This window comes from Aquabacterium sp., from assembly GCF_016234775.1.
Classification (GTDB): Bacteria; Pseudomonadota; Gammaproteobacteria; order Burkholderiales; family Burkholderiaceae_C; genus Aquabacterium.
In genome coordinates, this window is record NZ_JACRAH010000006.1 from 1 (window position 1) to 57,671 (window position 57,671).

Annotated in this window: 50 protein-coding genes, 1 pseudogene and 1 riboswitch (1 of these 52 running past the window's edge); of the genes and pseudogenes, 20 read left to right on the forward strand and 31 right to left on the reverse strand. The window is 63.2% G+C overall.

Annotated elements, in window-relative coordinates; genetic code table 11:
- Positions 1-520, forward strand: a 520-nt coding sequence (locus HY836_RS02740) for a DUF2345 domain-containing protein (RefSeq protein ID WP_290673341.1), incomplete at its 5' end; no start/stop codon positions are given.
- Positions 521-550: 30 nt separating this feature from the next.
- Positions 551-2,644, forward strand: a complete 2,094-nt coding sequence (locus HY836_RS02745) for a hypothetical protein (RefSeq protein ID WP_290673343.1) — start codon at positions 551-553, stop codon at positions 2,642-2,644.
- 2 nt (positions 2,645-2,646) lie between these two features.
- Here HY836_RS02745 and HY836_RS02750 read toward each other — a convergent pair whose 3' ends face one another.
- The 4 genes from HY836_RS02750 to HY836_RS02765 all read right to left on the reverse strand — a co-directional run bounded on the left by HY836_RS02750 (position 2,647) and on the right by HY836_RS02765 (position 5,507).
- Entirely contained in the window at positions 2,647-3,675 is a 1,029-nt protein-coding gene (locus HY836_RS02750; RefSeq protein ID WP_290673345.1) for an SUMF1/EgtB/PvdO family nonheme iron enzyme, read from the reverse strand.
- Positions 3,676-4,032: 357 nt separating this feature from the next.
- Positions 4,033-4,656, reverse strand: coding sequence for a PEP-CTERM sorting domain-containing protein (locus HY836_RS02755; protein WP_290673347.1), 624 nt, complete (start codon positions 4,654-4,656; stop codon positions 4,033-4,035).
- A gap of 141 nt (positions 4,657-4,797) precedes the next feature.
- The gene (gene infA, locus HY836_RS02760; protein WP_290673349.1) at positions 4,798-5,055 is read right to left on the reverse strand and encodes a translation initiation factor IF-1; all 258 of its coding nucleotides are present in this window, start codon (positions 5,053-5,055) and stop codon (positions 4,798-4,800) included.
- Positions 5,056-5,246: 191 nt separating this feature from the next.
- The gene (locus HY836_RS02765; protein WP_290673351.1) at positions 5,247-5,507 is read right to left on the reverse strand and encodes a hypothetical protein; all 261 of its coding nucleotides are present in this window, start codon (positions 5,505-5,507) and stop codon (positions 5,247-5,249) included.
- A 147-nt stretch (positions 5,508-5,654) separates the two neighbouring features.
- Between HY836_RS02765 and HY836_RS02770 the strand changes: the two genes are divergently transcribed.
- Positions 5,655-6,920, forward strand: coding sequence for an MFS transporter (locus HY836_RS02770; protein ID WP_290673353.1), 1,266 nt, complete (start codon positions 5,655-5,657; stop codon positions 6,918-6,920).
- 15 nt (positions 6,921-6,935) lie between these two features.
- Here the strand turns inward: HY836_RS02770 and HY836_RS02775 are convergent, their stop codons facing one another.
- Positions 6,936-7,229 carry a hypothetical protein gene (locus HY836_RS02775; RefSeq protein ID WP_290673355.1) on the reverse strand — a complete coding sequence of 98 codons (294 nt, stop codon included), beginning with the start codon at positions 7,227-7,229 and terminating at the stop codon, positions 6,936-6,938.
- Positions 7,230-7,336: 107 nt separating this feature from the next.
- Between HY836_RS02775 and HY836_RS02780 the strand changes: the two genes are divergently transcribed.
- The gene (locus HY836_RS02780) at positions 7,337-7,762 is read left to right on the forward strand and encodes an MAPEG family protein (RefSeq protein WP_290673357.1); all 426 of its coding nucleotides are present in this window, start codon (positions 7,337-7,339) and stop codon (positions 7,760-7,762) included.
- Positions 7,763-7,785: 23 nt separating this feature from the next.
- Here HY836_RS02780 and HY836_RS02785 read toward each other — a convergent pair whose 3' ends face one another.
- Genes HY836_RS02785 through HY836_RS02810 form a run of 7 tightly spaced genes read right to left on the reverse strand, consistent with a single transcriptional unit; the run spans position 7,786 to position 16,133 of the window.
- Entirely contained in the window at positions 7,786-8,214 is a 429-nt protein-coding gene (locus HY836_RS02785; protein WP_290673359.1) for a hypothetical protein, read from the reverse strand.
- A 10-nt stretch (positions 8,215-8,224) separates the two neighbouring features.
- On the reverse strand, positions 8,225-9,484 hold the full coding sequence (locus HY836_RS02790; RefSeq protein WP_290673362.1) for a hypothetical protein: 1,260 nt from the start codon (positions 9,482-9,484) through the stop codon (positions 8,225-8,227).
- A 12-nt stretch (positions 9,485-9,496) separates the two neighbouring features.
- Positions 9,497-10,441 (reverse strand): HD-GYP domain-containing protein, encoded by a 945-nt coding sequence (locus HY836_RS02795; protein WP_367114607.1) that lies wholly within the window; start codon positions 10,439-10,441, stop codon positions 9,497-9,499.
- On the reverse strand, positions 10,442-10,591 hold the full coding sequence (locus tag HY836_RS18950) for a hypothetical protein (protein WP_367114606.1): 150 nt from the start codon (positions 10,589-10,591) through the stop codon (positions 10,442-10,444).
- The gene (locus HY836_RS02800) at positions 10,588-13,785 is read right to left on the reverse strand and encodes a response regulator (RefSeq protein WP_290673364.1); all 3,198 of its coding nucleotides are present in this window, start codon (positions 13,783-13,785) and stop codon (positions 10,588-10,590) included. The genes HY836_RS18950 and HY836_RS02800 overlap by 4 nt, the downstream gene beginning before the upstream one ends.
- Before the next feature lie 30 nt (positions 13,786-13,815).
- Positions 13,816-14,991, reverse strand: coding sequence for a diguanylate cyclase (locus HY836_RS02805; protein ID WP_290673366.1), 1,176 nt, complete (start codon positions 14,989-14,991; stop codon positions 13,816-13,818).
- Complete coding sequence (locus HY836_RS02810) at positions 14,988-16,133, reverse strand: diguanylate cyclase (protein ID WP_290673368.1); 1,146 nt, start codon at positions 16,131-16,133, stop codon at positions 14,988-14,990. Before HY836_RS02810 ends, HY836_RS02805 begins: the two co-directional genes overlap by 4 nt.
- A 249-nt stretch (positions 16,134-16,382) precedes the next feature.
- Between HY836_RS02810 and HY836_RS02815 the strand changes: the two genes are divergently transcribed.
- On the forward strand, positions 16,383-16,754 hold the full coding sequence (locus tag HY836_RS02815) for a phage holin family protein (RefSeq protein ID WP_290673370.1): 372 nt from the start codon (positions 16,383-16,385) through the stop codon (positions 16,752-16,754).
- On the opposite strand, the gene HY836_RS02820 is transcribed toward HY836_RS02815, so the two are convergent.
- From HY836_RS02820 to thiL, 3 genes are read right to left on the reverse strand one after another with little or no spacing between them, the layout of a single operon-like run.
- Positions 16,735-17,235: a CinA family protein gene (locus HY836_RS02820; protein WP_290673372.1), complete on the reverse strand. Its 501-nt coding sequence runs from the start codon at positions 17,233-17,235 to the stop codon at positions 16,735-16,737. The genes HY836_RS02815 and HY836_RS02820 overlap by 20 nt on opposite strands.
- Before the next feature lie 7 nt (positions 17,236-17,242).
- Positions 17,243-17,815 (reverse strand): phosphatidylglycerophosphatase A, encoded by a 573-nt coding sequence (locus tag HY836_RS02825; RefSeq protein ID WP_290673374.1) that lies wholly within the window; start codon positions 17,813-17,815, stop codon positions 17,243-17,245.
- Positions 17,812-18,816, reverse strand: coding sequence for a thiamine-phosphate kinase (gene thiL / locus HY836_RS02830; protein ID WP_290673459.1), 1,005 nt, complete (start codon positions 18,814-18,816; stop codon positions 17,812-17,814). The genes HY836_RS02825 and thiL overlap by 4 nt, the downstream gene beginning before the upstream one ends.
- A gap of 218 nt (positions 18,817-19,034) precedes the next feature.
- Here thiL and HY836_RS02835 point away from each other — a divergent pair, with 218 nt between their 5' ends.
- Positions 19,035-21,329: an NADP-dependent malic enzyme gene (locus HY836_RS02835; protein ID WP_290673376.1), complete on the forward strand. Its 2,295-nt coding sequence runs from the start codon at positions 19,035-19,037 to the stop codon at positions 21,327-21,329.
- Positions 21,330-21,358: 29 nt separating this feature from the next.
- Here the strand turns inward: HY836_RS02835 and HY836_RS02840 are convergent, their stop codons facing one another.
- The gene (locus HY836_RS02840) at positions 21,359-21,934 is read right to left on the reverse strand and encodes a glutaredoxin family protein (protein WP_290673378.1); all 576 of its coding nucleotides are present in this window, start codon (positions 21,932-21,934) and stop codon (positions 21,359-21,361) included.
- A 395-nt stretch (positions 21,935-22,329) separates the two neighbouring features.
- On the opposite strand from HY836_RS02840, the gene HY836_RS02845 reads away from it, so the two are divergent.
- The 4 genes and pseudogenes from HY836_RS02845 (at position 22,330) to HY836_RS02860 (ending at position 24,266) form a co-directional block, all read left to right on the forward strand.
- A complete protein-coding gene (locus HY836_RS02845) occupies positions 22,330-22,665 on the forward strand; it encodes a ribonuclease domain-containing protein (RefSeq protein WP_290673461.1) in 336 nt (111 codons plus the stop codon).
- Positions 22,666-22,746: 81 nt separating this feature from the next.
- Positions 22,747-23,133: pseudogene (locus tag HY836_RS02850) on the forward strand (barstar family protein); the annotation flags it as partial.
- Positions 23,134-23,469: 336 nt separating this feature from the next.
- On the forward strand, positions 23,470-23,757 hold the full coding sequence (locus HY836_RS02855; protein ID WP_290673380.1) for a DUF1778 domain-containing protein: 288 nt from the start codon (positions 23,470-23,472) through the stop codon (positions 23,755-23,757).
- The gene (locus tag HY836_RS02860; RefSeq protein ID WP_290673381.1) at positions 23,754-24,266 is read left to right on the forward strand and encodes a GNAT family N-acetyltransferase; all 513 of its coding nucleotides are present in this window, start codon (positions 23,754-23,756) and stop codon (positions 24,264-24,266) included. The genes HY836_RS02855 and HY836_RS02860 overlap by 4 nt, the downstream gene beginning before the upstream one ends.
- A 60-nt stretch (positions 24,267-24,326) precedes the next feature.
- On the opposite strand, the gene HY836_RS02865 is transcribed toward HY836_RS02860, so the two are convergent.
- Positions 24,327-26,618, reverse strand: coding sequence for a lytic transglycosylase domain-containing protein (locus HY836_RS02865; RefSeq protein WP_290673383.1), 2,292 nt, complete (start codon positions 26,616-26,618; stop codon positions 24,327-24,329).
- Between the two features lie 17 nt (positions 26,619-26,635).
- Here HY836_RS02865 and HY836_RS02870 point away from each other — a divergent pair, with 17 nt between their 5' ends.
- Positions 26,636-27,214 carry a 5-formyltetrahydrofolate cyclo-ligase gene (locus tag HY836_RS02870; protein WP_290673385.1) on the forward strand — a complete coding sequence of 193 codons (579 nt, stop codon included), beginning with the start codon at positions 26,636-26,638 and terminating at the stop codon, positions 27,212-27,214.
- A 145-nt stretch (positions 27,215-27,359) separates the two neighbouring features.
- Positions 27,360-28,067, forward strand: a complete 708-nt coding sequence (locus HY836_RS02875; protein ID WP_290673387.1) for a PEP-CTERM sorting domain-containing protein — start codon at positions 27,360-27,362, stop codon at positions 28,065-28,067.
- Positions 28,068-28,224: 157 nt separating this feature from the next.
- Here the strand turns inward: HY836_RS02875 and HY836_RS02880 are convergent, their stop codons facing one another.
- From HY836_RS02880 to HY836_RS02905, 6 genes are all read right to left on the reverse strand, one after another.
- Positions 28,225-28,875, reverse strand: a complete 651-nt coding sequence (locus HY836_RS02880) for an OmpW family outer membrane protein (protein WP_290673389.1) — start codon at positions 28,873-28,875, stop codon at positions 28,225-28,227.
- A gap of 206 nt (positions 28,876-29,081) precedes the next feature.
- Positions 29,082-29,921, reverse strand: coding sequence for a methylenetetrahydrofolate reductase [NAD(P)H] (gene metF / locus HY836_RS02885; RefSeq protein WP_290673391.1), 840 nt, complete (start codon positions 29,919-29,921; stop codon positions 29,082-29,084).
- 57 nt (positions 29,922-29,978) lie between these two features.
- The gene (locus HY836_RS02890; RefSeq protein WP_290673393.1) at positions 29,979-30,767 is read right to left on the reverse strand and encodes a TlyA family RNA methyltransferase; all 789 of its coding nucleotides are present in this window, start codon (positions 30,765-30,767) and stop codon (positions 29,979-29,981) included.
- Positions 30,768-30,997: 230 nt separating this feature from the next.
- Positions 30,998-32,446: an adenosylhomocysteinase gene (ahcY, locus tag HY836_RS02895; RefSeq protein ID WP_290673395.1), complete on the reverse strand. Its 1,449-nt coding sequence runs from the start codon at positions 32,444-32,446 to the stop codon at positions 30,998-31,000.
- Positions 32,447-32,526: 80 nt separating this feature from the next.
- Positions 32,527-32,625: riboswitch (S-adenosyl-L-homocysteine riboswitch) on the reverse strand.
- Positions 32,626-32,643: 18 nt separating this feature from the next.
- Positions 32,644-33,735 (reverse strand): diguanylate cyclase, encoded by a 1,092-nt coding sequence (locus HY836_RS02900; RefSeq protein ID WP_290673397.1) that lies wholly within the window; start codon positions 33,733-33,735, stop codon positions 32,644-32,646.
- Positions 33,736-33,801: 66 nt separating this feature from the next.
- Positions 33,802-35,712: an MltA domain-containing protein gene (locus HY836_RS02905; protein WP_290673399.1), complete on the reverse strand. Its 1,911-nt coding sequence runs from the start codon at positions 35,710-35,712 to the stop codon at positions 33,802-33,804.
- A gap of 147 nt (positions 35,713-35,859) precedes the next feature.
- On the opposite strand from HY836_RS02905, the gene tssJ reads away from it, so the two are divergent.
- The 8 genes from tssJ (at position 35,860) to HY836_RS02945 (ending at position 49,003) form a co-directional block, all read left to right on the forward strand.
- A complete protein-coding gene (gene tssJ, locus HY836_RS02910; protein WP_290673401.1) occupies positions 35,860-36,360 on the forward strand; it encodes a type VI secretion system lipoprotein TssJ in 501 nt (166 codons plus the stop codon).
- A 50-nt stretch (positions 36,361-36,410) separates the two neighbouring features.
- Complete coding sequence (tssK, locus tag HY836_RS02915) at positions 36,411-37,757, forward strand: type VI secretion system baseplate subunit TssK (protein WP_290673403.1); 1,347 nt, start codon at positions 36,411-36,413, stop codon at positions 37,755-37,757.
- Between the two features lie 34 nt (positions 37,758-37,791).
- A complete protein-coding gene (locus HY836_RS02920; RefSeq protein ID WP_290673405.1) occupies positions 37,792-39,180 on the forward strand; it encodes a DotU family type VI secretion system protein in 1,389 nt (462 codons plus the stop codon).
- Complete coding sequence (gene tssM, locus HY836_RS02925; protein WP_290673407.1) at positions 39,177-42,773, forward strand: type VI secretion system membrane subunit TssM; 3,597 nt, start codon at positions 39,177-39,179, stop codon at positions 42,771-42,773. Before HY836_RS02920 ends, tssM begins: the two co-directional genes overlap by 4 nt.
- The gene (tagF, locus tag HY836_RS02930; protein WP_290673409.1) at positions 42,773-43,459 is read left to right on the forward strand and encodes a type VI secretion system-associated protein TagF; all 687 of its coding nucleotides are present in this window, start codon (positions 42,773-42,775) and stop codon (positions 43,457-43,459) included. The genes tssM and tagF overlap by 1 nt, the downstream gene beginning before the upstream one ends.
- A gap of 37 nt (positions 43,460-43,496) precedes the next feature.
- A complete protein-coding gene (locus HY836_RS02935) occupies positions 43,497-45,464 on the forward strand; it encodes a serine/threonine-protein kinase (RefSeq protein ID WP_290673411.1) in 1,968 nt (655 codons plus the stop codon).
- A 158-nt stretch (positions 45,465-45,622) separates the two neighbouring features.
- Complete coding sequence (locus HY836_RS02940; protein WP_290673413.1) at positions 45,623-48,865, forward strand: PAS domain S-box protein; 3,243 nt, start codon at positions 45,623-45,625, stop codon at positions 48,863-48,865.
- 3 nt (positions 48,866-48,868) lie between these two features.
- Complete coding sequence (locus HY836_RS02945) at positions 48,869-49,003, forward strand: hypothetical protein (protein ID WP_290673415.1); 135 nt, start codon at positions 48,869-48,871, stop codon at positions 49,001-49,003.
- 27 nt (positions 49,004-49,030) lie between these two features.
- Here HY836_RS02945 and HY836_RS02950 read toward each other — a convergent pair whose 3' ends face one another.
- The 8 genes from HY836_RS02950 to HY836_RS02985 all read right to left on the reverse strand — a co-directional run.
- Positions 49,031-50,224: a geranylgeranyl reductase family protein gene (locus tag HY836_RS02950; RefSeq protein ID WP_290673417.1), complete on the reverse strand. Its 1,194-nt coding sequence runs from the start codon at positions 50,222-50,224 to the stop codon at positions 49,031-49,033.
- Entirely contained in the window at positions 50,221-50,805 is a 585-nt protein-coding gene (locus tag HY836_RS02955) for an OmpA family protein (RefSeq protein ID WP_290673419.1), read from the reverse strand. Before HY836_RS02955 ends, HY836_RS02950 begins: the two co-directional genes overlap by 4 nt.
- Positions 50,806-50,901: 96 nt before the next feature.
- Positions 50,902-51,666, reverse strand: coding sequence for a protein phosphatase 2C domain-containing protein (locus tag HY836_RS02960; RefSeq protein ID WP_290673421.1), 765 nt, complete (start codon positions 51,664-51,666; stop codon positions 50,902-50,904).
- Positions 51,666-54,071 (reverse strand): type VI secretion system-associated FHA domain protein TagH, encoded by a 2,406-nt coding sequence (tagH, locus tag HY836_RS02965; protein WP_290673423.1) that lies wholly within the window; start codon positions 54,069-54,071, stop codon positions 51,666-51,668. Before tagH ends, HY836_RS02960 begins: the two co-directional genes overlap by 1 nt.
- A gap of 121 nt (positions 54,072-54,192) precedes the next feature.
- The gene (locus tag HY836_RS02970; RefSeq protein ID WP_290673425.1) at positions 54,193-54,351 is read right to left on the reverse strand and encodes a hypothetical protein; all 159 of its coding nucleotides are present in this window, start codon (positions 54,349-54,351) and stop codon (positions 54,193-54,195) included.
- Positions 54,352-54,362: 11 nt separating this feature from the next.
- A complete protein-coding gene (locus HY836_RS02975; protein ID WP_290673427.1) occupies positions 54,363-55,673 on the reverse strand; it encodes a TIGR02270 family protein in 1,311 nt (436 codons plus the stop codon).
- Positions 55,674-55,709: 36 nt separating this feature from the next.
- Positions 55,710-56,267: a DUF4303 domain-containing protein gene (locus HY836_RS02980; protein WP_290673429.1), complete on the reverse strand. Its 558-nt coding sequence runs from the start codon at positions 56,265-56,267 to the stop codon at positions 55,710-55,712.
- 33 nt (positions 56,268-56,300) lie between these two features.
- Positions 56,301-57,671, reverse strand: partial view of an RHS repeat-associated core domain-containing protein gene (locus tag HY836_RS02985; protein ID WP_290673431.1) — the 3' portion only. Its footprint extends 2,262 nt past the window's final position; only the last 1,371 of its 3,633 coding nucleotides appear in the window; its start codon lies off the right edge, out of view; the stop codon is at positions 56,301-56,303.

The window sequence follows — 57,671 nt, forward strand, 5'->3', positions numbered from 1 at the left end:
CACACGCGGCGAAGCCAAAGACGGCCAACGCGCCGTGCAGGACGTGGGCATGAAGCTGCATGCCGCCAGCGGCAATGTGAACGTGCAGGCGCAAAGCGATGCCTTTACCTTGACGGCATCGCAGGCAGTGGACATTCAATCCACGGCGGCCAGCATCACCATCAGTGCGCCCGAGAAGATCCTGCTCAATGGGGGTGGGGGCTATATCAAGATCGAGGGCGGCAACATCGAGGTGGGGACGAGCGGGAATGCGTCGTTCCTGGCTTCGATGAAGGAGTTGACTTCTGGGAGTTCGGCTTCAGGCGGTGGGCCAACGATGAACAAGGCCAAAGACCTGTTTGATGAGCAGTTTGTCATCAAGGACGAGCTGACGGGCGAGCCCCTTCCTTTCTACAAGTACCGCATCGAGACCGAAGGGGGCAAAGTACTGGCGCGTGGCTACACCGATCAAGCGGGCAACACATCTCGCGTCCACACCGCAAGCGGCATCAAGCTCCGCGTCGTGGCGGAGAACAACTGATAACGAGCCACCGAGAACAAGCAGGGAACCATGACAACAGATAGCGCCGTGCTGGGTACAGGCACAACCAACACCACAAAGGGAACTGTAGCGCCAGCAAAAGCGTCACTGGATGCAGACCTGCTTCTGCTTGATCCCAAGAATGGATCCGTCGTTGTGATCCCCAAGGAGCACGCCAAGGCATTCGTTCAGGAGGCCAACCAGATGGCTGCCATGTGCCATGCCTTGTCTCAGTCACGTGAGAAGCTGTTGAACCTTGAAGAAAAGTTGGCAACCGCACTTGCCCAGCCATTCCCGCCCATCGGCGACATCCAAACGCTGCAAACGCAGGTCAAACAGGCACAAAAAGCTTATGACGAGGCTTATGCAGCCGTCAAAAAGGAGCTGGGGGACAAGGGCTATCTGGCCACAGCGGGCAATGGTAAGGAAATGCTGGAGCTGATCCCGCTGGCTCAACGCAAACAAGGCGGGCAGCCGCAGCCCTGGGCACGAAAGTGGACGTATGTCCGCTCAGACAAAGTCCGTAACCACTGGCGCAGCTACCGATTCAGCAAGCACGAGAGTGGGCAACCTGCGAGCTTTGTGAAGAACGGCAAGATTGACGGCAAGGAATTGAAGAAACAGCTCAGCAAGCTTGAGCCAAAGTTGAAAGCTGAATGGACATTGGGGCACGAAGCCGGATTCTGGTTTCCTGAACTGCAGGCATGGGCCGCGCAGGTCAATCAAAAGTCAGAAGGCGAGCATGTCAGCTTCGAGTACGGCGTGCAGTTGTTTCGCTACTTTGCGGGCTGCGCAGCGAGCACGGAGTGGAACCCCAGAGGCGGCAAGATCGCTGCGAAGCTCAACGGCAAGGCCGAGTTGATGCTCGCCAGCGGCAAGGCCAGATGCGAAGGCTACCTGCCGACCAAAGACGGATGGGTGTGGACCTTGACCGGGCCCAAGTCAGGCAAGGAGTTCCACATTGGGGCGATGCGCTTCTTTGGGGAAGCCAAACTGGAGGGGGCTTGTGGCGCCAGCGCATCCGCCGAACTGGGGCTGGAAGTGAACTACAGCCAATTAACGGGCAAGTCGGGGCTCAAAGGCGCCAAACGCAAACCAGCAATAGCCTCAGGCGCCGGCAACAAGGTCGGTAAGCTGGATCAACTCGGAGCGGAAGCAGGCGCAGGAGGTGATCTGTTTGCAGGCGCCAAGCTAAGCGGCGAACTGACCGGCGCGCTGCAATACAAAAGCCCCGAAGTGACCAATGGCAAAGCCGATGAGTTTGCCTCGATGGCGCAAGTTGGGCCAAAGGTGGAGGTGCAGTTTGGCGCGGGTGCGGCTGCTGCCTTGATGGTGCACTACGACAAGGGCAAGTTCCGCCTCAAAGCCAAGGCCGGCGTTTGCCTGGGGCCTGGGGCCAAGGGCGAGATTGGCATGGAAGTGGATGCCAAGCGGGTTTACACCTTCATGGAGTGGCTGTTCCGCGCCCTGCTCAACGCGAACTTCGAGATGTTGGAAATCGTGACAGCCAAGGGCTATACGTCAGCCATGCAGTTTCAAGCGATGTTGCTGAATGGGATAACGGATGCTTATGACGACATCACAGATGCTTGGGATAAATTCGGCCAAAAGCTGGAGTTGGAAGACCAACGTATCGCCTTGATGCATCGCGTGCTGAACAACCAACCAGAGCTGCGCGTCTGCGTGCCCGAAGCACACGGCATCATGCTCTACCAGTTGACCCGACACGGCACCATGACCAAGCTGCTGCCTCAAAACACCGGCTGGAGTCTGGAGGTGATGGCCGAGCGCAAGAAGGCCGTGATGCGCATTTGCCGCTGGGCGCAATGCAAGCGCCAGTTCGAGAACATGGTGCAGCACATGGGGCCCAACGGCGAGAAGGGCGGGTTCAAAGGCAACTTCAAGGGCTTGCTCCGCTTCATGGAAATCGGCCCCTTCAACAGCGCATTTGACGAAGAGTTGCAAGCACTGTATTTGAGCCTGCCTTACGAACCTCCACGCGGCCACCCGCTGGCACTTAACGACTCAGCGGCGTTCAAGACCTACGCCCGCATGGGCGACTCTTTGCCCTATCTGGCCTTACTGAAGACCAAAGCCTCCCCGTTGGGAGCTTCGCTAGCCTGATTTCAGCGGATCGGATCGAGGCGGTTAACTACGCAACGGAAGCTTTCTCTGGTGAAAGGGAATGGTTCGTCGCCAACAGGCGATATGTAAAGTCCAGGATCCTTGTGATACCGCATCACATGCGGAAACGGCGAGAAGTCTTCATGCGCACTCTTGCCACGCAGCACTTTCTCAGACCCCGTTGCCGGCCCCGTGGGGTTCTTGCTGGTGCCGTGCTGGTAAGCATCGGGCGCGTACCAGTCATTCATCCATTCAAGCCCGTTCCCAACCAAGTCGTAAAGACCCAACGGTGAGGGGGCATAGCGGCCAACTGGATACAGGGCACCACGGCGCCCAAGTAGCTTCTTCTGCTGCTGGAACGTGGGATGAGTCTTCCCCTCCACGATCTGCCCCGTTGTTGTCGGAAACGGCTGCCGATAGCTATTGATGCGATTGCTGGCTGCAAACTCCCACTGCGCCTCGGTAGGCAGATCAAACGGCAAACCCGTCAGCTTGCCCAGCCACAGGCAGTAATTCTTGGCCTGCTGCCAGGCCACTCCTGCAGGTACATCGTCTCCGGTTCTCGCCTGCTGCCAAATACGATGGAAATCGTCATCGCCCTTGGGCGGGTGCGCAGGCAGGGCATTGGCCTGCAAAAACACATCGAAGTCCCCATAGGTGACTTTGTACTGCTGTATCAAGAACGCGTCCAAGTCCACCCACTTCGGCGGCTTGTTGTCCGTGTCGATGGTGAACTGCAGGCCCTCTCCTGGCTTGGCATCGGGGCCTGGGCGCACATCCGTGTCCTTGGCTTGTTGATTCATCAACACACCAAAATCCCCCATCCAAAAGCCCCCCCCGGGAACGTGGCTCAACTGCTTCAGCGTCTTCGTCTTAAGGGCTTCAACTTTGGCTTGAGTCTCCGGTGCCTGTGCCAGTTTTTGCGCCTGCTTTTGTACCCACCATTCGCAACCCGACAGGGACATCGTCACGAGCAATATCGGCATCAATCCGAAAAGCGTGACATCTCGCGCCCGCACGACCGAAGACACACTCGTCTGCATACATTCCCCGTTGAGTTCTTGATATACCAGCGGAAATTGTATGTTCCTGCGAGCTAGCGCCTGAAAGCAAATGTGGCGCTCACACGCAGCGATGTACGACCACATACGCAGCAGCCATGCTGGACTAGATGGCCTTCAACAATCACGCTCGCCTGCATTCGGTGTTGGGCTACCTCAACCCCATGCAGGACGAACAATGCTGGCCGGCGGCTCTGCGCAAGAACGCCGCATGACAACCCGGTCCAAGCACTCCGAAATTCAGGGGCGACCTCACAAACAAAGAGAGCGACAGGCCTACACCCGTCGCTCTCCAAAACCTCGAAGCACAAACGTAACCGCAGCTACTCAGCGCTGAAGCTGCCTGCGCCTCAACACGCCACCCACGACCACCACGCCTGCCAGCACCATCGCGTAGCTCTCAGGCTCAGGCACCGCCGGCGTCAGGTTGATCAGCTTTTCACTGCGGTCACCCGTCAGGGCCTGGATGTGCACGCCAAACTTGAACGCACCACTGTGCACATCAGCCAGGGAAACACCGCTCAAGTCAAAAGCCAGCGCTTCACCGGCATTGATGCCGTTGGTCACGGGGCGCTTGTCAGGCGAAAACTCGAAATCCACGCTCCAACCCATGCTGGCTGGCAGATTGGCGCCACCACCAGTTGTGTAGAGAACGCCCGGCCCCTGTAGTGCAGAGAGTGACACGGTCTGGCCCACGATCGAATCAAAGCTGATGCCCGTGATCACCGAACCATTGGCCGCTCCTGCCGCATTGCGGATGGTCAGCACATTGCCCGTCAGGTCCCAACTGGCCAGGGACGCGCCTTCTGCGGTGCAACCTGCAGCAGTGCTGCCAGGTGCCACCGAGCCCGTCACACACTCAAATCCAAAGGCATGCGCCGTCAAGCTCGTCAAGGCGGCGATGGAGGCCAGTACAGCTTTGGCCAAGGTCTTCTTCGTCATACTGCTCATTGCTTACTCCTCGTTGACTGAACAACATCAACACGATCAGTTTGACGCAGCAGGGTGAATCTGCGCCATGCCCCGAATAAGGGGCGCAGACGACAAAAAGGCCGCTAGCTGCGGCCTTTTTGATTTTGCACAAATGGCAACTCAGTGCGAGCTACGAGCAGGTGGCTGGTAACCGGTGCGTTCGATGTGACGGAAGGTGATGCGACCCTTGGTCAGATCGTACGGGGAGAGTTCGAGAGAAACCTTGTCACCCGCCAGGATGCGGATGTGGTTCTTCTTCATCTTGCCCGACGAGTAGGCCACAAGTTGGTGGCCGTTCTCCAGCGTGACGCGGAAACGGGAATCAGGCAGAACTTCGTCCACCACGCCATTCATTTCGATGAGTTCTTCCTTGGCCATGGCCAACTCCAACAGATTGCTAAGCTTGCTTGAAGACAGACAGAGACGATGCCGTCCTTCCTCACTCCATCAATCTGGGACGATTCCGAGAGGCAAGCACGGTTGTGCACTTAAACGCACGATTTTACCACGCTGCGCGCCATGCCGCCAGCCCCAGCGAGGGACGCCCTCCCCCCAATGAATCAGCAGGGTCAACCAGAACGTCTGTTCATGGCGCTGAACAGGTTGCGCCCCACCTCGGTCAGGCGCAAGCCGCCACCAGCCCACTCCAGCCAGTCCAGCGCCACGTAATCTTCGATCAGATCGTCGCCGATCAGATTGGCCTGGCGCGATTTGAGGCATTCGATCGTGTGCGGCAACATGGTGCGCAGCAGATCGGCTCTGGAGGCCGGAAGAGCGTGGCCTGGTCGAGAAACCGCGTACTCGTCCGAGGGGGAAAGAGGGCTGGGCATGATCAATCGCTCCTTGGCGTCATGCCTCACCGGTGCAGTGGCCCACGCTGGACAACTGTTCGGGTGCGGCACTCCAGCCTACCACCACCAGCGATTCCTCGGGGCCGTTTCTGACGCGGAAACAGGGGGTGTGGCACAGTCACACCAATGACGTTTTTGACGACAACACATCCCGCGCCCGATGCCCCCGGCGCCAGCCAGGACGCGGCCACCATCGGCCTGATCGGGCTGGCTCATGGCACCTCGCACTTCCATCACATGCTGCTGCCGCCGCTGTTTCCCGTTTTCATGCGGGATTTCGGGCTGAGTTACGCCGAGATGGGTTTGCTGGTCAGCCTGTTTTTCGTGATTTCGGGCGTGGGCCAGGCCCTGGCCGGGTTCGTGGTGGACCGCATCGGTGCCCGGCCCGTGCTGTTTGCGGCCTTGGGCTGCTTCGTGGCCTCGGCGTTGGCCGCTGCTTCGGCGCAAGGTTATGGCGGTCTGATGCTGGCATCCGCCTTGGCGGGCCTGGGCAACGCGCCCTTCCATCCGGCAGATTTCACCATCCTGAACAAGCGCGTGTCGATGGCTCGACTCGGCCATGCGTTTTCCATTCATGGCATCAGCGGCAACCTGGGCTGGGCCGCCGCGCCGGTGTTCCTGATCGGCATCCACCACGCCAGTGGCAGCTGGCGCATCGCCTATCTGTGTGCGGCGCTGCTGGGCCTGGGTGTGATCACGCTGCTGGCTGTCAATCGCCAGGCCATCGATGACCACCACCAGGCACACGCACCAAACGCTCAGACGGCACATGCCAGGCAGGAGCACCCTATGGCCTTCCTGAAGCTGCCTTCGGTGTGGTTGTGTTTCTCCTTCTTCTTTTTCAGCACGGCGGCACTGAGCGCCATTCAGGGCTTTGCCAGCCCTGCCCTGAGCAAGCTGTATGACCTGCCGATTTCTGCCACGGCCTTTGTGGTGACGGGCTACATGATCTGCGGCGCCGTGGGCATGGTGCTGGGCGGCTTCCTGGTGGCACGCGTGGTGCGGCTGGAACGCACGATTGCCCTGGCCATGATGTTGGCCGCAGCTTTGCTGGTGCTTGGTGGCATGGGGATGTTGCCTGGCACGATGGCAGCAGCCGTGGTGGCCCTGGCAGGCTTCGGCACGGGCTTGGCTGGCCCCTCGCGCGACATGCTGATCAAGCGCGCCGCGCCACCCGGCGCGACAGGCCGCGTTTACGGCACGGTCTACTCCGGGCTGGATCTGGGCTTTGCACTGGCAGCGCCCATCTTCGGCGCCCTCATGGACAAGGGCTCACCCGAGGCGGTGTTCTACGGCGCCGCGCTGACGCTGGTGATGGGCGTGGTATCGGCTAGCATGGTCGGCCAGGGCATCAGCAAGGCCGCCCGACAGAAGACCCAAGCTACGACCTGAGCCGTATCACCCAGGTCAGTGGGGCTTGCGAGGCTCCTTGAACGCCTCGGGGGTGATCACATTGCCTTCTTTTTCAACGCGGTGACGCACGCGGTTGATCACATCCTGCGCCGCCTGTTTCGCCTCGGCGGCAGAGCGCCGCCTGCTGCGCCAGTGCCAGACGAGCAGACCATGCCGACGCACGCGAGCCCAGATCTGCAGAAAAGCGCGGTCCAGCCGTGCCCGGCGGGCATCGCCCAGGGCCAGGCGCACCAGCATGACCACACAGATGGCGGCCACGAAAATGGAAATCAGCTTGTCTACGCCCATGGCGAAGTGTCCGGCAAACGCAGGTGAGTGAACTGGCTACGATGGTAGCCTCGGGGCCCCCGCTTGTCTCGTCAAAATGGACCCCTATTCAGAGGAGGCACACGCCAATGCACACGTATTCGCCAATTTTCCTGCCCATGGCCATCCTGGCCTTGTGGACCATGAGTGTCCTGCTGCTGGTGCCCTTTGCCCGCTTCAAGGCTGGTCGACAAGGGCAGATCACGGCAGAGGATTTTCGTTATGGTGAATCAGATCGGGTGCCTGATGCGGTTCGCCTGCCCAACCGGAACTTCATGAACCTGCTGGAAGTGCCCGTGCTGTTTTACGTGGCCGGGTTCACCGCTTTCCTGTCCAACAACGTCGACAGCCTGATCATGGGGCTGGCCTGGGCGTTTCTGGCCCTGCGGATCGGGCACTCCATCGTGCACCTGAGCTACAACAACGTGATGCACCGCCTCGCCCTGTTTGCCCTCAGCAATGTGGTGATCTCGGCGATCTGGTGGGTGCTGCTCTATCGGATGCTGACCGCGTAAACACGCCAAGGCATCCAGCAACACTACTTGCGCAGCACCACATTCATGGATGGCGGCACATCGGCTTCGTCCAGGTAGGCCACGGCGCCCGGTGTGCTCTGCACATAGCTGATCACCTCGGCCACGGTGGTGAACTCACGCGGCGGCACGCCTTTGCCAACGTAGCGGCGCACCGTCCAGTAGGCCACATAGGCATCATCCGTCTGCTGCAGGTAGTCCGTCAGGAAGCGCAGTCGCAAAGGCTGCCCCACTCGCAGGTTCACGGGCGTGATGGTCACGCCACCCACTTCGATCACCTTGCCGGTGAAGACGCGCTGCACGGTGGGTTGATCCAGCTTGTGAACATTGGGATGCGCCACGATCACGACGCCGGCCAAGGCGGGCGACAGGGCCAGCACCAGGCTCGACAGACACAGCCATCGCAGCAGACCAGAGAGGTAGTTGTTCAACATGGCGGGCCCCTCAGAATACAAAGCTGTAATTGAGAGACAGCACATTGATGCGCTGACGTCGGACCACGTCCTCACCAGCAGGTGAGTCCACGGTGGCGGATCGGTTGCCGATGCGGGTTCGCGCCCACTCTGCCTTGATCTTGCTTTGCGACGTCAGTGCGTAGGACGTACCCACCGCCACGGTGTCCTGGTCATAGACCATGATGGCGTCGGAGGCGGCGCGCTGAGACATGTTCACCACGTCCGGATAAAACGGGGACTGCGCCCCATTGAGCGCCTCGGCAACACGCACCGACACGCCCATCGACCGCAACTTCGCGTAGCTCACATAGGGTGTGAAGGCACCGACCTTGTGCAACACGGCTACGTAACCGCCCGCCGTGTTGGCGCCGTTCTCCGTGCGCTTCTGGATGTTGCGGGCAAACTCGCTGACGAGTCGCCAATCCGGCGCCAGCTCCATGTCGGCACCCAGGGTCACGACATCGTTGACGATGCTGCTTGTCTTGCTCGCCCCCAGGATGTTGTAGGCATAAAGACCACCACCCAGATCACCGTAGTTGTAGTGACTGGGGAAGTCCTGCCCATCCCGTCGCCGGGTCACCGTGTGATGCAAGCCCAGCCGCCAGGTGGAGGCGTCCTTCCTCAAGGTCAGCACACTGCCCGTGATCGTGGTGCTCACCGGCATGAAGACAGGACCCAGGTCACGGGTATGGGCGCGCGCAGAGATGTCGGCCTCCCCGTGGAACACATCCAGGGTGACATCACCCACATCAGGCAACCAGCTGCGTGAAACCGAGAGCCCCTTGAAGTCATTGGATGGCGACAGGCCGTACATCTCGAACGGCAGGCGCGCGAAGTCGTAGGTCTGGCCCACGTCCATGTTCTCGGAGTTGAGGTACATGGGCACGCGTTGCTTGCCCATTCGCACGAGCCAGTCGTTGTCGGGCCGCCAGGACACGAAGGCCCAGGACGCCGTCAAGGACCAGTCTTCGTCGTTGTGCAAAGAGGGTGCCACCTTGGCCTGCACAGTGGCTGACCACTCCGAACTGAGCTTGGCATCCACCTGCGCACCCAGCACGGTGTCGCGTTTGAACGTGCCCTTGTCGTCGATGAAACGCTGATAGTGGTAGGGCTGATCGGAGACGGCATAACCCACGGTGCCGAAGCCCGAGGTGCTGAATTCCACCCCATGCGCTGCCGTCTGCAAGGCCGCAAGGCTCAGGCCACATGACAACCAGGCAAGGGTACGAACGGAGGGAGCAGGCTTCATCGCGGGGTCTTCCTATTCGTCTGACCAAGTGGCGGCAATGCGCACGAACTGGTCCAGCGTGTCATCAAAGGCTTGCACGATCTCGGGATCAAAATGCGTGCCGCAACCTTCATGGATGAAGGCGACCGCACGCTCATGGCTCATGGGCTCCTTGTAAGGGCGCCGGCTGATCAGGGCGTCATACACGTCGGCCACAGCCATCAGACGCGCCGACAGGGGGATCTGATCGCCTGCCAGCTTGTCGGGGTAGCCGCTGCCGTTCCACTTCTCATGGTGATAGCGGGAAATGTCCATGGCATGGTGCAGGAAGCCGTCGTCATCCCCCATGCGACCGGCCGCACGTTTGAGCATTTCCCATCCGTGCATGGCATGTTCTCGCATGATCACCAACTCTTCGTCATTCAAGCGCCCGGGCTTGAGGAGAATGTGATCAGGAATCGCCACTTTGCCGATATCGTGCAGCGGTGCGGACTTGGCGATGTGGTCGATGCTCTCAGGGTTGAGCACATCGAGATGCGCGCCCTGCTCGTGCAAATGCGTGGCCAGCGTGCGGACATATTCCTGCGTGCGCTTGACGTGGTTGCCCGTTTCCTCATCGCGAAATTCGGCAAACGACACCATCACGTGCAAGGTGGCCTCGCGCAGCTGGTCAACCTGGGCCAGGCGTTTTTCCAGTTCGGATTGCAGCCACACGTTCTGGCGCGCCAGTTGATCCTGGTAAGCCTTGATCTGCAAGTGGGTGCGCACGCGAGCCTGCACGATGGCCGGGCTGATGGGCTTTTGGATGAAGTCGGCGGCGCCCACCTCGAAACCACGGGCCTCGTCTTCAGGCTGGCTCATCGCCGTGAGAAACAGCACCGGGATGCGGTGCGTGACCGGGTCGGCCTTGAGCCGACGGCACACTTCGTAGCCATCCATCTCCGGCATCATCACGTCCAGCAGGATCAGATCCGGCAGTCAACGACGGGCCAGCTCCAGCGCCTTGGCACCCGAAGGCGCCAGCTTGACGCGGTACGACTTGTTGAGCAACCCGGCCAGCAGGCTCAGGTTCGCGGGCGCGTCGTCCACCACCAGCACGGTAGGCAACGGCTCCTTGTCAGCGCTCATTGTGGTTTGGCCTCCAGGTCCAATTCATCCAGCAGCCCGAAAGCAGAGTCGAAATCACATCGCGCCAATGCCGCATTCAAGCGGGCCGTGACCACCGCCGGCAACCACGCGGCAAACTCGTTGCGGTGTTGCTGCCAGAGGGCCAGCGCCTCGCTGTCGCACTCGCCAGTCAACTGTTTGAGCCGCTGCGCCAGGTCGATATCGTGCGCGCTGGCTTCATGCGCCTGCATCGGCGCCGGTTCAGCTGACGTAACTTCAATCTCGGTCAAGTAGTTTTGCAGAGTTTTGACCAAGGGCGACATGACCTTGACCAGCTGTGCAACGGCTTGTTGCACAGCGGCCGCATCCTCGGCTTTGGCTTGAACCTCCAATTCACGGGCTACGCCCTGCAAAGGGTCCGACCCAATCGTGCCGCCCAGGCCCTTGAGCGTATGCGCTTCGCGTGCAATGGCGAGCCAGTCCGACTGCTGCATCGCCCCCGGCAGCCATTGCAGGACATGCTCGGCATGGGCCACGAAAGCATTCAGGGTGATGCGATAGAGCGGCACGTCGCCTTCAAAGCGGCTGAGGGCCGTGTCGACGTCCAGCCCTTCAATACGGGGGAAATCGGGCGTCCTGCGCATTCTGGTCGGGTGGGGCTGGGCCATCACCTTGTTGGCCAGGCTGCAGAAGGGAGCCAGGGCGGCATACAAGGCACGAGGGTCCAGCGGCTTGGAGATGTGGTTGACCATGCCCAGGGCCAGGCACCGCTCCCGCTCCTCGGCCATGGCATGTGCTGTCATGGCAATGACCGGCAATTGGCTTAAAGACGTATCGTTACGTATTTCACGCGTGGTTTCATAGCCATCCATCACCGGCATCTGCAAATCCATCAGGACCACGTCATAGGCCCTGCCGCTGCCTTGCCGCAGGCGCTCCAGGGCTTCGACGCCGTTGACAGCCACCTCCACACGGGCACCGCGTCGCGTCAGCAGCTCGATGGCCAGTTGCTGATTGAGCGCGTTGTCTTCCACCACGAGCACGCGCAAACCATCCAGCCGGATCACGTCGTCAGCCGGCGCAACTTGCGGCGTCTGCGATGCACCACCTCCTTTGAGGCGGTGCAACAAGGTACGCAGACCCTCGGGCAGGATAGGCTTGGCCAGGAAGGTGTGAGCACCGCCATGGATGGCCTCGGCACGCAAGTTGTCGGAACCGTAGGCCGACATCACCACCACCATCAGGTCTGGCTGGATGTCGCGCAGGGTCGCCAAGGTTTGCGCGCCGCCCATGCCCGGCATCACCCAGTCCAGCAAGACGAGGTCATAGGCCTGCCCGACATCAATGGCCTGTTGAACTTCACGAATGCCTTCTTCGCCACGGGGCACCACACGCACCAGCCCACCATCCGCCTGTCCTACACCCAGCGCACCCAACAGACCGGACAAGGTCTGGCAGGTCTCCGTCTGGTCATCGATGACGAGAACGCGCATGCGGTCCACCGTCTTGGGCAACACGTTCCGGGTCGACGACTCGGCCAGCTTCAACGGCACCGTGAAGGTGAAGCAGGACCCCGCACCCATCTTGCTGGCCACCACGATGTCGCCGCCCATCAACCTGGCCAGGCGCTTGCTGATGCTCAGGCCCAGGCCCGTTCCACCGTACTTGCGAGTGGTGGAGCCATCGGCCTGCGTGAACTCCTGGAAGAGCCGGTCAACCTGAGCTTCACTCATGCCAATGCCTGTATCACGCACCTCAAAGCGCAGCATCAAGCGCTCGCCCACGCGGCTGATCAAACCCACCGTGACCTTGACGTGCCCGAAGTGGGTGAACTTGACCGCATTGGAGATGAGGTTGGTCAACACCTGCCCCACGCGCAAGGCATCGCCATAGACCGTGCCGGCGTCAGACAACAAACTGGGGTCATCAAAGGCGCACAGCAGTTCGATGTCTTTTTCCTGCGCGCGTTGACGCAACATCGTCAGGGCATTGCCCACCACATCCTCGACGCTGAACGGCGCGGACTCCAGCTCCAGCTTGCCTGCCTCGATCTTGGAGAAGTCCAGAATGTCGTTGATCACGCCCAGCAACATGGTGGAGGCTGACTGCACCTTGTTGAGGTAGTCGCGTTGCTGCTCATCCAGATCCGTCTGCAAAGCCAGGTGGCTCATGCCCAGGATGGCGTTCATGGGCGTGCGGATTTCATGGCTCATATTGGCCAGGAACATGGACTTGGCCCGCGTGGCCGCCTCGGCCTGATCGCGGGCTTCACGCAATTCAAGCTGCACGCGGGCGCGCTGGTTGATGTCATCTTGCACGGCATGCGCCATGGTGTTGAGCGTGATGGCCAGGGTGTCGAGCTCCTCCGCCCAACGCTGGCGCCCACCGGCGCGGGCATCGTAATTGCCGCGCGCCAGTTGTTGCGCCACTTGATCTAGGCGCTGGATGGGCTGAAACAAGCGGCTTTGCAAGCCATAGAGCACCAGCAGCATGGCGGGCAGCAAAGCCAGGTCCACGCCCAGGGTCATGAGGATGTAGTGCTCCAGCTGGCTGGCGGCCTGCACCCGCGCAGCGGCCGTGCGGGCATCGGTGGCCAGGCTGAGGTTGGCCACCGCGCCGGCCAGGTCAGCCGATTGGGCCTCATAGGTGGACGAATGCACCAACTCGCTGGCAAACTTCAGATCAGGCTCGCCATCAGACACATAGGTCTGGTGCACACGGTCGTACAAGCCTTGCGTCGCCGCAAAAGCGATCTGCTCGGTCTTCTTCAGGCGCTCGCTGGCGGCCAGCACCCGTTTGAGCGCGGCCACTTCCTCGCCGCTGACATCCAGCGCCTGCAAGCGGTCCATCAGAGCCACGCCCTTTTGTTGCGTTGGCAGCTTGTGCGGCCGGCGCCCGGCAATCACATCCTCCCAATACAGGCTGCGGTCGTCCACGGCTGGCGGCGCCTTGCTGCCCTCGCGGATGGCCAGCACATCGTAGTAATACAGCAGGTAGCGTGGATCCGCCGTGGCCGTATAGGCACTGACCAGGCGCCGCAGCAAGGCGGTTTCGTGCTGCAGGCCCGAAACCAGCTTCATGGTGTCGGTACGGCGCTGCACCGCCTGCTCTGACGACAGGTAGGACTGCCGGATCAGCATCAGAAAGACGAAGTTGGCCAGCAGGGCGGCCTGCACCATCAGGAAGGCGCCGCGGGAGACGGTCTTGAGCTTCATGCCGGGGTTCCACCCTGATGACGATGCACATCAGGCATGCGCGAACCCTTCGGCAAAAGCAACCGACGCCACAATGCGATCGCGGCCCTCTCGCTTGGCCTGATAAAGATTGCGATCCGCGACCTTGAGCGCCCACCCCGTGTCACCCTCGACAACCTGGGCGATACCGACGCTCTGCGTGACCGTGAAGGTCTGACCGTTGACAACAAACGCATGCTCGCGCAAACGGGCCGAAATTTTCTCCGCCACGTGCTGGGCCCCCGATAAATCTGTTTCTGGCAACAGCAGGACGAATTCTTCCCCGCCATAACGTGCAGCAGTATCCACCTGCTCACGGGTGTGGGAGAGCAGTATCTCCCCCACCTTGGTGAGAACTTCGTCGCCCACGGGGTGCCCCCAGGTGTCGTTGACGCGCTTGAAGTGGTCCACATCGAACAGCACGACCGACAAGGGACGGCTGCTGCGCGCTTGCCGATGAGACTCGCGCTCCAGCCGGGTCATGAATTCACGACGGTTGGCCAGGCCGGTGAGCATATCGGTGCGCACCAGTGTTTCGAGTGCGTGACGATGCCGGACCAACGTAGCGGCCAGAAAGAACAGGATGCCCGACAGCGGCAAGGTAGCGGCCGAGAACACCACCCGCACCCACAAGGCCCACCAGGGATGCAGATCACCGCCCATGTAAACAGGGGTCGACAGCAGAGGAGCGTAAGGCAGCCCCCCCTGTGCCATGCACACCTCGACGATCAGCACTGCCAGCAGACTCAAGGAAAAGGCCCACCGCAACTGGTACAAGGAAAACAAGGCCCGCGCAAACACGAACTGGGCCAGCAAGACCATGGACATGGGGGTGTCCTTGAGCCCATAGGCCAGCGACAGCAGCACCACGCCCAGCATGGCCGGCACGGCGGTCAGTTGCACGAGCAGGGGCATGGCCTCGTCCTCTCGCCGGTGGCGCCAGGCCAGCACGCCCATGCCCATCAACCAGACGATGAACGCACCCTGCGCCCACAGCGACAGGTTCAACAAGGAGGGGCGATACAAGGCACGCACGCTGTCATCGCGTATCCCCACCAACTGCAGCGCGAACATCAGCAGCAAGATGGGCAAGGTGGCCTCAACAAGCACCAAAGCACTGGTGCTGTCCTGCCGGTCCACGATGCGGCTCTCCAGTTGACGCAACCAGCGATCCAGGGACTGCTTCATGCCACCCCCATCGCCGAATCGGCCATGCAGACGCGGTCTCGTCCGGTCGACTTGGCTCGGTACAGGGCATGGTCAGCCAACTGCAGCAACTGCTCGGCTCCCTGCCTTGAGCCTTCCACCACGCCCATGCTGAGCGTGACCTTGAATGTCGCGTCGCCTTCACCGAAGGTCTGCAAGGCGAGTTGTTGCCGCAATCTGGCGCACACGGCCTCGACCTGCTCATGGCGTGTATCGGGCAAGATGAGCGCGAACTCCTCCCCGCCAAGGCGGCAGGCGACATCGGTCGGGCTGCGCACGCAGGCCATCAGCAATTTGCCCAAGGCACGCAACACCTTGTCGCCCATGTCATGGCCGTACTGGTCATTGACTTGCTTGAAGTGGTCGGCATCAATGAGCACCAGGGCCAGCGTCTGGCCCGTGCGCGCCTGCCGCGCGACTTCGTTGTTCAGCACTTCCATGGCACGACGCCGGTTGGCCAGCCCGGTCAATCCGTCCGTATAGGACAGTCGGCGCAACTTGGCGTGCAACAGATCCAGGCGATCGAACAACAACAACAGCAGGCTCAAAAGCACGGCATAGCCCAATACAAACACGAGCTGTCGCCAGAAGGCAAACCACCAGACGGGCTCACGCCCTTGCATGACCTGAGGCGTGAGCGCCGGCGCATAAGGCCACCACTGCGCCACAGAACCCGCGTCGTAGATCGCCATCATGCTCACGCACACCACATAGGAGATCAACATCGGCCGCCGCTCAAACAGCAGCAGGCCGATAGCGAGCACCCCCAGCAAGATCAGATTGGGCGCTGCGGTGAACATGCCCGCCAAGATGGTGACCGTGGTGTAACCCAGACCGATGGACAAACACACCAGCAAGGTGGCCCGAGGAACCGCATCATGTTGATGCCGCCGCGGCCACAGCCAGAGCGCCACACTCACCTCGATGACCGTGGCCAGCACAAACACGCCTTGCAGGAACCACATCACACCCGGGTTGAGCCCAGCCCGGATCTCCGGCATGGCAAGCCCCCATCCATGCACCATGAACTCAATCATGAAAAACGGTACCGACGCGAACACCGCCAGCAACACCCGCCATGCGGGGGTGGAACTGATGATGAAACGCTCGATCAACACGCGCATGGGCAGTACAACTTTCGGGCCAGGACCATGAATTCCGTCACGACACACGACAGACCAGGTCATGAAACCCATCTGGTGCCGGTGTTCAGCATCTCCATATCGGTGTAACCCTAGCTCGATCAGCCATGACAGCCTCGCTTGACCAGGGGCAACGTCCCGGGAATATCGTCCATATCCGCGCGCATCTGAAGGCAAAATGCCCGAGATTCCACACTGTATTCATCATGCAACGGCGGTAAGCTGGACCCCATGAAACTGATCATCCGCTGGCTCTTGCTGGCCTGTGCACTGGTGCTGCTCACGCAGCTGGATCCCGGCATCCAGATCCGCAGCTTTGGCTCAGCCATGTGGGCGGCCTTCGTCATCGGCCTGCTCAACGCCTTCGTGCGCCCCCTGCTCATCTTGTTCACCCTGCCGGTCACGGTGCTGACCATGGGGCTGTTTTTGTTCGTCATCAACGCCCTCACCTTCCAGATGGCCTCGCACATGCTGGACGGGTTTCAGGTTCAGGGCTTCTGGCATGCCCTGCTGGGCTCGGTGCTCTACAGCGTGTGCAGCCTGGTGATCGATGTGGCGCTGGAGCGGCTGATGGGGCCGCGCTTCATGCCGCCGCCGCAGTGACGAATTGCACAAGTTCCGCCAGGGCGACCTCACATGTCTGTTGACGGATCTGGGCGCGATCGCCTTCAAACAAACAACATTGCGAGCGCGTGGGCTGATCCTTGCATGCCCAAGCCAGCCACACCGTGCCCACCGGCTTGTCGGGTGAACCACCTGTGGGCCCGGCAATACCCGTCACGGCCACGGCCACCTGCACGCCGGCGCGCTGCACAGCGCCTTCGGCCATGGCCTTGGCAACGGCTTCGCTGACCGCACCATGCGTCGCGATCAAGGCCGCGTCCACGCCCAGCAGTTCGGTTTTCGCCTGGTTGCTGTAGGTCACGAAGCCCCGATCGAACCATGCGCTGGAGCCCGCTAGTTCCGTGCAGGCTGCGGCGATCAAGCCACCGGTGCAGGATTCGGCCGCGGCCATCAGCCAGCCTCTGGCCAGCAGGCGCTCGGCCAAGGTCTGCACCAGGTTCAGGGTTTGCTGCGTGTCCATGTGCCGCTCACCCCATCAAGGCCGCGCTGACGCCACCTTGTCGCACGGCCACGGCGATCGCCAGGACCACCATCGAGCACAGCGCCGCGATCAGGTCATCGAACATGATGCCCAGGCCCTGCGCCCACCCGATGGATTGACCTGGCTTGAGCTTGAACAACTGATCGGCCCATCCCACCGGGCCCGGTTTGGCCGCATCAAAAAAGCGGAACACGGCAAAGGCCACGAGTTGCCCGCGCCAGTCCACCGGATCGATGATCCACAGCATCAACCAGAAGGCCCAGATCTCATCCCACACGACCGAGCCGGGGTCGGCCACACGCAGGCTGCGCGCGGTGTGCGTACAGGCCCAACAGCCCACAAACCAGCCGATGACCAGGATGCCCGCCCAGATCAGATCGGCGTGCGCACCCGTTCCCAAAGCGGCCTGGATGGCCACAAAGCTCAGCCAGCCCCACAGCGTGCCCACGGTGCCCGGCGCCTTGGGGCTGAGCCCGCTGCCCGCACCAAAGGCGATGAAGTGCGCCGGGTGGCTCAAGAGCAAGCCCACCGTGGCACGACGCGGCGCTTCGTCGCTCATGCGGCCCCCTTGAAGTGATCGAACGAGGTCCAGCGATTGGGCACAGCACTTCGTTCAGGGTCATCAGGCCAGACGTCCAGCTCACCACGCCACAGGCGCAAGCCCGGCTCCGCCTCGATGTGGCCGATGCGGCTGAGCACCAGGCCCAGGCTGGCGCTCAGTTCGATGATGCGGGCGCGCTGCTCGGGCCGGGCGGTGAACACCAGTTCGTAATCATCGCCACCGGCCAGGATGCAATCGAGTTGCTCGTCGGCCGAGCGCTCGGCCAGCCAACTACCAACCGGCAAAGCATCCAGACAAAGGGATGCACCCACCTGGCTGCGTTTGAGGATGTGCGCCAGATCGCCCAACAGGCCATCAGAGACATCGATGGCCGCGCTGGCCAGCCCACGCAAGCCCACGCCCAGCGCCACGCGTGGATCGGGCCGCTCCATGGCCAGGCGCGTAGCCTCGAAAGCCTCACCACTCAAGGCCGGATGCAGGCTGCCGCGAAACGCCTCCAGCGCCAGACGCGCCAGGCCCGGGAAGCCGCTCACCCAGATGTCGTCGCCAGGCCTGGCACCACTGCGCAACAAGGCCTGCCTGGCCGGCACCTCGCCCATCACCGTGATGCCGATGCTCAAGGGGCCGGCGGTGGTGTCCCCACCGATCAGCTCGCAGTTGTGTTCGTCGGCCAGATCCAGCAAGCCCTTGGCAAAGCCGCACAACCAGGCCTCGTCCACACGGGGCAGCGTCAGCGCCAGCGTGAACGCCATGGGTGATGCGCCGCACGCGGCCAGATCCGACAGGTTCACGGCCAAGGCCTTGTGCCCCAGCCTCGCCGGGCTTACCGTGGACAGGAAATGCCGCCCCTCCACCATGGTGTCGGTGGACACCGCCAGTTGCATGCCCGGCGCAGGCGCAATCAACGCGCAATCATCGCCATTGCCCACCACGGCACGACGCGGCCCCTGCCCGGCCTGGCGCCAGAAGAAGTGTTCGATCAGATCAAATTCACCCATGCTCATGCGGTGATTGTCGACCATGTTTGGCGCGAACCTGGGCCAGCTGACACCGGCCAGAAACGGCGTGCGATGCAGGCACTTCTACCTCTTGACCAGCGCTTGCATGTGGATGACCGCACACACCCCTCATGCGAAGTCCGTAAAATCCCTGGACGGGAGCCGATTGTCCGGCCCCTGCTCCTCGGCTGAATACAGCCAACAAAGGGCCACATCGCATGACCACCCCAGAAGAAAAACGCGCCGAGCTGAAAAAAGCCGCGCTTGAGTACCACGAGCACCCGACCCCCGGCAAAGTGGCCATCTCGGCCACCAAACAGCTCACCAACCAGCGCGACCTGGCCCTGGCCTACTCCCCCGGCGTCGCCGCCCCTTGCGAAGAGATCGTCGAGAACCCCGCTGCGGCCTTCAAGTACACCAGCCGAGGCAACCTGGTGGCCGTGATCACCAACGGCACCGCCGTGCTGGGCCTGGGCGACATCGGCCCGCTGGCCGCCAAGCCGGTGATGGAGGGCAAGGCCGTTTTGTTCAAGAAGTTCTCCGACATCGATGTGTTCGACATCGAAATCAACGAGAAGGACCCCGAAAAGCTGGTCGAGATCATCGCCTCGCTGGAACCCACCTTCGGCGGCATCAACCTCGAAGACATCAAGGCCCCCGACTGCTTCTACGTCGAGCGCAAGCTGCGCGAGCGCATGAAGATCCCCGTCTTCCACGATGACCAGCACGGCACCGCCATCGTGGTGGGCGCCGCTCTCATGAACGCGCTCAAGGTGGTCGGCAAGGACATCAAGACCGCCAAGCTGGTGACATCCGGCGCCGGCGCGGCCGCCCTGGCCTGCCTGGGCCTGCTGGTCAAGTTGGGCGTGCCCCGCGAAAACATCTGGGTGACCGACCTGGCCGGCGTGGTCTACGAAGGCCGCGTCGAACTGATGGACCCCGACAAGGCCTTTTTCGCGCAAAAGACCGATCAGCGCAAACTCAGCGAGGTCATCGAAGGCGCCGACATCTTCCTGGGCCTGAGCGCCGGTGGCGTGCTGAAAGCCGACATGGTCGCCAAGATGGCGGCCAAGCCCATCATCTTTGCCCTGGCCAACCCCACGCCCGAGATCCTGCCCGACGAGGTCAAGGCCGTGCGCGACGACGCCATCATGGCCACCGGCCGCTCGGACTTCCCCAACCAGGTCAACAACGTCCTGTGCTTCCCCTACATCTTCCGGGGCGCCCTGGATTCCGGCGCGACCACCATCACCGATGAGATGGAAATCGCGGCGGTGCACGCCATTGCCGAGCTGGCCCAGGCCGAGCAGAACGAAGTGGTGGCAGCCGCCTACTCCGGCGAATCACTGAGCTTCGGCCCCGAATACCTGATCCCCAAGCCTTTCGACCCGCGCCTGATGATCAAGATCGCGCCGGCCGTGGCCAAGGCAGCGGCGGACTCCGGCGTGGCCTCCCGGCCCGTGAAGGACTTCGTTGCGTATGGCGAAAAGCTGCAAAGCTTTGTTTACGCCTCCGGTCACACCATGAAGCCAATCTTCAGTGTGGCCAAGCGCGCCAAGAACAAGCGCATTGCCTACGCCGAAGGTGAAAACGAAGGCGTGCTGCGTGCCGCCCAGATCGTGGTGGACGAAGGCATCGCCCGCCCGATCCTGATCGGCCGCCCGGAAGTGATCGCCCAGCGCATCGAGCGCTTCGGTCTGCGCATCCTGCCGGGCCGCGACGTCGAGGTCGTCAGCGTCGAGAGCGACCCGCGCTACCGCGATTACTGGCAGACCTACCACCGCCTGGGCGAGCGCAAGGGCGTCACCGAGCAGATGGCCAAGATCGAAATGCGCCGCCGCCTGACCCTGATCGGGGCCATGCTGCTGCACAAGGGCGAGGTGGACGGCCTGATCTGCGGCACCTGGGGCTCGACGGCCCTGCACCTGCACTACATCGACCAGGTGATCGGCAAGCGCGCCGGCGTCAAGACCTATGCGGCCATGACCGGCCTGATCCTGCCGGGCCGCACGGTCAACCTGCTCGACACGCACATCAACTACGACCCGACGGCCGAACAGCTCGCCGAGATCACCATCATGGCCGCCGAGGAAATGATGCGATTCGGCCAGCGCCCCAAGGCCGCGCTGCTGTCGCACTCGAATTTCGGATCGAGCAATCAGCCTTCGGCCGTGAAGATGCGCGAAGCCCTGGCCCTGATCCAGGAACGTGCCCCATGGCTGGAAATCGACGGCGAAATGCACGGCGACACGGCGCTCGACGAGCCCTATCGCCAGCAACTGATGCCGCGCAGCACCCTCACCGGCGAAGCCAATCTGCTGGTCTGCCCGAACATCGACGCGGCCAACATCGCCTACAACCTGCTCAAGGTTGCGGCAGGCAACAACATCGCACTGGGCCCCGTGCTGCTGGGCGCCGCCAAGCCGGTGACGATCTTGACGCCTTCCGCCACGGTTCGCCGCATTGTGAACATGACGGCCATGACCGTGGCCGACGCCAACGCGGTTCGCTGATTGCCAGCACCCTTGCCGCCGCTGCGTGCCTAACGCAGCGCGGCCAAAAACTCATCCGAATCGAAGCCATTCTTCATGTGATGGCCCCGCACGATGAGGTAGGGCGTGCCATCGGCCCCCAGGGCCCTGAACGCCTGCTCGCAATGCGGCGTCGTTGTCATATTGCATTCGCTCAGAGGGAAACCATACTGGCTGAGCCAACCCTTGGCTTGCGCGCAGTAGGTGCAATCCGTGGTGCTGTACATCACCACATCCTCCGCCTGCACGGTCGCGGCCAGGGCTCGGATTTGGGCATCGGTCAAATCGGCGCCAGCACTTGCCACTGCACGCCCGCCACCAGGCAAAGCCTTGCTCTGCAGCGCCTGCTGGCCCCACCACGCCCCCACCACCACCGCCAGGACAACCGTCAAGGCCGTCCAGGGCACGCCGCGTGAGGCGGGTTTGGCTGCTGGCGGCATGCGCTGCTGAATGACCTGAGGCGCCCTGCCCTGTGCGGCCTCGGCTGCCTTGACATAAGCCACACCACATGCGGGGCACTGCCAATCCGGCACGGCGGATTCACTGGGGTGCCGAATGTGGTGGCATTTGGGGCAACTCGTCGTCATGCAGGCCTCGATTTATCCAGACATCAAAAAGGAATGGCTGATGCCGAAAAAGCCCTTGTAAGCCCCGCACAGCAAGGCCTTGGGCTTATATCACAATCTGTCAACCCCCCACGCAAAGGCCCTGGGAGCCCGCTTTAGCCCCCCCTGGGCCTTGAGCTTTTCGGCTCTTTTCTATACAGTCACGGCTTTAACGAAGAGCTGCATTGCTGACAGATCAAGGCTGGAAACACAGCATCATGGTGCCCCGCACAGTCAACAGGGAATCCTCGTCAGGCGGTTGTGGCTTGACATCTGCGGCACCCGCCGCAGTCGCCAGAACCTCCCGCGCGTGGTCTGCCGCGTTCCTGACTGGTGTGGCCCTGATTTGTGCGGCCGCCTGGCTTCCTTCCGAAGCCCTGGCCCGTCGCCATGCACCACAAGAGACAACTACCGCCTCGTCGTCGGTGGCCTTGTCTGCCCTTCCCGAGCAAGCCCAAGACGTCCACCGCCGCATTGCTGCGGGTGGCCCCTTTCGGTATGCCAAGGATGGTGTGGTGTTTGGCAATCGCGAGCGCCTGTTGCCCCGTCGGCCGCGCGGTTTCTATCACGAGTACACCGTCCCTACCCCTGGCGAACGCGATCGCGGCGCGCGACGAATTGTTTGCGGAGGTAAAGACACTAGACAGCCGGAAACTTGTTTCTACACTGCGGATCACTATCAGAGTTTCCAGCAAATTGATCCACAGCGTTGAAGCGCCGTTCTTTTTTCTTAGACCTTTAACTTTGCTCGTCTGGCCATGACCACCTCCATGAATCCCGGGGCACAAGCGATCATGTTGTTGCAATCCGTTCGACCCAACATCGTTCAATCCATCCGCGCCTTCCGCCCGGAAGACTTGCAACTGGCCGCCAATGCCGTAGGCCAACATTTCCTGTACACCAACCTGAGCGCCGCTCAGGACAAGCAGGCCGTGCTGGACATCATCGCCCGCGACTTCCTCTTCCCGGATCACTTCGGCAAGAACCTCGACGCCCTGTACGACTGCATGACCGACCTGGTGCACAAGTCCGGCCCGCAGCCAGGCTTCGTCGTGGTGCTGGAACTCATCCCTGACGGCAACAAGTGCGACCGCGAAACCCGCGAGCAGCTGCTGGACGCCTTCCGTGACGCGGCCGACTTCTGGTCCGAGCGCAAGGTCGCCTTCCGCGTGTTCTACTCGATCGCCGTGTCGGGCAAAGAGTCCGCCGGCAACTGGGACAAGGCCGAAGTCGCCCAGAACGACCCGAACGTCAAGCCTGTCAAGGTTTCCAAGAACGCACCCCAACCGATGATCATGAACCTGCCGCCGATGAGCAGCGTGTTCGATACCTCGGCGCTGCTGGCTGCGGCTTGATGTTGATAGATCGCGCTTAAGCACCCAGGCGCGCGCTTTTCACGAAGCGCTGGGCCAAAATAAAGCCGGGCTGGTCACACGATCAGGCCCGGTTTTTTCATGTCTCTGCGAATTTGCACGAATACGGCAAATTGCCGTACACTTCAATCAAGGAGATTCGCCATGAAATCCAGCGCCCTGACAGCCCGACTCGAAGCCCGCATCAGCACCGACCTGCACGGCCTGCTCAAGCGTGCGGCTGAACTACAAGGACGCACCATGACGGATTTCGTCGTGGCCGCCGTTCAAGACGCCGCGCTGCGGGCTGTTGAACAAGCTGAGGTCATCCGCCTGTCGATGGCCGATCAACAGTGCTTTGCCGACGCGCTGCTTTCTCCCCCGAAGCCGCAACCAGCCTTGAAACGGGCCATGGCCCGCCGGCAAAAGCTCCTGCGCACTGACGAAGAATGAGCGCCGCCTCCAGCCGTGCGCCATTCAGGCTAGCGCTGCTTGACGCCACGCATGATCGCTCAACCTTCAACAGCGGCACGCTTGCACTGGATCGCTACTTGCACGAGCAAGTCACCCAGGACATGCGCCGCCGTGTGGCCACCTGCTTCGTGGCCTTGAGCGACGATCAACGCATTGCCGGGTACTACACGCTGGCGTCTGCCAGCGTGCCTCTGACAGCGTTGCCATCCGAGTCCATCAAGAAGCTGCCTCGTTATCGCGCCGTGCCAACAGTGCGCATGGGCCGGCTGGCTGTCGATCAGGCATTCAAGGGACAAGGCTTGGGCGGCGCGCTGCTGGGCGATGCCCTCACACGGGCCGCACGCTCGGAAATCGCGGCGTACGCCCTGGTGGTCGATGCCAAGGACGATACAGCCGCCGCGTTCTACCGCCATCATGGCTTCATCGCGCTGCCAGAGACACCATCGACGCTGTTTCTGCCGCTGGCCACGGTGCCCACCAAGCCATAAAGCCCCCGCGTGGACAAGACATAGCTTGAAGACAATCCGTCACCACTGAGCTTGCCCCCATCACGGCAAATCATCTTCCGAAGGCGGCGCATTCGGCGCACGCGGCCCCACGGTCGCGCCCAGGCGATTGCGCACCGACAGGGACTTGCCGTTGATCAGGTGCCCATACACCGTGGCATTGGCCAGCACCTTCTTGACGTAGTCCCGCGTTTCGTTGAAGGGGATGTTCTCTGCCCAGGCAGCGGCATCGATGCGGGGGCCCTCACGCCAGCGCCGTGGCCGTGATGGCCCGGCGTTGTAGGCAGCAGCGGCCAGGGCCTGGGCGCCCTGGAAGTCGTCCAGCACCAGCTTGAGGTAACCCGCGCCCAGGCGCAGATTGGTCACGCGGTCCATCAACAAGCCTGGGTGGTACTCGATCGAGAGCTTGCGCGCCGTCCAGGCGGCCGTACCCGGCATCACCTGCATCAGGCCCGATGCGCCCACGACCGATTTGGCCACGGTGATGAAGCGCGACTCCTGGCGGATCAGGCCATACATATAAGCAGGGTCCAGACCGACCTCGCTGGCGGCTTTGAGCACGTCCTGCTTGAAGGGCATGGGATAGCGTTGCGCCAGATTGAACTCATGGCGGGTACGATCGCTGGAGTTGATGCAGCGATCCCAGAGTTCACGGTGGCAGGCCTCTTCGGCCACGGCCATCAGTTCGCGGTCGCTCAACCCGCCAGCCTTGGCGTAGGCCAGGGTGAAGTTCCACTCTTTCAGGGCCTCGGTGCGCCAACCCAGGTCGAGCATGCGCAGCGCACGGTCGATGCCGGGGATGGCGCGGGCATCCGCCAATTCGTTGTCCGTCAAGGGCGCGGGCCGGGCCGGCGCGCGCACCGGGCCACCATGCAGCTCTTCGGCAGCCAGCTGGCCATAGAAGGTCAGCGGGTGCGCCGCCCTGGCCAGCAGATCACGCGCTTGTTGGCGCAAGCCATCGACCACCACAGGCAACGACGCACCAGACTTGGCACGCCCCTGCAAGGCCTTGGCTTTCCAGTAGAGCCAGGTAGCGTCCTGCTGTTGATCCGGCGCCATGGCATCGACCGCCTGCTCGACCAGTTGCCAACGTTCCGTCTGCCCGGCTGAGGCAGCACGCAGCCCCGAACGCGCCATCCAGGCCAGGGTTTCGACCGACCAGGACGCGGCCACGCGCGAACCACTCAGGCGCATCTCGCCGGTTCCCGCAGCCAAGGCGCGGTCTGCCAGGGCACGCTCGAAATACCCTGGAGCATCGGGCATCAGGCGCCAGGCACTTGAGCGCCCCAACTGGGACCAGGCCCAGGCTGACTCCTCGGCATTCCAGTGCCAGCGGCCACGCTGCGCGCTGTCACCCATTGCCTGGGCGGATGCCAGGGGGTCCATCCCCGTCCAGCGGATGAAAGCCAGCAGGTTCAAGGGGCTGAGCGCCTCGGTGGGGACAGCCAGCGGCACGGGTGTGGGATCCGGCTTGGCTGCCTTACCCTTGCGCTTGGCCGCCTTGCCTTTGTCCTTGTCTTTGTGCTTGCCTGCCTTGGGGGTGGCACTCATTGAGGCCCCTGGCGTGTGTTTGCGCTCGTCAGCCGAAGCGCCAGACAAGGCCGTCGCCTTGCCGTTGGGCATCAGGAAGGCCTGTGGCTGCATCATCACCCGGTTCACGGCCTGGCTGATGGTGTCACCCAGCAACCTGGCACTTTGCTGCACCGCCCTGGGCTTGTCGGCCTCGATGGCCAGACGCAATTTGCGCCACACATCGTCCGGCTCCAGCACGCGGGCCGCCAACAGGGCCTGCGCCATGGCGTCACAACCGAAATCGGCATCCTTTTGGCCCCACCAGGCCTGGCGGGCTTGCTCGCGCCAGTCTCCCGGCCCCTCCATGGGCGCCTGGGTCTGGAAACGCGCCAGCACGCCCAGGCAACTGACCTCACGGTCATCGTTCATCCGGAAGGACGGCTGGATGCGCAGGAAGGTGCGCCAATCACGACGACGCCCCAATTCCAGCAACCAGTCGTTGCGTGCCCGGTCGGCCACATAGCTGTCAGGCCAGCGCGCCAGGAATTCATCCACCAGGCTGGGGCTGGCATCAATCAGCCGCGCCTGAAAATACCAATAGTCTGCCCAGGGAGCCAGGGGGTGCTGCGCCGCGATCAGAGCGTCGCGCGCCGCCAGCAGGCGTGCCTTGTCTCGCACGCGCAGTGCTTCGCGCGCTTCCTGGACCGTGGTGTCGTCCACCGCCGCATGCGATGTCGCCACGCCCCCCGCAAGCCCCACCACCAGCGCCAGGGCCGACAAAGCGTGCGCGCCAGGAGACGCATACTGATAAGAGATCCGCAATTGAGTAACCTTTTGTTATGACCACCAACAAACCACCTGCCACCCGCGCCGAACTGCGGCAACGCCTGCTGCAAGCCCGCCGTGATTGGGCAAACTCGCCGGCTGCCGAGAAAGCGCAGGCGGCCCTGCACGAACGCGTGCTGGACGTGCTCACCCATCTGGAGCCCGACTGCCTGGGTTTGTACTGGCCTATGCAGGGCGAATTTAACCCAATGAAGCTCGCTTCCACAGTCCGTTCCGAGTGGGGTTGTCAACTGGCGCTCCCCTTTGCCCGGAAAACGCCCGTCGAGATGCACTTTCGGGCCTGGGATGGCGCTGAACCAGACGTGCGCGACGAATGCAACATCCCCACCGCCAACGGCAAGCCCGTGCGCCCCGATGTGGTGCTGGTGCCTTGTGTGGGCTTCACGGCAGAGGGCTGGCGACTGGGCTATGGCGGGGGCTACTTCGACCGCTTCATGCAGGCGCACCCGGAGGTCACTGCCGTTGGCACGGCCTGGGAGCTCGGCAAGCTCGACCAAGCGGACCTGGCACCTCAGTCACACGATGTCCCACTGATGCTGGTACTTACAGAAAGCAACAGCTGGAGCGCTTAACGCCCCCCAGTTTCGGGGGTGACGCGAGGGAACCCTATGCGTTAATCGAGCAACAAGGGTGAAGATCACGACACGGCTCATGAGAGCCTTCCATTCGAGGGCGACAGGAGCAGCGCCCCACATCAACCGAAACAAGGACGTGAACATGAAGTTTTTGAAGCATTTCGCCGTGTCGTTCCTGGCCGTCGCTGCAACCGCCGCCTCCGCAGCCAGCGTGACACTGAGCCCCGTGACCAGCTCGACCGTGTCGTTTGACACAGCCGCCTTGGCCTCGAACAATTTCACTGCTACGGCACTGGGTGGCTCCACCTACAGTTCGTCGACTGGCATCCTGACCGACGCCATCGCCGGCGCTTCGGTGAGCAGCTTCCCAGGTGCAGCACTGGTGTCGTATGACGCCGCCTCCGGCATCTCGCTGAGCACCAGCATCGCTTTCGTTGGTACGGTCAAGGTCAACATGACCAACTTCTCGTACAACGCTGGTGACAACATGCTGTACGGCGATCTGCTCGTCACGGCTTTGGGCAGCAGCAAGACTTACACGAACCAGTCGATCCTGGTCGCCGGCACCGAAGTGGGTACCATCGGCGCCGACAGCATCAACAGCGTGAGCAGCTCCGCCGCGGCTCGTGCGCTGAACATGAACCTGTCGTCGTTCACACTGTCTTCGGACCTGCAGACCCAACTGGGTAACGCTGTGTCTTTCGTGTCCTGGCTGCCTGCTGCGGTCAAGAGCATCAACGTCACCAGCGCCACGCCCGTGACGCCTGCGGTTCCTGAGCCTTCGACCTACGCGCTGATGGGCCTGGGTCTGGTTGGCATGGCCCTGGTCGCTCGCCGCAAGCAAGCCTGATCTGCGATCAGTCTGCTGCGAAGCAAAAAGGCTCCTCAAAGAGGAGCCTTTTTTCATGGGTCTGTGCGATAGGCGCTGCCATTGACACACAAACAGGAAAGGGGCCCAAGGCCCCTTCTTCCATCAGATCAAAACAAATCTGAAGCTGTCTGACTGATCAGAAGCGATAGCCGATGCCAACACCGAACAGGATGGGGTCAACCTTGACGGTGGACAGGTACTCGCCGGTGGCCTTGACCTTCACGTCCGTACGGATGTCGATCTTCTTGAAGTCAACGTTGAACGACAGCTGCTTGGTGATGGGGAAGTCTGCACCGATCTGGATGGCAGTGCCCCAGCTATGGCGCTTGATATCCAGAGGCGTGCTGCTACCCAGTACAGGGCCGGCATCCAGATTCACAGCCGAGAAGTGGGTGTAGTTCACACCGAAACCCACATAGGGGCGCACCACCGGGTTAGCCGGTGCGAAGTGCCACTGAGCAGTCAGGGTTGGAGGCAGGTGGCGCAGGGTACCGATCTTGGTGCCAGCCAGCGAAATCGTTTGCTTCTGAGGCGTGGTGGCAATCAGTTCCAGCGCCACGTTTTCCGTCACGAAGTAAGAGGCGTCAATTTCCCAGATGTACTTGCTGTTCACGGTAATGGCGTCAGCAGGCACGCTCAATGCGGAGATTTCCGTGCTCTGGTTAGCAGGCTCCAAGCTCAGGACGCGTGCACGCACCATGAAGTCGCCAGCGAAGGCGGGCGCAGCGGCGGCGCATGCCAGTGCGGCAGCGGCGATCAGGCGGGTGCGGATGGAAGTGGCGATCATGAAAAAGTCCTTCTTGTGGCTAGGTTGCTGGGGAGCGTGTTGGCGCTACCCATGCAGCCATTGCAACAAGATCAGACCGCCCAAAACTTGTGCTGCATCAACTCAGCGTGGCCCAAAGCAGTGCGAATGCTCCAAAACCCTTGGGGTTTTGCGCCAGATCAGATGAACGCGATGCGTTTGAGCAACGGATCTGACAATGAGCGCAGTCAAAGACCCAGACGCTGGGTGATGGCCAGCACGGGGCCCGACTGGTTCATCGTGTAGAAGTGCAGGCCGGGCACGCCGCCCTGGCGCAACTTCTCGCACAGCTCGCTGACCACGTCCAGACCGAAGGCCTGGATCGAGGCCTTGTCGTCGCCGTAGCCTTCCAGGCGCGTGCGGATCCAGCGGGGGATTTCAGCGCCACAGGCATCCGAAAAACGCATCAGCTGGGTCGAGTTCGTGATGGGCATGATGCCGGGGATCACGGGAATCGTCGCACCAGCCTTGTGCGCATCTTCCACAAAACGGAAGTAGGCGTCCGCGTTGAAGAAGTACTGCGTGAGGGCCACATCGGCGCCGGCCTTCACCTTGGTCACGTAGGCCTGCAGATCGGCCTGCGGGTTGCGGGCCTGGGGATGCATCTCGGGATAGGCACCCACTTCGATGTGAAAGTGCTGGCCGGTTTCTTCGCGGATGAAGGCCACCAGTTCGCTGGCATAGCGGAACTCGCCGAAGCCGCCGTAGCCGCTGGGCAGGTCACCGCGCAACGCCACCAGGCGCTTGATACCGTCAGCCTTGAACTGAGCCAGCTGCTCACGCACGGACGCCTTGCTGGCCCCAATGCAGGAGAAGTGAGGCGCGGCATCAAAGCCTTCGCTCAGGATGGCGCGCACGGTCTGGATGGTGCCGTCCTGGGTGGAGCCGCCGGCGCCATAGGTCACCGAGCAGTATTCCGGCTTGAGCGGGTAGAGCTGCTGGCGCACGGCGGCCAGCTTGTCCACACCCTCAGGCGTCTTGGGCGGGAAGAACTCCAGGCTGATGGGCAGACGCGTCAAGGTCGTCATAGAAAGCTTTCAAGATCTGTTCTGGTGCGGCTTATGACGTAAGCAAGCGCTTACTTTTCAAGCCTTGCGCGCCCGAACGAAGAATTCACGGTTGCCGTCGCCACCGGCGATCGGGCTGTTGAAGTAAGCACTGACTTTCAAACCAAGATCCGTACAGGCCTGGCGAATGCGTGCTTCCACCTCGGGGTAGCTGGCCGGGTCTTTGACCAGGCCGCGCTTGCCGATGTGCTCGGGTTGCAACTCGAACTGCGGTTTGACCAGGATGAGCATCTCACCCTTGTCGGCCAGGAAAGGCACAAGGGCGGGCAGGACCAGCGTGAGCGAGATGAAGGACAAATCGGCCACGATGAAGTCGAAACCCGCCTCGGGCGCATCCTCGCCCAGGTCTTCAGCAGTGAGGTGGCGCGCATTGACGCCCTCGATCACTGAAACCTGAGGATGCTCGGCAATGCTGTGGTGCACCTGACCATGACCCACATCCACGCCCACCACATGCGACGCACCGTGCGACAGCAGCACCTCGGTGAAGCCACCGGTGCTCTGGCCGATGTCCAGACAAAGCTTGTCCTTCAGATCGACCGGGTGCTTGCAGAAAGCGCAATGCTTGAGGGCGCCTTCCAGCTTCAGGCCGGCACGGGAAACCCAGCGGGTCTCCGAGTCGTCCGTCACCTGGAACTCGCTCTCGATGGGCAACTGCTCGCCCGCCTTGCGCACCGTGGTCCAGCCTTTGGGGCCGCTCCACTGGACGGCGCCTTGTTCGATCAGCCGTTGTGCAGCCGAGCGCGTAGGCGCCATGCCTTTTTCCAGAATGAGCTGATCGGCGCGGGCGAGGAGGATGTTGGTCATGAGCAAAAGGTAGCAAGAAAACAGTCCGCATAAAGCGAACAGGCCCTGGCCGTGCCACTGGTTGGAGTGCCGCCGAAGGCGCACGACCAATCCAGCGACCGCAGCGGTGCCCCCTGGGGGGGGCTGAGCCCGGACTTGGACAGTCCTTGAGGACTGTCCAAGCCTGGCGAAGGGCCGACCCGTCTCCGGGTCGGCGCGGGCTGCAAGCCGCCGCAGGCCGTAGGGGGGGGTTAGTAACGGTAAGTGTCGGGCTTGTATGGGCCGTTCTTGGGCACGCCAATGTAGGCGGCTTGCTCTTCGGTCAGCTCGGTCAGCTGGGCGTTGAGCGTGGTCAGTTGCAGGCGGGCGACCTTTTCGTCCAGGTGCTTGGGCAGCACATAGACCTTGCCGTTGTCGTAGGCGTCGCTGTGGGCGAACAGCTCGATCTGGGCGATGGTCTGGTTGGCGAAGCTCGACGACATCACGTAGCTGGGGTGACCCGTGCCGCAACCCAGGTTCACCAGGCGGCCCTTGGCCAGCAGGATGATGCGCTTGCCATCCTTGAAGATGACGTGGTCAACCTGGGGCTTGATCTCTTCCCACTCGCAGTTTTCTTCCAGCTTGGCAACCTGGATTTCGTTGTCGAAGTGGCCGATGTTGCAGACGATGGCGTTGTTCTTCATCGCGGCCATGTGCTCATAGGTGATCACGTCGCGGTTGCCGGTCGTGGTCACGAAGATGTCAGCCTTGTCGGCAGCCCAGTCCATCGTGACGACGCGGTAGCCTTCCATGGCGGCTTGCAGGGCGTTGATCGGGTCGATCTCGGTCACCCAGACTTGGGCCGACAGGGCGCGCAGCGCTTGGGCCGAGCCCTTGCCCACGTCACCATAACCAGCCACCACAGCGACCTTGCCAGCGACCATCACGTCGGTGGCGCGCTTGATGCCGTCCACCAGGGATTCGCGGCAGCCGTACAGGTTGTCGAACTTGGACTTGGTGACCGAGTCGTTCACGTTGATGGCGCGGAACAGCAGGGTGCCCTTGGCGCTCATCTCGTTGAGGCGGTGCACGCCGGTCGTGGTTTCTTCGGTCACGCCGATGATCTGGGCAGCCTTGCGGGTGTACCAGGTGCTGTCCACAGCCAGCTTGGCCTTGATCGAGGCGTAGAGGATGCGCTCTTCTTCGCTGGTGGGGTTGTTCAGAACGGAGATGTCCTTCTCGGCGCGCTTGCCCAGGTGCATCAGCAAGGTGGCGTCACCACCGTCGTCCAGGATCATGTTGGGGCCTTCGCCTTCCGTGCCCTTGGCGCCGAAGTCGAAAATGCGGTGGGTGTAGTCCCAGTAGTCTTCCAGCGACTCGCCCTTGTAGGCGAACACGGGGGTGCCGGCTTCCACCAGGGCGGCGGCGGCGTGGTCTTGCGTCGAGAAGATGTTGCACGAAGCCCAGCGCACGTCGGCGCCGAGGGCTTGCAGCGTTTCAACCAGCACGGCGGTCTGGATGGTCATGTGCAGCGAACCGGTGATGCGCGCACCCTTGAGGATCTGCTTGGGCGCGTATTCGGCACGGATGGCCATCAGCGCAGGCATTTCGCTTTCAGCGATCTTGATTTCCTTGCGGCCCCAGGCGGCAAGGGACATGTCGGCGACGATGCATTCGACGCCTTTGTGTTCAGAAATCAGTTTGTTGGTAACAGCGGTCATGGAGAGCTCCTAAGGGTTCAGAAGCCGCCGTGCGCTACCGGGGGGAACGTGAAAAGATACAACTCACCCAGCGGGACACATGCGGGTGAGCGCGGTTGCACATCACGTGATGATCACGTGCCTTTCGAGCCTGGGGGCCACGCCTGAACTGGACGGCCCTTGCAACGCTCCTCGAAAGCCTGCGCAGTATAAATCGTCTAGCCGGCTTGTGCAGCCAAAACTACACGATTGCGACCGGCTTGTTTGCCTTGATACAGCGCCTTGTCAGCCCGTGCCAGGGCCTGCTCAACCGTTTCGCCCGGCGCAAGCAGGCTCACACCCAGGGTGATGCTGAGGGGCACCAGCTGGTGGTTGTGCACGAGGTCAATCTTGCTGATGGCGTCCTTGATGCGCTCCGACACCCGCAAAGCCTCGTCCACATCGGTGGAGGGCAGCAGCATCAGGAACTCTTCACCGCCCCAGCGGGCCACGTGGTCGACCTCGCGAACGCCGTCTCGCAGGGCCTGAGCGACGGCCTTGAGCGCCGTGTCGCCGGTTTCGTGGCCGTGCACATCGTTGATGCGCTTGAAGTGGTCCACATCACCCAGCACCAGCGCGAGCGGCCGGCCACCGCGTTCGAACACGGCCGCTTCGTGCTGGGCCACTTCCATGGCAAAGCGCCGGTTGCGCAACTGCGTAAGCGGGTCGGTGCAAGCCTGCAGGCGCAGTTTCGCTTCAGCCGAGGCCACCAGCCGGTAATACACCGTGGCCAGCAGGCCCAGGATAACCAGCGTGCTGGCCTGGTTGAAATAGTGCAGGCCTGACAACATGGCGTGAGGCAGATCCTCCAGGGGCTGCGCATCCCTGAACATGAAGTCGAGCCCCATGTAGAGCACGCCCACGGCGATCGCCGCCGAGACTTTCTGCCAGGTCGCGTGCATGTTGCTGAGGATGGCCACCGGGATGATCAGGATGATGTAGTAGTGAAAACCACTTTCCCAGCCGATCACCACCACGGACAGGATGCCGTGCAGCAGGATCTCGCCCACGATCAGCCCCATGGCAATGAAATGTCGGCCGTTCTGGATCAGCAAGGCTGACAGGGTGTAGACGAGCACACTGGCCACATTGCCGCGCGCCATCCAGGCCACGCCGACCGAATCGAACAGGAAGATGAAGGCCAGGTGCGCCACAGAGGCGATGACCGTGACAGCCGACAACAGGCCCAGGAAGACACCGGTTGTATTGGTGCCTGCCAGCAGCGTATTGACGAGATCCCGAACGTACTTCACAGGGTCGCGGGGCGACAAGCCCGACAAGGTGATATCGGGGTTTATCGGCTGGCGAAACGGTGACTTGAGGGAGGCGGGCAGACCTTAGCGGGAACTGTTGGCGTCTTCGACTGCACTGGCGTCGCAGAAGGCCTCGTCATCGATGAGGCATTCGCGCTGCTCGTCGCTGCCCTTGCCACTGCCGCCACGGGTGACGAGCTTGCTCGACAGCAAGGCCTCGACCTCGGCGTGCGGCACCAGCACCCACATGCGGCCACGGTGCTTGGTACGGCGCGCCTGCTTGCCCGCATCGGCGCCGAAGCCCCAGAAGTAGTCGGCGCGCACCGCACCCCGGATGGCGCCACCCGTGTCCTGCGCGAACATGAGGCGCTGCATCTGGGTCTGGCGTTTGTCGCCCGCGGAAGCATCGAGGAAGACGGGGTAGCCCAGGGGCAGCACGCGCGGATCCACCGCCAGGGAGCGCCCCGCCGTCAGGGGCACGCCCAAGGCGCCCACGGGGCCAGCCTGCGCCGACTGATCGGGCGCGGTGCGGAAGAAGACGTAGCTGGGATCGCTGTCCAGCGCCTGGCTGCGCTGCTTGAGCAAGGAGGTGCTCAGCTTGTTGACGACGCTGGCGCTGGCGCCACCACCAGATTTGCCGACCACAGCCGGCCCCGCAACCTTGGCAGTGGGTGATGGCGTACTCTTGCGGGCGTTTTTCTGCGCCTGGGTCAGCAGATCGTCCACCAGTTGCTGGGAACCACCCGCGGGCTGGGGTTTGGCGGAGGCCACCGAAGGTGCCGTCAAGGTGATCGCTGCCTTGCCAACGGCGGGCTTGGTGTTGGGCCTCGCACCAGCGGGCGGCAGGAGTGAATCCACTGCATCGGCCACGGAAGGATCAGCTGGCGCGCCGGATGCGGCTGCCTTGCGGGCGCCACGGGTCAAAGGCTCGTCTGCGGGCGGGGTGGTGGCGTTCGTGTCTGCCGACGCTGCGGTGTCGGCCGCATCGGCGAGGTCGAAATGCTCGACCTCATCGCTCAGGTCGCCGCCCTCACCTTTGGCGCCACGCGTCTGCACGCGCTCGTTGCCGGATGAGGCCAGTTGCATGGGCTTGAAGGGATGGCCGTTCTGGTCGGCATAGGCCAGGCGCAGGATGCTGCCATCGGGCAGGCGGATGCGGCCTGTACCCTGCACCTGCATGGCGTACAGGGCGATGGGATCGTCCACCCAGGCCAGCACGGGCGCATCCAGCGCGGCGGAACGGTTGATGTCGGCGCGGGTGTAGTACGGCAGGCCTTCACTGCCTTGCAGGCGCACACGCAGGCGGCGGTCCAGGGTGTCGAGCGTGAAGCGACGCATGTCCACGGTGATCACACCAGGCTGGCCCGCCGGTGCAGGGCTCAACAGGCGGCCATTGACGCGCACGTTAGTCACGCCCTTGCGCTGGGTGGCCGGGATGACCTTCCAGTCCAGAAAGTACAGATCGTTGGGCACGCCATAGACAGGCACCGAGAACTGCGCATCACGCTGAGCGCGGCCCTGCAGCAGCGGCTCGTAATAGCCCGTGATCTCGCCTTCACGGGTGCGGTCGGTGTTCTGCACCGTCAGCAGGGCGAACTCGCGCTCCAGGAACTGCCGGCCCGCCTTGGGGTCCTTGATCGACTTGACCTTGGTGCACAAGGGCTTCCAGTTGGGCTTGCGCTCCAGGGCCTTGCACGACTCCTTGAAGGCCGCCCAGGCTTCGCCCAGGTTGTCTTGCTGCCAGCCAGGCAGGCTCTCGAACGCGCTGACTTTGAACAGGGCGTGTTTGGTGGCGATGTCCTTGCCCACTTGGTTGCGGGCACCTGCCACATGGCCGCCATCGGCATCACCGTCGGCCGAGGTGCCTGCCGGAGCGTGCGCGGCCTGCTCCACCTCCGGACCACTGGCGCAACCAGCCAAAGCCAACGTCACGGCCAGTGACAAAGCGGCCAGCGCGCGCGGCGGCAAGGAAGGGGGCTTGAGGGCTTGCATCATGGTCGGCATCTTGAAACCGGGCCGGCCTGGGGGCAACTGACCTTGGTCAAAACGCCCGACTTGTTACCTAAGTCACCGCGCCCTACCCAGGGGGGCCGCTATTCTCGGCTGTTACGCCTCCTTATGGTCATCTACCCCTCGTCTGGCATGCGCTTTCATCTGCCCCAACTCTCCCGCTGGCTGTCGGCCGCCGTGATCGGCGCGGCCCTGGCCGGCTGTGCCGACATGCCCATCCCCTTCATGAAGCCGGACCCCACCAAGGTCGAGGCCAAGGTGGTGGCATCGCCCCAGGCCAATCCGGATGCCCGCAAACGCCCTTCGCCCGTGGTGGTGCGCGTGTACGAACTCAAGAGCCGCGCGCAGTTCGATTCGGCTGATTTCCTCTCGCTGTACGAGCGTGACAAGGACGTGCTGGGCGGCGATCTGGTCGCGCGTGACGAGTTCGTGCTCAAACCCGGCGAGACCAAGGACATCAACCGTCAGCCGCAGGCCGACACCAAATTCCTGGCCGTGCTGGTGGGCTTCCGCGATCTGGAAAAGTCCCGCTCGCGTGCCATCGCTGCGGTGGTGCCCAACACCACCAACCGCTGGGTGATCAAGATCGAGCCGTTGAGTGTGGGCATCCTGCCCGCCCCACCGGCCAAATAAACAAGCCATCAACGCTCGGCCCCAACCCGAATCCTGACCAAGGCATACACATGAGCTGGCGCAACAAAGTCGTCTGGTCGCAGGGGATGTTCCTGCAACCGCATCATTTCCAGCAGGAAGCCCGCTACAACGAGCGCCTGATCGACAGCCGCGTGCGGGCCCTGTCGCCCTTTGCATGGGGCTTCACGGAATTGCAGCTCGATGACAGCCTGCTGGCCCTGGGCCGTGTCGGGATCGCCCGCGCCAGCGGCATCTGGCCTGATGGCACGCCCTTCGCCATCCCCCTGCTGGACCCGGCCCCCGCGCCGCTGGACATCCCCGCCGATCTGAAGAACGAGATCGTCTACCTGGCCCTGCCGGTGCAGCGCGAAGGCTTGAATGAAGCCGACTTCGGTGCAGGCGCGGGCAGCAGCGCGGGTGACGAACTGGCACGTTTTGACACCCTGGTCGAGGCCGTGCGCGACAACACCGACGCCACCGCCGAGCCCGAAGAGATCCAGACCGGCCGCCTGCGCCTGCGCCTGCTGCGCGCCAAGGAGCTGACCGATGCCTACACCGTGCTGGGCTGCGCCCTGGTGGCCGAGCGCCGCAGCGACAACGCCGTGCTGCTGGAACGCGCCTACATCCCGCCGCAGGTGGTGTGTGATGCCTCCGGGCACCTGTCGTCCAGCCTGACCTTGCTGCATGGCCTGGTGCGCCAGCGCTCGCATGCGCTGGCCGGCAAGATGGGCCAATTGGGTCATGGCGTGTCGGAAGTCGCGCAGTTCCTGCGTCTGCAACTGCTCAACCGTCACGAGCCCTTGCTGCGCCAGTTCGCCAGTGCGCCCAACGCGCACCCCAAAGAGCTGTTCCAGGTCTGCCTGCAACTGGCCGGTGAGCTGTCCACCTTCCACACCGCAGCGCGCCGCTCGCCGGATTTCCCGCTCTACCAGCACGATGACCTGCGCGGCTGCTTCACGCCCGTGTTCGAGGCCATCCGCGACATGCTCTCGGCGGTCGAAGAAGACAACGCCGTGCAGATCGAACTGGTGGACCGCAAGTTCGGCGTGCGCACGGCCGTGGTGCCCGATCTGGAGATGACCCGCAGCGCCACCTTCGTGCTGGCGGTCAACGCCCAGATCCCCGGCGAGCAACTGCGCACGCGCTTCCCGGCCCAGACCAAGGTGGGCCCGGTCGAGAGCATCAAGGAACTCGTCAACTTCAACCTCGCCGGCATCACGCTGCGCGCCCTGCCTGTGGCACCGCGCCAGCTGCCTTTCCATGCCGGCTACTTCTACTTCGAGCTGGAACGCGGTGGCGAGCTGTGGCAGAAGTTCGAGGCCAGCGGCAACCTGGCCCTGCACGTGGCCGGTGACTTCCCCGGCCTGGAGATGGCCTTGTGGGCGATCCGTCGCTGATCAGCCGCTGAACCCGTTTGATTGAAAGCCAGGCATGACACAGCCTCCGAACCAAGCACCCAATCAGCCTCCGATCGATCCTTTTGCCTCGATCGACACCGGCCGCACCTTCGTGATGCCCACGCCCGGCCAACGCCCGGCCGCTGGCGCCACGCCGTTTGACAACATCGCCCGTGGTGCCGATGTGGCCGCCGACCTGGGTGCGCCCGACACCGGTTTGAATTCGCTCGTGGCCCTGGCCAACCCTCTGCTGGCCCTGGTGCCCCAGATCCGCACCACCACGCATCTGGCCGATCCGGCCGCCTTGAAGGAATCGATGGCCGCCGGCCTGCGCGATTTCGAAGCCAAGGCCCGCGCCGCCGGCATCGCCAGCGAACGGGTGCTGGCTGCCCGCTACATCCTGTGCACGCTGCTGGACGAAACCGCGGCCAGCACACCCTGGGGTGGTTCGGGCCAATGGGCGCGCCACAACCTGCTGGTCAGCTTCCACAACGAGGCCTACGGCGGCGAAAAGGTCTTCCAGTTGATGGCCAAGCTGGCCGAAGACGTGCCCGCCAACCGTGATCTGCTGGAGCTGATCTACGCCGTGATCACCATGGGCTTCGAAGGCCGCTACCGCGTGATCGAAGGCGGCAAGACGCAGCTCGACACCGTCCGAGACCGCCTGGCCCAGTTGCTCAAGCAGGCGCGTGGCGACTACGCCCAGCCACTGGCCCAACACTGGCAAGGTGCCCCGCAAGCGCGCCGCCTGATGCTGTCGTGGCTGCCACTGTGGGTCACCGGTGCCGTGACGGCGCTGGTGCTGCTGGCCGTCTACCTGGGCCTGACGTTCGCGCTCAGCGGTCACTCGGATCCCGTGTTCGGCGCCATCCAGAGCCTGCGCCTGGCCCCACCCGTGCCGCCCACGCCCATCCCCGCCGCCAAGCCGCGTCTGGCGCACTTCCTTCAGGCGGATGTGCGCTCCGGCCTGGTCGCCGTGCGTGACGAGATCGACCGCAGCGTGATCACCCTGCGTGGCGACGGGCTGTTCGAGGCCGGCAGCGCCTCGCTGAGCGAAAACCGCGAAGCCATCATGACGCGCATCGCCCAGGCGCTGGTGCAGGTGCCGGGCAATGTGCTGGTCACCGGCCACACGGATAACCAGCCCATCCGCTCGATGCGCTTCCCCTCCAACTGGCATTTGTCGCAAGAACGTGCCGACACCGTGCGGGATCTGCTGCAAGCCAATGGCGTGGCCAAGGAGCGCATCCGCTCTGAAGGCCGTGCAGACGGCGAACCGGTGGTGGACAACACGACGGCCTCGAACCGTGCGGTCAACCGCCGTGTCGAGGTGATCCTGTTCGTGGCCCGCGAGAACAACAACGGCAACGGCACCGCAGCCCAAAACACGGCTCCAAGCGCAGCCCAAGAGACACAACCATGAAGAAGCTGCTGTCCTTCCTCTTCAGCGGCATGGTGCTGGCCATCATCGGCCTGATCGCCCTGTCGCTCGTCATCTGGATCGTGGGCCCACTGATCGCCATCGGCACACTGCGCCCGCTCGACTCGGTCTGGTCCCGCCTGATCCTGATCGGCCTGATCGTGGGCATCTATGCCCTGATCAAGGTCATCAGCGCCATCCGTGCCAAAAAGGCCAACCAGGCCGTGGTCAACCAGTTGCTGGCACCCGCGCCCAAGGGTGCCGACGCCGAACCCGAAGCACCTGAAGTCAAGCTGCTGCGCGAGCGTTTCGAAAAGGGCATGGAGACGCTCAAGAACGCGCGCTTCGAAGCCCACAAGGGCGTATGGTCGGGCCTGAAAGCCCGCGCCGGCAAGCGCTATCTGTATGAGCTGCCCTGGTACATCATCATCGGTGCGCCGGGTTCCGGCAAGACCACGGCCCTGCTGAACTCGGGCCTGCGCTTCCCGCTGGCCACGCCCAGCAGTGGCGCCCAAGGCCTGCCCGGTGTGGCCGGCACACGCAATTGCGACTGGTGGTTCACCGACCAGGCCGTGCTGCTGGACACCGCCGGCCGCTACACCACCCAAGACAGCGATCATCAAGCCGACCAGACCGCCTGGAACGGCTTCCTGGCCTTGCTCAAGCGCGCCCGCCCGCGCCAGCCCGTCAACGGCGTGCTGGTGACCGTGTCCGTACCTGATCTGCTGACCAAATCGGCTGCCGAACGCCAGGCCCAGGCCGCCGCCGTGCGCACCCGCCTGCAGGAGCTGCACGAACAACTGGGCGTGCGTTTCCCCATCTACCTGATGGTGACCAAGTGCGACCTGCTCTCCGGCTTCATGGACAGCCTGGGCGAGCTGGACCGCGACACCCGCGCCACCCCATGGGGCTTCACCTTCAAGCTCGACGACCAGCAACACTCCGACGCCTCGGCCTTCCTGCCCGAGTTCGACGCGCTGGAAAAGCGCCTCACCGATGGCCTGATCGACCGCCTGCAACTGGAACACGACCCGGCCCGCCGCGCCCGCATCTACGCCTTCCCGCAGCAGTTCGGTGGCTTGCGCAATGTGCTGAAGTCCTTTGTGGACGATGTCTTTTCGCCTTCGCAGTTCGAGCAGAACCCGCTGATCCGTGGTGTGTACTTCATCAGCGGTACGCAGGAAGGCACCCCGCTGGACCGCATGCTGGGCAGCATCGCCCGCAGCTACCGCCTGGAGCGCACCGTGCTGCCGCCCAACAAGGCCAGCGGCAAAGCCTTCTTCCTGGAGAAGCTGCTGGGTGAGGTCGTGTTTGCCGAAAGCGAACTCGGTGGCACCGATCTGAAGTGGGAGCGCCGCCGTGGCCTGATGGCCGCCGCAGGTTACGCCGCCGTCGGCGTGATCGCCACCGCCTTGCTCGTGGCCTGGGGCGTGAGCTTCTTCAACAACCGCAGCTACGTCAACGAAGTCAGCCTGCGTGAGCAAGGCGTGCGCTCGCTGCTGCAGACCACACCCAACCGCGCGTCGTCCGACATCCTCGTGCTGATGCCCGCCTTGAAGGCCACGCGTGACCTGGCCGTGGCCGACAGCGACCGTGCCGTGCCCTGGTCGCAAGGCTTTGGCCTGTATCAGGGCCGCAAGCTGGACGCGGCCTCGCGCCAGGCCTACGAGCGCATGCTGGTGGACGCCCTGCTGCCCCGCATCGCCCTGCGCGTGGAAGACCAGGTCAAGACCAGCATCGACAACCCCGAGCTGCAGTACGAAGCCCTCAAGGCCTATGTGATGCTGCACGACCCGCAGCACTTCGACCCCAAGGCGCTGAAGTCCTACTTCATGGCCGACTGGGATCAGAACCTGCCGCGCAGCGTCACCACCGAACAGCGCGCCGAGCTCAATGGCTATCTGGACGACCTGCTGGCCCAGGGCCCCGCTGTGTCGCCCCTGCCGGAAGACCGCCAGCTGGTGGACAGCACCCGCGCCCGCCTGGTGGCCATCCCCCTGGCGCAGCGCGTGTACTACCGCCTCAAGCAACAAGGCGTGGGTGAAGAGATCCCCGAGTTCACCGTGGCCAAGGCAGCCGGCAACAGCGCGGCCCTGGTGTTCATGCGGGCCAGCGGTGCGCCGCTGACCAAGGGCGTGCCCGGCCTGTTCACGTTTGACGGCTATCACAAGGGCTTCCAGCCTCAGGTCGAGCAAGCCACCAAGCAGCTCAGCGAAGAAGAGACCTGGGTGCTGGGCGTGCAGGACAGCGCCCGTTCGCAATCCCTGCGTGACCCCACCGCCCTGCGCCGCCTGACCGATGACGTGCGCCAGATCTACCTCACCGAGTACGCCACGATCTGGGAAGGCTTCATCGCCGACATCCGCATGCTGCCTTCCGACAGCCTGCCCAAGGCCTCGCAGATGGCGCGCGTGCTGTCCAGCCCCGAGTCGCCTTTGAAGCCTTTGCTGACGGCGCTGTCGCATGAGACCACGCTGAGCCTGTCGGAGAGCAAGTCCATCATCGACAAGGCGCAGGACAAGGCCGAAAGCGCGCTCGACAAATCACGCGACCAGATCGCCAAGCTGTTCGGTGACAAGCCTGCAGCCACGGCAGTGGCCGACGGCCGGCGCATCGAATCCATCGTGGACGACCGCTTCCTGGCCTTGCGCCAGATGGTGAGCAGCCCCGATGGCAAGAGCCCCGCCCCCATCGACGGCACCCTGGGCCTGATCAACGAGGTCTACACCTTGCTGACCGCGACCGAGACCGCGGTGCAAGGTGGCAACGTGCCGCCGCCCAGCGACGTGCCCAACAAGGTCAAGGCTGAAGCGGCGCGTTTGCCTGAGCCGCTTCGCTCCTTGCTCAACACCTTGTCGGTCAGCGGCACCTCGGCAGCGCTGGACGCCACCCGGGCCAACCTGGGCCAGGCCATCAAGTCGCAGATCGGCGAATTCTGCCAGCAGGCGATTGCCGGCCGCTACCCCTTCGTGCGCAGCAGTGGCCGTGATGTCACGCAGGATGACTTCGCCCGCATGTTCGCGCCCGGCGGCCTGATGGACACCTTCTTCCAGCAGCAGCTCGCCCGCTTTGTGGACACGTCCACACGGCCCTGGAGCTTCCGCAAGCTCGAAGGCGCCACCATGGGCACGGACAGCGGCACCCTGGCGCAATTCCAGCGCGCCGCCGCCATCCGCGACACCTTCTTCCGAGCTGGGGGCAACCAGCCGGGCCTGCGCCTGGACTTCAAGCCCTTCGAGATGGACGCCACCATCACCCAGTTCACGCTGGATGTGGACGGCCAGTTGGTGAAGTACGCACACGGCCCGCAGATCCCGGCCACCGTGCAATGGCCCGGCCCTCGCGGCAGCTCCATGGTGCGCATGTCGATTGCGCCTCCGGGCGCGGGCGACAACGCCATCGTGACCGAAGGCCCCTGGGCCCTGTTCCGCCTGTTTGACCGCATGGCGCTGAGCCCTGCCGGCGCGCCTGAGCGCTTCAATGTGAACTTCAATGTGGGCGGCCGCCATGCCACCTTCACGGTCACATCCAGCAGTGTGCAAAACCCCTTCCGCCTGCCGGAGTTGAGCAGCTTCTCCTGCCCGGGAGGTCTGTGATGCCGGGCGAAGAAGGTGCCTGCGGCTGGTTCGGCAAGATCGCCTCGCTGGGTGATTTCAGCGCCCGGCGCCTGCCGCCGGAGTTCGTGCAGCGCTGCGACGACTGGTTATCACGCGGCGTGCAGACCAGCCGCCAGCAGTTGGGTGACCACTGGCTCAACACCTACCTGACCGCGCCCGTGTGGCGCTTCGCCTGGAGCCCCGGCATCGCCGGCCAGCATTGGTGGATGGGCGTGCTCATGCCCAGCGTGGACAGCGTGGGCCGCTACTTCCCGCTCATCGTGGCGCAGGCCAGCACGCACGCGCCCGATTCCGGCCAGGACCAGACGGCCCTGCAGCGCTGGATGGACCATGTCGCCCAGGCGGCCATGTCCACCCTGCAGCCGGGCTCGAATGTGGACACCTTCGAGGCCCAGTTGATGGCCGCACCCGGCTGGCAAGCCTCGCCGCCCGTGGGCGTGCCGACCGTGCAAAGGCTGATGGGCCGCGATCGCTACGTCACGGCGCCGCACACCTCGCTGAGCCAGTGGCTCGAAGGCGTGGCCGGCACCAGCCTGCACCAACAGGCGCAGGGGCAAAGTCTGTGGTGGCAACCCGATTCGGGCCACGGCAGTGGTAGCCTGAGCATGGGTCCGGGCCTGCCCGGCGCGGACCACTTCGTCGATCTCTTGCGCGGCAGCTGGTGATTCCCGCCGTTGCCCAGCCTCGTTCTTTCATCGCCCCATGAGCCAAGCCGAATCTGCATCACCTACGCCCGCGTCGAACAACAGCCCAGCCAAGACCGACGGTCAAAGCGTCGGCCACAGCGGCAATGCGCTGCCCATCGGCCATCGCCTGCACGAATTCGAGATCACCGGCCTGGTCGGTGAAGGCGGCTTCGGCATCGTCTACCTGGCGCATGACACGCAGCTGGAACGCACGGTCGCCATCAAGGAATACATGCCGGGTTCGCTGGCCACGCGGGCGGGTGATCTGTCTGTGACGGTCAAGTCCGAGCGCCAGCGCGAAACCTTCACGCTGGGCATGCGCAGCTTCGTCAACGAAGCCAAGCTGCTGGCCTCGTTTGACCACCCCGCGCTGATCAAGGTTTACCGCTTCTGGGAAGAAAACGGCACCGCCTACATGGTGATGCCCTACTACCAGGGGCCCACGCTCAAGACCTGGCTGCGCGAGCAGAAACAGGCCCCCGATGAAGCCTGGCTCAAGGGCATGCTGGGCCCGCTGATCGACGCGCTCGAAGTCATCCACGCCGATCACTGCTACCACCGCGACATCGCCCCGGACAACATCCTGCTGCTGGGCCCCAACAAGCCCTTGCTGCTGGACTTCGGCGCGGCACGCCGCGTGATCGGTGACGCCACCCAGGCGCTCACCGTGATCCTCAAGCCCGGCTATGCGCCCGTGGAGCAATACGCCGAAGTGCCTTCCATGAAGCAAGGCCCGTGGACGGACGTCTACGCCCTGTGCGCCGTGCTGTACGCGACCATCATGGGCAAAGCGCCAGCGCCCTCGGTGGGCCGCATGATGAAGGACGACCTCACGCCGATCTCGCAATCGGCGGCTGGCCGTTATTCCGCGCCCTTCCTGGCCGCGATCGACGCCGGCCTCACCGTGCACCCCGAGCAGCGTCTGCAAAACATGGCCGCCTTGCGTGAGCGCCTGTTTGCCACCGAGTTGCCACCGGGTGTCAGCGCACCGCAAGTCGTGAATGAAGAAGACGACCGCACGGTGATCCTGCCCGCCGGCACGGATGCGGCCACGCTGGTGAAGGAGGCGCAGGCCCACACGCAGCAGCTCACCCAACAAGGTGGGCAGCAGGCCACCCAGATGACGGCCATGGCCACGCCGCACACAGCCTTTCCGCCCACGCAAGTGCACCAGCCAGCCCCCGCATCAGCCAGCAGTTCACCATCGGCGCCCTCCGCTTCTGGCAGCAGCGCATCCAGCAACAAGCTGTGGATCGCCCTGGCCGCCCTGGGCATCGCTGGCGGTGGTGGCGCCTGGTTCCTGACGCGATCCGGCCAGAGCGGCCCGGCTGCGACGGACACCGGCGCCTCGCAAGTATCAGCCGCCAACGCGACGCCGGCCAGTGCCCCGGCCTCGATCGCGGCAGCCAGCAGCACGGCCGCACCGGCCACGCCACCCGCCATGCCCGCGCAACGCGATCCCTTCACCATCGTGGCGGCGCTGGAAGACATCGTGCGCAGTGCCGACCCGCTCATGTCGGTCAACACCCTCACCGACAAATCCCAGCTCGTGATTGGCAAGGACAAGCTGCTGTTCGAGGTCAAGTCCAGCATCCCCGGCTACCTCTACGTGTACCTGGCCGGCACCGATCAGAACCACTTCTACCTGCTCTTCCCCAACGCGCTGGACAAAAACAACCGCATCGAAGCCAACAAGCTGGTGCAGCTGCCGCGCAAAGGCTGGCACATCACGGCGGGCGGCCCGGCGGGTGTTAACCATATCGTGACCATGGTCTCCCCCTTCCCGCGCGACCTCGACAAGCTGGGCCTGAACATGGCCGACACGATTCCCGAGTTCGACATGGCCCAGGCCGCCAAGGCCTGGCGCGAACACAAGGGCCCGGGCAGTCCCTTCGTGCCACCTGCGTTGTGTGACGGCGCCTCACCTTGCGAACAAGGCTATGGCGCCTCGCTCGTCCATATTGAAGAAGTGGCCACCCGTTGAAATGGGCTGACACCAGCCACAGACAGGCACACAATCGGCAAACAGCCAGTGACATGGTGGTCGATTTGCCTGATCACCGGCAGGACTGAGAGGACAGAATCCTTCCGGGCAGGTGCGTGTACCGGCCCAACCTGATTGCAGTCCAACCACCTTCTTCGATGACACAGCCCGCGCCACTGCCGTTTAACGAAGCCCAGCGTCTGGCCAAACTGCGTGAACTGGCGGTTCTCGACACCGAGCCCGAACCGCTGTTCGACACGATCGCGCGCCTGGCAGCCCAACTGTGCGGCGTCCCGGTGGCGTTAGTGTGCTTCGTGGATGCCGAGCGCCAGTGGTTCAAGGCCAATGTGGGCTTGCCAGGTGTGCATGAAACGCCCCGTGATGTGGCCTTCTGCGCCCACGCCATCCTCACACCGGATGTCATGGAAGTGCCGGACGCCACACGCGACGCACGCTTCCAGGCCAACCCGCTGGTCACCGATGAGCCTGGCATCCGCTTCTATGCGGGGGCACCCATCAAGCTGCCCGATGGCCTTCAACTGGGCACCCTGTGCGTGATCGACCGGCAGCCCCGCATCCTGTCGAGCAAGCAGAAGCAGTCCCTGGAAGAACTGGCCCAGATCGCCGCCCAGGCCCTGATGATGCGCGAACGCACCCGCTACCAGGCGCTGGCCGCCGGCAGCACCCTGGCCGAGCAGATCGCCAACAACGAAGCGCTGTACCGGGCCATCGTGGAAGACCAGACGGAGTTGATCTCCCTGTCCACGCCCGAAGGCATCCTCACTTTTGTCAATGCGGCCTACAGCAGGCAGTACGGCAAGCCCACCGAAGCCATCGTGGGCACCAGCCTGTATGACTACGTACCCGAAGCCGAGCGCCCCCTGGTGCGCGCGCACCTCAGCCGCGTACTGATCCATCGCGAAACGCTGCAAGACGAGAACCGCACCGTGGCCAAGGACGGGCGCCTGCACTGGATGGCCTGGACCAATCGCCCCGTCGTCAACGACCAAGGCGAGGTCACCGGCATCCACTCGGTCGGTCGCGACATCACCGAGCGCAAGCTGGCCGAACAGTCGCTCAAGGAAAGCAAGATCAGGCTGCGTTCACTGTACGAATCGACGCCCGCCATGTTGCACTCGATCGATCAGCACGGCATCTTGCTGACGGTCAGCGACACCTGGCTGGCCAAGATGGGCTACACGCGCGAAGAGGTGATCGGCCGCTCGTCCGCCGATTTTCTGGCGCCTTCATCGTACGAGTACGCCCGCAACGTCGTGCTGCCGCGCTACCTGCTGACCGGCCGCTGCGACAACGTCGAATACCAGATGGTGCGCAAGGACGGCAGCCTGATCGACGTGCGCCTGTCGGCCATCATGGAAAGAGATGGCGAAGGCCAACCCGTGCGCTCGCTGGCCATCCTGGAAGACGTCACCGAAAAACACGCGGTGGAAGCCGCGCTGCATGCCAACCAGGAGCGCCTGACACTGGCCACCCAGGCCAACGAGATCGGCATCTGGGAGCTGACCTTGCCCGAAGGTCGGCTCACCTGGAGCGACATGATGTACACCATCTTCGGCCTGCCGCGTGAGCAGTTCACCGGCAAGCTCGATGACTGGGCCAAGTGCATCCACCCTGAAGACCTGGCCTACACCAGCCGTGAATTGACGGACGCCATCAAGGGCCACAAGCCGCTGGATTTCGACTTCCGCGTGCTCCACCCCAACGGCCATGTGCGCTATGTGTATGGCCGCGCCACCGTGTTCCGCGATGCGCGAGGCCGTGCCACCCGCGTGCTGGGTGCCAACTACGATGTGACCGATCGCAAGCACATGGAGCGCGAGCTGGCAGAAAAGCACGAGCTGCTGCGCGTGACACTGCACTCCATCGGCGACGCCGTGATCACCACCGATGCCCATGGCCGCGTGCAATGGCTCAACCCGGTGGCCGAACGCATGACCGGCTGGCCCAATGAATCGGCCCGCAACATGCCGCTCAGCCAGGTCTTCCATGTGGTCAATGAACAGACACGCGAGCCCGAGGTCAACCCCTTCGAGCGCTGCCTGGCTGAAGACATCCATGTGGGCCAGGTCGATCAGACCTTGCTGATCTCGCGCAACGGGCAGGAGTACGGCATCGAAGACTCAGCCGCTCCCATTCGCGACGAAGACGGCAACATGCTGGGCGTGGTGCTGGTCTTCCACGACGTGACCGAGCAGCGCCGCATGGGCCATGAGATGAGCTTCCGTGCCACGCACGATCAGCTCACCGGCCTGGTCAACCGTGCCGAGTTCGACAAACGCCTCACCCGCGTCTTGGGCGAGGCGCACCAGCATGAAACCTGCCACGCGCTGATGTACATCGACCTGGACCAGTTCAAGCTGGTCAACGATGCCTGCGGCCACAGCGTGGGCGATCAACTGCTCTGCCAGGTGACCGGCCTGCTGCAAGGCTGCGTGCGGTCCCGCGACACGCTGGCGCGCCTCGGTGGTGACGAGTTCGGCGTGATCCTGGAGCACTGCACCGTCGATCAGGCGCACCGCGTGGCGCAGGACATCTGCGACCAGATGGAAGAGTTCCGCTTCATCCACGATGGCCGGCGCTTCCGCATTGGCACCAGCATCGGCCTGGTGCCGCTGGACAAGCGCTGGGCCCACACCGCCTCCGTGCTGCAAGCCGCCGACACCTCCTGCTATGCCGCCAAGGAAGCCGGCCGCAACCGTGTGCACGCCTGGTACGACACCGATCAGGCCATGCGCGCGCGCAAAGGCGAGATGCAATGGGCCAGCCGCCTGGAGCAGGCGCTCGACGACAACCGCTTCATCCTGTATGCCCAGCGCATCCAGCCCATCCGGCATGAAACCCGAGGCCTGCATTGCGAGGTGCTGATCCGCCTGCGGGACACCGATGGCAGCATCATCCCGCCCGGGGCCTTCCTGCCTGCGGCAGAGCGTTTTCACATGGCCTCCCGCATCGACCGCTGGGTCGTGCGCCATGTCTTCGACTGGCTCCAGCAACAAGGCGAGGCACTCGATCAGATCGACACCATCGCGGTGAACCTGTCGGGCCAGTCCATCGGCGACCCCACCTTCCACCGCTTCATGCAAGAGCTGATCGCCGAGACCTCGGTTGATGTGCGCAAGCTGTGCCTGGAGATCACCGAGACGGCGGCCATCACCAACCTGGTCGATGCAGCGTCCTTCATCGACGGCATGCGCCAGAGCGGTGTGCGCATGGCGCTGGACGACTTCGGCTCCGGCGCCTCATCGTTCGGCTACCTCAAGACCCTGCCCGTGGACTACCTCAAGATCGACGGGCAGTTCATCAAGGACATCGTCAACGACCCGCTGGACCAGGCCACCGTGCGCTGCTTCTGCGAAGTGGCGCACCTGCTGGGCATCTAGACCGTGGCCGAGTTCGTGGAAACCGAAGCGGTGCTGCACACCCTGCGCGGCATCGGTGTGGACCATGCGCAGGGCTATCTGGTGCACAAACCCCAGCCGCTGTGCGACCTGCTCACGCCCGTGTCCTGCACGGACTGAGCAGCGCTGCCCCGATCTGGCGGGACTTCAGAAAAATCGGCCGCTGACCACCCTCTTGAGCAAACGCCGGCTCAGCCGGTTGGCATAGTCCCGGTAGTCAATCTCGTCGGCCATCAGGTCAAGGTGCATGTGCGTGATCGTGCTGCTTGGCAGCATCCGCACGAACAAGCGCTCGCAGAACTTGGGAAAGACCAGGTAACGCATGCGATTGGCGTGATCCAGCGCACGGGTGATCTCCCGGCAGCGCTGCCGGTACAGCGGCAAGACGCGAACCTGGCCATCCGCTTGCAGCGCCGCCTGCACGGCCAAGGCCGCCTCATGGCCGCTTTGCATGGCAAAAGCGATGCCTTCGCCCGTGATCGGCTCCACCAGGCCGGCCGCATCGCCAGCGAGCAAGACACGGTCGCGCCCCGGTTCGCGCTTGTAATCGCCAAAGGGCAAGTGATGCCCCTTGATCTTGCCTGGCGGCATGGTGCCAAACAGGCTGCACAGGAAGGCCTCGAAATCCCGCTTCATGTGCGGATTGCGGGCCTGGATGCCGCCCACGCCCACCGTCACCGTGTCACGCTTGGGAAACACCCAGCCGTAACCCCAGTTCACGATCCCGAAATAGATCTCGGGCCGGTGAACCTCTCGGGTCAGCAGCGCGCGGTCCACGTCCATCTCCAGGGCAAAGGCAATCTTGCTGCGATCGTAAGCGGCGCCGAACAGCGTCCTGGCCACCAGGCTGTTGACCCCATCGGCGCCAATCAGGTAGTCGAAGCTGACCTCGGCGCCTGATTGCAAGGTGCACACGCGCTGCGTCAGGTCGATGGACGCCACCCCGTCGCCCAGGTACATGGCACTGCCCCGTGCCTTGGCCAGGCTCAGCAGGTAGTCATCGAAGTGATAGCGGTTGGTGAAGTACAGCGGCTTGTGGCCATCGACATCGCTGAGGCAGCGGTCCAGATGGAACAGGCGGATGCCGGCACACTCGTATTCGTGGGCCGGATCCCAGGCCGCATCACCAAAGATGCGGGCAAACAGCTTGCGGCTGCGCATCGAGAGCAAGCCGCCGCACAACTTGGCCCGGGGGAACGCCGCCTTGTCGATCAGGCCAACGTCCACGCCCCGGCTCGCCAAGGTGTAGGCGGCGGACGAGCCCGCCGGGCCGCCGCCCATCACCAGGACGGCATGGTGCCGCCTCACACCCGGCACCGAGGCCTCACCGACGCAGATCAATCTTTGGACACGTCCGTCACGATGGTGACGCGGCGGTTCTCGACCGCAGCAGGATTCTTGGCATTGAGGACTTCGCTGTCGCCCTTGCCCACGGCCTTCAGGCGCTTGGCCTCGATCGAGTGGGCGCTGATCAGGTAGTTGCGCACGCTCTCGGCACGTTGTTGTGACAAGCTCAAGTTGGCGTCATGCACGCCGCGTGGATCGGCATGGCCTTCCACATTGAAGCCGTAGTCGGCCAGCTTGTTGTTGCGCAACGCGGCGGCCACCACATCCAGCTGCTTCTTGGCCTGAGGAGTCAGGTCAGCGGAATTGGTCTCGAAGGTGATGAGCAGCGACGCGCTGGGCTTGCGCGCGGCTTGCTGGCCGGGGGTATCGCGCTGCACACGCAGGCTGCGGGTGACCACGGGCTCCTCGGGCGTCAGGGCGTCGATCAGGTTGGTCTCGGTCACAGCCTTGCCTTTGAGCACGGTGGTGGGCGCAGGGCCTTCAGCGTGGGCCTGGACGTGGGCCAAGGCCAGGCCAGCCGACAGGGCGGCGGCCAGCAGAGAGCGGGTCAGAGCGAAAGTGGACGACGTGTTCATGACAGGTCCTTAGGAATCATGTTGACGGCTGCACTGTAGAGCGGCCATTCGGATAAGAAAAGCGACTTTTGTCACCGTGGGTTTGTTCCCGGACACTCAGCCACCGATGCGGGTGACCTCGGCAGGATTGCCAGCCCAAACAGCCACTGCAGTGTAGTTGTCCTGGTTGGCGATGCGGCACTGTGCCACGATAGCGGCCATGTCATCCAGCCACTGGCGGGGCGTGTCAGCCCGAAACAGGGTGCGCTCCAGGTCTTCCAGCTCCAGCTGATCCCACCAGCCGTCCGAACACAGCAGAAAGACATCACCTTCGTAGACGGGCTCGGGCTGCTTCGTGACGTGCACATTGGGCGTCTCATCACTGCCCATGGCGGCCAGCAACTGGTTCTTGCGCGGGTGGTGCTTGGCTTCTTCGGGCTTGATGTAGCCGGCGTTCACCATGTGCTGCACCACGCTGTCATCCACCGTGAGTTGCTCGGCACGCCCCTGACGGATGCGGTAGAGGCGCGAATCGCCCACGTGGGCCCACAGGGCCTGGCCCACCTCGGCGTCAATCCAAAGCGCCACCACTGTGGCGTGCATGCGCTGGTGGCTGGGCAGCCCTTGCTGACCCGTGTTGAGCACCTCGTTGGCATCCTCAATGGCCGCCTCCAGCACCGCAGGATTGAACACCGTGGCGCGCTGCAGCAGCACCGTGGCCGTGCGCACCACGATGTCGGAGGCCATGGCGCCATTGCTGTGCCCCCCCGCACCGTCAGACAAAATGGCGTAAACCTGGGCACCGGACGTGCCGTGACGCAGGTCGTCCTCGTTGTGCGAACGTTGGCCGACTTCGCTGTGGCTCGCTACTTCAATGTGCATCATGCAGAGGGGCTGGTGGGCGCAGCAGGGTGGCGACCGGACTGGCGCCGCTCGGCGTCCAGGCGATCAAGCTGTTCTTCGTAGGCCTGCAGGAAGGCGCGGCCGAACAGGTTGTGGAAATCATCCTGCGCCTCGGTTTTCACCGACTCGTAGTGCTGCAGATACAGCTCCCAGAGTTTGGCGCGGCGGTTCATCGGCAGCAGGCTGTCGAGCATGCTGCGGCCCACCAGCTTGGTTTCCAGCTGCTCGGGCTCGAAGCGGGCCAGCACGCCTTCCAGCGCGGCGCGCATGCCCACCATGGTGCCGATGGTGTGGCCCAGCAGGTCGTCCATGGCGTCGGCCACGGCTTCCGGCCCGGTCATGAAACCGCGCATCGGGGGCTGCAGCAATTGCTCCATCGCCGACTGCGTATCGGGCGAGAACTTCAGCGGGTTGTTGCGACGCGCCTGGATCACGGTCACTTCAGCGCGCATCTCCTGCTTGGTGGCCGCACGCGCCGCCACCAGCTTGAGGCTGCCGTCCACCGTGTGGTGCAGCAACTGGCCGATGACGCGCATCAGATCCGGGTTGAGCCCCTGGGGTGGATTGAAGCGGATGCCGGCACCTTCGCAAAAGGCGTTCCACAAGGCCTGGGTATCTGCGGCAGCGGCAGGCGCCACAGGCGATGCCAGCGGCACATTGGTGGGTGCCTCGTCTTCCTTGACAGGTTCGGGCTGGTGCACCGCCACATGGGGCACGGCCGTTTGCGGGATGGGCAGTTGCGTTTCGAGCGGGGCCTGCAAAGGCTCGTGCCCCACAGGCAGGCTCAGGTCCAGCCCCAGCAGATCGTCGGCAGGCACGGGCGCGGCCTCACTCTGCCGCGCAGCGCGGGGCACGTGCACGCTGGGCACGGTCTGTGGTGACAGATCGAGGTCATCCAGCAGTGACGCGCGAGCGGGCTCGCCCAGGCCCAGATCGGCAAAGGGCGAGGCACCAGCCGCCAACGGTGCCGATGGGGACGCGGCATCTTCAGCGGCTGCTTGGGCAGGCAGCGAAGCTGGCGCGGGTTCGGCCGTTTTCGAAGCCGCAGCCGAAGGCGGCGGCATGAAGGAGAAGCTGGCCGACAGGGGCTCGCGATGAGCGGGCGCGGGCTCGGCCACAGGCGGCAACACCATCGCTGCCTGCAACTCGGGCACGTCGTCCGGCAAGGTCGCACCAGCAGATACCGCGTCACGCTCTGAAGGCGCCACCTCCACATCGGCACGCGGTGTGATCAAGGCCAGCGGGTCCAGATTGCTGGGCATGCCCGCCGCAGCCTCGGCAGGCGCGGCCGGCTCGGTCTTCTTGAGGAAGCTGGCCAGGGGATCCGAGGAGGTGCCACCACCCAGCCCAAAGAGCTGGTCGATCGAGTTGGCACCAGCCGGCGCGACCGACCCCATCAGGTCGAGATCGCCCGGCAACGCTGGGGCACCCGGATTCAAATCGAAAGGATTCGCGCTGGCTGGTGGCGTGGGCGACTTGGGCAAGTCCCAGCTGCCAGATGATGCCGATGAGGACGCGGGGCGGCCACTCGGTGAGGGTGCAGCCTGAAAGTCGGCGAAGGGATCGAAATCGTCAGGCAGGCGGTTCGAGGTGGCCACGGGCGCTGCAGGAGCCGAAGGGGCCGATGCACCAAACGCCGACGCAGCAAATGCCGGCGCCGGGCTGCCAAAGGGTGATGAGGGCAACGACGAGGCCGGCGGCGACATGGGTGCGGGCGTGCCCAGCAGATCGGCAAAGGGCGAACCCGAAGACGGTGCAGCGGGTTGCGCAAACGCCGGTGACGACGAGCCGCCGCCAAAACCGCCCAGCAAATCAGCAAAGGGTGATGCGGGTGTGGCCGCCGATGCGGCAGTCGCTGCAGGTTGGGCGACAGGCGGCGCAACAGGTGCAGGTGCAGGCGCGGGCGCACTGACCGGTACCGCCATGGACGGCGTCTGTATCGCAGACCGTTCCGCCGCTTGCATCAGGCTGGAATCGGTGCGTGGCTCCTGCCCTGAACCCACGATGACGGTGCGCGAGTCCACGGCCGCACGACCCTTGGTGATCGTGCGCGCGGTGGCATCGTTCTTTGAGTACGTGACCTGCAAGGCATAGGTACCGATCTGCAGCTCGTCGTTTTCATCGAGCAAGGCACCTTCGCCCGGCGCAATGGCTTTGTTGTTGTGCCAGATCGGATTGGCATTGCCCACGTTGAGCAGGCGCCAGCCATCCGGGCTGCGGCTGACCTCGGCCTGCAGGCGGGAAATGCGGCGCTCCGGATCGGGCAGGGCCAGCGTGTTCGTGTCCGAGCGGCCAATGGTGCCGCCGCGCTCATCGAAATATGCGGAAATCGCCTGCGTCAAGGGCTGGCCAGCCAGGCTGACGGCGCGGATGAGCAAGTGCATGAAGACTCCAGACTGCCCCTGTTATAGAGATGAGGTGGGGCGATGATCCGAATGGTGTCTGCGTAGCTGACCTTGGTCAATCAACGAAAGTCATGCGGGACACGCGCAAAACTGCGCGAGGTCAAAGAAGGCCATGCCAGGCTTGCCAAAGCAGCACGGCGGCAAAGATCAAGGCCGTCATCAAGCGCCCCTTGGCGGCTGGCGTGATGCGCCTGTGTCGGACGATGTCCAACATGCCCAGCACGAACAAGGCACTCCCCACCACGGCCAACACAATCATGGGATCGATATTCACGACAAGGCTGCCTCTTCTTCAGCCAGCCAGCGACTTTGCCGCCAGGCGGGCGCTGCAACGGGAAACAGCCTGGCGCCAGGGCGCAGCAAGCAAAGGTATTCAGCGGCCATGATGCGCTGACGTTGCCCTTTGGACTTGAGCACCTCGACGCAATGCTTCGGACTGGGTGGCTCGCCCGCGAAGTAACGCTGGCCTGGCAAGAAGCGCTGGGCATTGGCCTGCCACCAGGCCTGTACCTTGGCTTGATCGGGCCAGGGCAAGCTGTCGTCTTCGTCCAAAGCGACGTTCTCGTCTTCGGGATTGTCATGGGGGCCAAAGTCGACGCCCTCGGGCGGCTTGCGCTCCAGGTCAAGAAAGGCGAGGTCGACACCGGTGATCATGCTGAAGGCTTCGCCCGACAAACGCGCCCACACGTCATCGGCCATGTGATGAATCAGCCAGGGGATGACTTGTACGTCCCCCACCCAAGCGGCCAAGCGCATCATGCGGCGCTTGTGCGGGACACTGGTATCGGCTTGTGAGGCCATGGTGCGCACCTGATCACGCCCCCATTCCATGGAGGCGGCAATAGTGGCCAAACGGTGGGCGGCTTCGCAGGGCAGACCGCTATCGTCGTCAGGGTCGGCTTGCAACAAAACGGCGCGCACGTTGTCTGCTGCGCCTGCAGCCCACAGCGTCAAAGCCCAGCTGGCGGCCAAAAGAACGGCCTCATGGCCTGGCTTGGCGGGGTGATTGAGCACATAGCGTGCGGCATCAGCCAAGCCCACGCGGCCCATCTGGCCCGCGACACGCCAGGCCCGAGTCTGCACAAGTGGGTCTGCGTCCTGCAGCGCTTGAGCGAGCACCGGGCCCGGATCCACGCGGTGCATGGCACAGGCAGCCAGGCCCCAGGCACGGTGTTGGGGCACCGTGCTGCCAAGCAGGGCGCGCACAGTGCCTTGCAGGTCTTCTGACGAGACCCAGCCCATTGCAGAAAGAAAACCGCGTTCGGCCTCGGTCGTTGTTGCAGCCAGCGCGACAGCCCGCTGCAGCCAGCTTGCGTCACGGCGTTGAAGCGCTTGCGTGACCAGGATGAAGAAGCCCCCAGTCGAGAAATCGGCAAACGTCGGCTCCAGCAGGGTCAATCCCTCTGCATCGGCAACGGCAACGGCAATGCCGTCCAGATGCGCGGCCAGGCGATCATCCACGCGACGCAAGCGATGCAGTTGTACGTGAGGCGCGCGCAGCAAGACTGCCCTCACCTGACGAAGGCTGGCAGCGTCGTCAATATGCTGGCGCAGTACGGGTAGCAGTGGCTTGCGGGGCATGAGGCTCTTCCCTGGCCTTCCTTGAAAGTGAGGGTTTCAAGACTCGGCAGAGCTTTCCTCGCCATATCTTCCGAGAAATGGCAAGTAACTCTGCGCAGGGTTCAGCTGTTTCACGGATTGATTTTCCAGACCATAGCCTTCATCACCATCCGAGGATGAAATGTAGATCAAGATATTTTCCCGATCCTTCCCAAAGAATCCGTTCTGGTCCATTTTCTTGAGGGCAGCGATCATGCAGTCGTGAACTGAATTCTTATATGCCTCATAAGCCTCTGCGGACCTCGGCATGGTTTTCCTGTAATTTTCCAGATCCAGATAAATACCATTGAACAAATCGGCCTTCCAGCCCTCATAAGCCCACTCTGCCGACGCCCATTTATAACAAGCGATCTGCAATTCATTGGTTTCACCTGTATCTCGCACCTTCACTTCATGCTGCTCTAGGCTGTTCGCTGAAGGCAATATCGTCCAGGCATCACCGTCTGTATACAGAACAAATACATAAAAGTGCTCGTTCGATTTTTCAGTCCGCAATGAGTCAAATGCTGCACTTGCCGCCGTCACCACGTCATTCGTTAGCTTTTCCCAGTCCATTCTAGCGCTCCAACAAGAAGAGATTCTTAAAAATTAACCAAAGACTTCGGCGCCCGCCTTCTGAATTTCCGCAAACATCAAAGCTTGCGTACACGGACAGGTTGGGTCCAACTTGTCTTCTTGAAATTTCTTATCGGCGGCCTCCAATTTATCAGCAATTTTCTCTGCATTCTCGCCGCTATGGCCCTCGTTTTCGGCCCACATCAACGCCCTCATGTCGTTAACCGGATCGATGTTGTACCTCGCCACGACCGCCCGACTTCTGGTCAGCGCCGCCCGAATTCTCGGGTTACCAAGGAATTCCCCTTTGAAGATAATGTGGTGACCATGCGGCCTGGCCATACCGGCAGGTTTGGGGACACCGCTTGCGGCCAGCTTGTCACCCCAGCATAAACCGAGCGGATCCACCCACATGATGGGATTGGGGGCATATGCATAAAAGTTTTCCCCGCCCAGCAATCCAATTGGGTCATTCGAGACAAACCGCCCCACATCCGGGCTGTAATATCTGAACCGGTTATAGTGCAACCCGGTTTCGGCATCGAAATATTGCCCATGAAACCGCACCCTCTGTTCAATCTGCGCGACGTCTTCGACAACGGCATTACCCCAGGTCGAATAAGTCATCTGCCAGCTCAGCTCGCCAGCTTCATTACTGGCCTCCATCGGCGTACCGAGATGATCGGTATGCAGATGGTGCACCTCACCGTTGTGGACCTGCGCCAGAAGTTCAAACGACTCCGGGCGATATAGGTAGGCGATCTCATTGCCTCCACGCCGTTCCAACGCCATGTTGTCGCGGTCCCACGCAAAATGCGTGGTGCCAAAGGCATCTCGCTTGGCCACGCGCCGGCCAAGTGCATCGTAGACATAGGTGTAGGTCTGTTGAGTCGCAGCCTCGGCCGGCCCTCGCGCCACATCAGCCCTCACCAGCTGGTGCGCCGCATCCCACTCGAAAAGCGTGTGTGTCTGCGCCGCACTGCCGCGCTTGCCCTGCAGGCGCTCAATCAAGTTGCCATGCTCATCGTAGGCATATCGTGCGTCCTGCCACACCAGCAAACGATTGCCGTGCACCATGTCGCCGCTCGGCGCACTGGCCGGCAATGGGTTGCTGGCCGCATCCCAATGGAACTGCTCGTTGAGCGCCATCGGGCTTCGACTTGCATCGCCGGGCACGCCCAACGCACCCCAATCCCGCAACATGCCGATCTGAGATTGCGCGATGCGGCCGGCCGCGTCATAGCGATAGCGCGTGAGGCCTCTCTGGCGGTCCAGCCATTGCACCAGTTGCCCCGCCGGATCGTACTGGTAGTGACGCTCGATCACCCCCTTGAGGCGAGCCTGCACGTCACCAAAATCACGCGCTTGAGCCACTGTATTGAGGTCCAAGCCGGACAGCGAACC

What these genes read in the sequence shown, in the direction of transcription:
- HY836_RS02745 (WP_290673343.1), top strand. Translation starts at nt 551, where the DNA reads ATGACAACAGATAGCGCCGTGCTGGGTACAGGCACAACCAACACCACA.
- HY836_RS02755 (WP_290673347.1), bottom strand. Translation starts at nt 4,656, where the DNA reads ATGAGCAGTATGACGAAGAAGACCTTGGCCAAAGCTGTACTGGCCTCC.
- infA (WP_290673349.1), bottom strand. Translation starts at nt 5,055, where the DNA reads ATGGCCAAGGAAGAACTCATCGAAATGAATGGCGTGGTGGACGAAGTT.
- HY836_RS02765 (WP_290673351.1), bottom strand. Translation starts at nt 5,507, where the DNA reads ATGCCCAGCCCTCTTTCCCCCTCGGACGAGTACGCGGTTTCTCGACCA.
- HY836_RS02770 (WP_290673353.1), top strand. Translation starts at nt 5,655, where the DNA reads ATGACGTTTTTGACGACAACACATCCCGCGCCCGATGCCCCCGGCGCC.
- HY836_RS02775 (WP_290673355.1), bottom strand. Translation starts at nt 7,229, where the DNA reads ATGGGCGTAGACAAGCTGATTTCCATTTTCGTGGCCGCCATCTGTGTG.
- HY836_RS02780 (WP_290673357.1), top strand. Translation starts at nt 7,337, where the DNA reads ATGCACACGTATTCGCCAATTTTCCTGCCCATGGCCATCCTGGCCTTG.
- HY836_RS02785 (WP_290673359.1), bottom strand. Translation starts at nt 8,214, where the DNA reads ATGTTGAACAACTACCTCTCTGGTCTGCTGCGATGGCTGTGTCTGTCG.
- HY836_RS02790 (WP_290673362.1), bottom strand. Translation starts at nt 9,484, where the DNA reads ATGAAGCCTGCTCCCTCCGTTCGTACCCTTGCCTGGTTGTCATGTGGC.
- HY836_RS18950 (WP_367114606.1), bottom strand. Translation starts at nt 10,591, where the DNA reads ATGAGCGCTGACAAGGAGCCGTTGCCTACCGTGCTGGTGGTGGACGAC.
- HY836_RS02800 (WP_290673364.1), bottom strand. Translation starts at nt 13,785, where the DNA reads ATGAAGCTCAAGACCGTCTCCCGCGGCGCCTTCCTGATGGTGCAGGCC.
- HY836_RS02805 (WP_290673366.1), bottom strand. Translation starts at nt 14,991, where the DNA reads ATGAAGCAGTCCCTGGATCGCTGGTTGCGTCAACTGGAGAGCCGCATC.
- HY836_RS02810 (WP_290673368.1), bottom strand. Translation starts at nt 16,133, where the DNA reads ATGCGCGTGTTGATCGAGCGTTTCATCATCAGTTCCACCCCCGCATGG.
- HY836_RS02815 (WP_290673370.1), top strand. Translation starts at nt 16,383, where the DNA reads ATGAAACTGATCATCCGCTGGCTCTTGCTGGCCTGTGCACTGGTGCTG.
- HY836_RS02820 (WP_290673372.1), bottom strand. Translation starts at nt 17,235, where the DNA reads ATGGACACGCAGCAAACCCTGAACCTGGTGCAGACCTTGGCCGAGCGC.
- HY836_RS02825 (WP_290673374.1), bottom strand. Translation starts at nt 17,815, where the DNA reads ATGAGCGACGAAGCGCCGCGTCGTGCCACGGTGGGCTTGCTCTTGAGC.
- thiL (WP_290673459.1), bottom strand. Translation starts at nt 18,816, where the DNA reads ATGGGTGAATTTGATCTGATCGAACACTTCTTCTGGCGCCAGGCCGGG.
- HY836_RS02835 (WP_290673376.1), top strand. Translation starts at nt 19,035, where the DNA reads ATGACCACCCCAGAAGAAAAACGCGCCGAGCTGAAAAAAGCCGCGCTT.
- HY836_RS02840 (WP_290673378.1), bottom strand. Translation starts at nt 21,934, where the DNA reads ATGACGACGAGTTGCCCCAAATGCCACCACATTCGGCACCCCAGTGAA.
- HY836_RS02855 (WP_290673380.1), top strand. Translation starts at nt 23,470, where the DNA reads ATGAAATCCAGCGCCCTGACAGCCCGACTCGAAGCCCGCATCAGCACC.
- HY836_RS02860 (WP_290673381.1), top strand. Translation starts at nt 23,754, where the DNA reads ATGAGCGCCGCCTCCAGCCGTGCGCCATTCAGGCTAGCGCTGCTTGAC.
- HY836_RS02870 (WP_290673385.1), top strand. Translation starts at nt 26,636, where the DNA reads ATGACCACCAACAAACCACCTGCCACCCGCGCCGAACTGCGGCAACGC.
- HY836_RS02875 (WP_290673387.1), top strand. Translation starts at nt 27,360, where the DNA reads ATGAAGTTTTTGAAGCATTTCGCCGTGTCGTTCCTGGCCGTCGCTGCA.
- HY836_RS02880 (WP_290673389.1), bottom strand. Translation starts at nt 28,875, where the DNA reads ATGATCGCCACTTCCATCCGCACCCGCCTGATCGCCGCTGCCGCACTG.
- metF (WP_290673391.1), bottom strand. Translation starts at nt 29,921, where the DNA reads ATGACGACCTTGACGCGTCTGCCCATCAGCCTGGAGTTCTTCCCGCCC.
- HY836_RS02890 (WP_290673393.1), bottom strand. Translation starts at nt 30,767, where the DNA reads ATGACCAACATCCTCCTCGCCCGCGCCGATCAGCTCATTCTGGAAAAA.
- ahcY (WP_290673395.1), bottom strand. Translation starts at nt 32,446, where the DNA reads ATGACCGCTGTTACCAACAAACTGATTTCTGAACACAAAGGCGTCGAA.
- HY836_RS02905 (WP_290673399.1), bottom strand. Translation starts at nt 35,712, where the DNA reads ATGATGCAAGCCCTCAAGCCCCCTTCCTTGCCGCCGCGCGCGCTGGCC.
- tssJ (WP_290673401.1), top strand. Translation starts at nt 35,860, where the DNA reads ATGCGCTTTCATCTGCCCCAACTCTCCCGCTGGCTGTCGGCCGCCGTG.
- tssK (WP_290673403.1), top strand. Translation starts at nt 36,411, where the DNA reads ATGAGCTGGCGCAACAAAGTCGTCTGGTCGCAGGGGATGTTCCTGCAA.
- HY836_RS02920 (WP_290673405.1), top strand. Translation starts at nt 37,792, where the DNA reads ATGACACAGCCTCCGAACCAAGCACCCAATCAGCCTCCGATCGATCCT.
- tssM (WP_290673407.1), top strand. Translation starts at nt 39,177, where the DNA reads ATGAAGAAGCTGCTGTCCTTCCTCTTCAGCGGCATGGTGCTGGCCATC.
- tagF (WP_290673409.1), top strand. Translation starts at nt 42,773, where the DNA reads ATGCCGGGCGAAGAAGGTGCCTGCGGCTGGTTCGGCAAGATCGCCTCG.
- HY836_RS02935 (WP_290673411.1), top strand. Translation starts at nt 43,497, where the DNA reads ATGAGCCAAGCCGAATCTGCATCACCTACGCCCGCGTCGAACAACAGC.
- HY836_RS02940 (WP_290673413.1), top strand. Translation starts at nt 45,623, where the DNA reads ATGACACAGCCCGCGCCACTGCCGTTTAACGAAGCCCAGCGTCTGGCC.
- HY836_RS02955 (WP_290673419.1), bottom strand. Translation starts at nt 50,805, where the DNA reads ATGAACACGTCGTCCACTTTCGCTCTGACCCGCTCTCTGCTGGCCGCC.
- HY836_RS02960 (WP_290673421.1), bottom strand. Translation starts at nt 51,666, where the DNA reads ATGCACATTGAAGTAGCGAGCCACAGCGAAGTCGGCCAACGTTCGCAC.
- tagH (WP_290673423.1), bottom strand. Translation starts at nt 54,071, where the DNA reads ATGCACTTGCTCATCCGCGCCGTCAGCCTGGCTGGCCAGCCCTTGACG.
- HY836_RS02970 (WP_290673425.1), bottom strand. Translation starts at nt 54,351, where the DNA reads ATGATTGTGTTGGCCGTGGTGGGGAGTGCCTTGTTCGTGCTGGGCATG.
- HY836_RS02975 (WP_290673427.1), bottom strand. Translation starts at nt 55,673, where the DNA reads ATGCCCCGCAAGCCACTGCTACCCGTACTGCGCCAGCATATTGACGAC.
- HY836_RS02980 (WP_290673429.1), bottom strand. Translation starts at nt 56,267, where the DNA reads ATGGACTGGGAAAAGCTAACGAATGACGTGGTGACGGCGGCAAGTGCA.